A 57,671-nucleotide genomic window follows, 5' to 3' on the forward strand; every position below is an offset into this window, starting at 1 on the left:
GGAGCCAACACTACTGAAGCAAAAGTTTTTGAAGCAGTGGATGCCATTAAAAATGGCGCATCGGAATTGGATATGGTTATAGATATAGGTGAACTTAAGGATAAGAATGATGCTTATGTGGAAAAGGATATTAGAAGTGTTGTGGAAGCGGCAGAAGGAAAGGCGCTGGTAAAGGTGATTATTGAAACCTGCCTTTTAAATGATGAGGAAAAAGTGAGAGCCTGCAGGATAGCTGAGAAATCAGGTGCGGATTTTGTAAAGACCTCTACTGGATTTTCCAATGCGGGAGCTGTAGTAAAAGACGTAAAATTGATGCGCAGTACCGTTGGGGATGATATGGGAGTTAAGGCCGCCGGAGGTATTCATACCAGAGAAGAGGCCGTTGATATGGTTGAGGCAGGGGCAAATCGTATTGGAACGAGTTCCGGAGTTTCCATTGTTAAAGGATAGTTATTCTATAATGTGAGATTATTCACTTGAAGAAAAACCTTCCCCATGGGGAAGGTTTTAGATGAACCTAAGAATTACTTTATGAAAGGGGAATTTGTAATGAGAGCATTTGAGAGAGTACATATCATAGTTATGGACTCGGTGGGCATTGGCGAATCACCAGATTCAAATGAATTTGGTGATTTTGGTGTAAACACACTGGTGCATATTGCGGAGAAAAAAGATGGACTTGATATGCCGTATATGTCGGCGTTGGGATTATCTAATATTTGTGAAATCAAAGGAATAGAAAAAGCTGTCTTCCCCAAAGCTTATTTCGGGAAAATGCGGGAGGCTTCCCGGGGAAAAGATACTATGACGGGACATTGGGAGATGATGGGATTATATATTGACAAACCATTCCGCGTTTTTCCCAATGGCTTTCCACAGGAGTTAATTGAAAAAATAGAGAGATTTTCGGGAAGAAAGGTCATAGCAAATAAGCCTGCCAGTGGAACGGAGATTATAAAAGAATTAGGGGAGAGACAGCTTAAGACCGGTGAGCTCATTGTCTATACCTCGGCAGATTCCGTACTTCAAATTGCAGCACAGGAAGATGTCATACCACTTGATGAACTCTATAGGATATGCAGGTACTGCCGTGATATAACAAAGGATGAGCCCTATGTCTTGGGAAGAATTATTGCAAGACCTTTTGTAGGAAAAACAGCGGATACCTTTAAAAGGACCCCGAATCGCCATGACTATGCTTTGAAACCTTTTGGTAAAACGGTGATGGATTACTTGAAGGAAGCCGGTCTGGATTGTATTGCAATCGGCAAAATTTCCGATATTTTTGATGGAGAAGGTATTACACGGGCAGTCAGAAGTAAAAATAATATGGATGGTATGGATAAATTAATTGCACTGCTGGATGAAAAATTTCACGGTATCAGTTTTATAAATCTGGTTGATTTTGATGCAGCTTATGGACATCGCCGCAATCCTGTTGGCTATGGAAATGCACTGGAGGACTTTGACAAAAGGCTGCCGGAGGTTTTTGAAAAATTGAATGAGGATGATTTGTTGATAATTACCGCAGATCATGGAAATGATCCCACTTATACTGGAACAGATCACACCAGAGAATTTGTGCCGCTTCTTGTTTACTCAAAGAGATTTGATACTGGAAAAAGCTTGGGTGTACGCAGAACATTTTCTGATGTAGGGGCTACAATTGCGGATAATTTCAAAGTACAATTACCGAAATATGGGGAAAGTTTCTTAAACAAATTAAAATGAAAGGGTAATAAAAATGAGAATGGTGGATGTAATTTTAAAAAAAAGGGATGGAGGGGAACTCAGCAGGGAGGAGATCAATTTTTTTGTAAGAGGCTATACCAGTGGGGCAATTCCGGATTATCAGGCAAGTGCCCTGGCCATGGCGATCTATTTTCAGAATATGAGTGCCAGAGAGATGTCTGATCTTACAATGTCAATGGTGAGATCTGGTGAGACTGTGGATTTGTCGGAGATCAGAGGCATAAAAGTTGATAAGCATTCTACTGGTGGTGTGGGAGATACCACAACACTTGTGCTGGCACCTCTCGTTGCATCCCTGGATATACCTGTTGCGAAGATGTCAGGACGTGGTCTGGGACATACTGGTGGAACTATTGACAAGCTGGAGTCTATTGATGGGTTTCATGTGGAAATTACAAAGGATAAATTTATTCAGCTGGTAAATGATGATAGAATTGCAATCATGAGCCAGACGGGTAATTTGACTCCGGCAGACAAGAAATTATATTCTCTCCGGGATGTAACGGGAACAGTGGAATCCATACCCTTGATTGCAAGTTCCATAATGAGTAAAAAAATTGCGGCAGGAGCTGATGCCATAGTACTGGATGTTAAAACAGGTGCGGGGGCTTTTATGAAGACCGATAAAGATGCGGAAAAGCTTGCATTTGCCATGGTTAAGATAGGAAACAGTGTGGGCAGGAACACCATGGCTGTAATTTCAGATATGTCACAGCCGCTGGGATTTGCCGTAGGTAATGCCCTTGAAGTAAAAGAAGCTATTGATACACTAAGGGGAGAAGGGCCAGAAGATCTTATGGAACTGGTTCTGACACTTGGGAGTGAGATGGTGGTTCTGGCTAAAAAAGCAGATACGTTGGAAGAGGCCAGAGGAAAACTTATTGAATCAATAAAAGTTGGCAGAGCCCTTGAAAAGTTCAAGGCCTTTATTGAAAATCAAGGGGGAGATCCGTCAATTGTGGATAACCCTAAAAAATTACCACGGGCAAAATATAAAATTGATCTGACCGCATTGAAAAGTGGCGTTGTCTCCAATATTGTGGCCGATGAAATTGGAATATCGGCAATGCTTCTTGGGGCAGGCAGGGCTACTAAAGAGGACAAGATAGATCCCTCCGTGGGGCTTGTGCTTCATAAGAAGATTGGCGATAGGGTAGAAAAAGGGGAAAAATTTTTAACCATACATTCTAATTGCCGGGATGTTGAGGAAATAAAAACCAGAATCTACAAGAATATAACTATCGGCAGCAGGGCTGAAAAGCCAGTATTAATACATAAGGTTATTATGAAATAAATACAAAAATAACGTACCTGAATTTGATTTATATAAACTAGGTACGTTTTCTGCATGATAAATTTTAATATCATATAAATAAATTTACATTGGAATCTTCAGCTTCACCTAGATAATAGCCAACACCTCCTACTTTGACGCCGTCTATGAGTTCTTCTTTTTTAAGGCCCATAACGTCCATGGACATCTGACAAGCTACTATCTCTATACCATTGTCTAAAGCTGATTTGATCAGGTTTTCAAGAGAGGTTATGTTTTTATCTTTCATAACTTTTCTTATCATTTTAGTACCCATACCCATCATGTTCATTTTGGACAGTTTTAATTTTTTACTGCCCCTTGGCATCATGAATCCGAACATGGAATCCATAAAACCCTTTTTTACAGGAACTTTTTCACTCTTCCTTAAAATATTCAATCCCCAGAATGTAAAGAACATAGTGACTTTTTTACCCATGGATGCAGCCCCGTTTGCTATGATAAAGGAAGCTATAGCTTTGTCTAAATCACCGCTGAACACTACCATGGTCTTGTTGTCCCTCACAGGTGGAATATCTTTTATAGGTTTTTCTGTCTCGACTCTGTTATTTTGTTTTTTTTTAATAAAGGCAGTGATATTGCTTTTATCTCTTCTTAAATCAATGAGTTCGTTATATGTCCTCCTGCACCATGCCTTTATATCTTCGTAAAAACCCGGGTCGGAAGCAGTCACTTTTAGAATCTGTCCCTCTGTTAAATCATCCACAGCTGCTTTGACCTGCATGAGCGGTCCGGGACAGCAAAGTCCACATGCATCAAGGCTTTTGTCATAATCCAATTTATCCAGAGCTATTTCGGATTTTAAAGTTTGTGTATCCTGGTCTAAAATTTGCTTTTGATAGTTATTGATATTTTTATCACGTATTTCAGGAGTATAGTTTAAGATCGATAGACTTTTGTATCCACCGGTTATGTTTTTAGCTCTGTATCCGTGCTGGGAAAGTATTCTTGCCGCAACATATCCCCTGAGGCCAACTTGACAGTATGCAATGATCTCCTTATTTTTATCCAATTCGTTAAGTCTTTCTCTTAAATTATCTACAGGTATATTTACAGCCCCCTCAAGATGGCCATTGTTAAATTCTATTTCTGAACGTACATCCAGAAGGACAGTATTTTCTCTATTATAATTTAAAAATTCCATTGGAGTAATAACATCAACTTTACCGGAAAGAACATTTTCAGCCACAAAACCCGCCATATTTACAGGATCCTTTGCCGAGGAAAATGGAGGTGCATAGCATAGTTCCAGTTCTGTCAAATCTGATACCGAGCCGCCAAGTCTCATTGTAGCTGCGATAACGTCAATTCTTTTATCAACACCGTCATAGCCTATAGCCTGGGCACCCAGGATTTTACCTGTTTCATTGAATATAAGCTTTATGGACATAGGGAGGGCAGCTGGATAATATGATGCATGGGAAGCCGGATGAACATATATAACTTTGTAAGGTATGTTAAGTCTCTTTAAAGTTCGTTCATTATTTCCTGTGCTTGCAGCGGTCAGTCCAAAAATTTTGATTATTGCAGTACCTTGGGTGCCCTTATATGTTGAATTTAACCCTGCTATGTTGTCTGCAGCTATTCTTCCCTGCTTATTTGCCGGCCCGGCCAGAGGTACTGCAGTATTTTGCTTGTTGACGAAATCAGTCACTTCGACAGCATCTCCCACAGCATAGATATTCTCAATATTTGTTCTCATTTTACTGTCAACTAATATATGACCTTTTGTTCCAAGCTTTATTTTGCTATTTTTTATGAAATCAGTATTTGGGGTAACTCCTATAGATAGTATGGCCAGGTCGGCAGTAATATTTGTATTGCTGTTTAAGGTGATTTCAATATTATCCTCACTGTCTTTAAAAGATTTTACTCCGTCATTTAATATTAGATCTATGCCGTTTTCCACAAGTTCTTTTTCAGCCATGACTGCCATGTCTGAATCAAAGGGTGCTAAAATGTGTGGCGCGGCCTCGACTAAAGTAACCCTCAATCCTCTTTCTTTAAGATTTTCAGCCATTTCAACGCCAACATATCCACCGCCTATCACCACGGCACTGTTTACTCCTTTTTTATCAACGAATGATTTTATATTATCCGTGTCCGGTATATTCCTTAAAGTGAAAATTTTACTGCTATTTATACCCTCAATTTTTGGCTTGATAGCTTTTGCACCGGGAGATAATAACAGATAATCATAATTTTCATTATAAGTTTTTCCATTTTTGTTTTTTACTTTTACTGTGTTTTTGTTAACGTCCACATCTGTAATTTCACTGTTCACCCTTACATCTATATTGAACCTGGCGTGCATACTTTCAGGTGTCTGAACCAGGAGTCTTTGTCTTTCCTTGATTGTTTCACCTATGTAATAGGGAAGACCGCAGTTTGCGAAAGATATATAATTGTCTTTTTCAAACATTATTATTTGGGCATTTTCATCCAATCTTCTCAGCCTTGCAGCTGCAGACGCTCCTCCTGCAACTCCGCCTACCACCAATATTTTTTTACTCATAAGAATTCCTCCTTCTATAATATTTTAAATTGAGTTTCACAAAAGATTAAAATAAAATTTGAATTAGTTTGATTACCATGGGGTTGCAAACTTTATAATTGATTTCAAGTCCATTTCGGGTGCCTTCTATGATTCCCGCTGTCCTCAGTTTCTGAATATGCTGTGACAGGGTGGATTGTGGTATTTCGAGACAATCCTGCATATAGCTTACATTACATTGTCCCTTTTCCAGCAGCCCTTTGACTATGCAGAGTCTGACAGGGTGTGCCAGTACTTTGAGGATTTCGGCTTTCTCATTGTAATCTTTAAAATTTTTATTCATAGCTGTACCTCTTTCAAAAGATATTCTTATATCGTTATATTTATATATTACAATATAACGATAAAATGTTCAACAGTTTTATTCAAAATTATTGGTGTTTATTCGCGATGACATTTAATATTTACACTTTATACTTTTGATCCTATCTTGACATTGTATAAATAAAATATTATCATTTGATTATTATGAGCAAATGATGCTTATATGGCAGTTCCTATAATTGTACTAATAAAACGGAGAAGGAGTGACATCAGATTTTATGAAGATATTAAAAAAATTTTTACAGTATTACAGGCCTTATAGATTTCTTTTTTATGCAGATATGCTCTGTGCGCTTGTAGTATCGCTGGTGGATTTGGCATTTCCTTTAATTTTAAGCTATCTTTCAAAGAATATTTTTGTAAAGGATAAAATAGTTATACTTAATTCCATATTATATATTGGGACAGCCCTGATTGCGCTGTATATACTTAAATATTTCTGTCAGTATTTTATTGCTTCCTGGGGTCATATTATGGGAGCTAGAATGGAAAATAATATGAGAAAGGATTTATTTTATCATCTTCAGAAGATGTCTTTTTCTTATTATGATGAAAACAATACAGGTCAGATGATGTCCATACTTGTATCGGATCTGTTTGATATATCAGAACTGGCCCATCATGGACCGGAAAATGTATTTATTTCGGCAATTAAAATAATAGGCTCTTTTGCAGTACTCATGTTAATCAATGCTGAAATGACACTTATACTTTTTGCAGTGACTGTAGTGATGGTAGTATTCTCATTCTATGAAAATAAAAAAATGCAGAAAATATTCTTTGACAACAGAAAAAAAATGGGCAATATAAATTCCTCTGTTCAGGATAGCCTCCTTGGGATAAGGGTTGTAAAGTCTTTTGCCAATGAAGATATTGAAAGAGATAAATTTGACAGAAACAACAATGCATATCGTATTTCAAGGGAAAAAAGTTATAAAGTTATGGGAAGATTTATAGCAGGAAATACTTTTTTTGAAGGGCTTTTGTATGTGGTGATACTTGTTACAGGAGCATTTTTTATAGCCAATGGTTCTTTGACGATACCAGATCTTGCCGTATATGCTCTTTATATAAACATATTTATAAATCCAATAGATATACTGATAAATTTTGCAGAGCAGTTTCAAAAGGGATTTGCCGGATTTAAGAGATTTTTAAATATTGTAACTGTGGAACCTGAAATAGTGGATAAAAAAGATGCCGTACCTTTAGAAAATGTAAAGGGTAATATAGAATATAAAAATGTTTCTTTCAGCTACAATTCTAAAAAGCAGGTACTTAAAAATATAAATGTGGAAATAAAAGCAGGCAGGAAGATTGCATTTGTAGGACCTTCAGGGGGAGGGAAAACTACAATTTGTTCACTTCTTCCAAGATTTTATGATGTTTCATCAGGCTCTGTAATGATAGATGGAAAAGATGTGAGGGATGTTACTCTTGAATCGTTGAGAAATTCCATTGGAATAGTACAGCAGGACGTCTATTTGTTCTCTGGAACCCTGAAGGAGAATATAAAATATGGAAAACCGGAGGCATCTGACGAGGAGATAATAGAGGCAGCCAAGGAAGCTAATATTCATGATTATATAATGAGCCTGGATAATGGCTATGACACCTATGTAGGGGAAAGAGGGGTCAAGCTTTCAGGAGGACAGAAACAGAGAATTTCAATTGCAAGGGTGTTTCTTGAGAACCCTCCCATACTTATATTGGATGAGGCTACCTCTGCATTGGACAATGAAAGTGAAAGCTTTATACAAAAATCCCTTGAAAAGCTGGCTAAAAACAGGACTACTATAGTTATTGCCCACAGACTCAGCACGATAAGAAATGCCGATGAGATAATAGTCATTGATGATGAAGGAATAAAGGAGAGGGGAAGTCACAGTGAACTTCTTCAAAAAGGAGGACTTTACGCGTATTACTACAATATGCAGTTTGAAGGGTTGGATATAAGAGAATAAAGGCCTTAACATTTATTCGTCAAAAATAATTTCATAAATTTTCATCTATGATTGTTTTGGCTTTATCCAAAACAATTTAAAAGAGGCGAGATATATGAAGAATAAAAAAGAAGTTGCTCATGAAGTACCAGTTCAAGAGCAGCTAGCAGAAAATTAAATCAATTTATCAGATTTTGCTCTTATTTCGAGTTGAATTTGCGTAGGCAATTGTTGATATATTTCTTTTATGTAATCTTTATTAGTTATGGCCTCATAAATTGCTTCTGAAAGAATTTTAGTGAATTGTTTTTTAGTTAGATCGGATACTTTTTCAAATTCAACAGATGATACCACGGAACTCACAGCTTTATTTATAGAGCTTTTTAACATAACCACCACCCCACTTATTAAAGAAAATAATTCTATAAAATAATCTAAAAAACCTTTAGAAAATAATGTAAAACAAGAGTGATGAATCTGTACTTAATTTTATAAAAAATGGGGGAATGTAAAAATGTCAAGTACAACTATATTATTTGTTGTTATAGGGCTGGCCATTGGAGTGGGAACTACAGTATTGGTACTCCTGCCAGCTTTAAAGAGGAAGGGTGTTGACACTGGAGAGATATTACAAAAGGTTGATGCCGGCCTGCAGGAGGTCAAAAAATATACTGATGCTGCAAAAGCTATAGTACCGGGTAATAAATTTCTGAATATTTTGAGTATCATAGAACACTATGCGGAGATAGGTGTAGGGCAAGCTCAGCAGCTCAATATATCTTCACAGCTTCCAGCGGACCAGAGGAAAAAGAGTGCTGAAGATTATGTATATAGTGTACTTCAAAAGTTGGGTATAGAAGTGGATGACAATGTAAAAACCATAGTTTCCGGGGCGATAGAGAGTAAAGTATATGAACTCAAAAGTCCAGAAGAGAAAAAGTCAGCTGGGCAGACGGCGGCTCAAACTCAAATATCGCAGCTTCAAACTCAAAATTCACAGCTCCAGAGTGAAAGAGACAAGCTACAGCAGGAAAACGGAGAATTGAAAAAGAAAATTACTGATATGCAAAGTACTGTGGCTCCTGTGAAAAGTACAACTAATATGACACAGCCAGCACAGCCGACACAATAATTTTAAGGCCTAGAGTAGCGTAAAATCTATTCTAGGTCATTGTTTTAGATTTCTATATAGTTATAATTCATTTAAAATTGAACTATTAGAATCGTTATTTTGTTGATACAAATCCGAATTTAAATATAGCTCAGGATTATTTGATAATAGGGGATTTTCAGATATTAATTTGGCTTGTTTTTGTATTTCCCCATTGCGGGAAGATAATAAAGCGCTTTTGATAGAGTCTTCCTGATCTTGAGTAATAATACCGCTTGATACAAGTTTGTCTAATGGAGATTGTGAATTAGTGTTTGAATAAGTTGAAGATGCAGTATTTAATGATGAAATGGCATTTTTAATAGAATTTTCTTGTTCCTGAGTAATAGTATTATTTTCTACTAAACTATCTAGGGTGGAATTGAGTATATTATTAGTATTAGAAGTCTGCAGTGAATTTAAGGTGCTCAATGCTTCAGGGCTAAGTTGAATTGAATCCAGTCCCAAACTTGAAATTGAATCATCCGTGTTATCTGAATCGTCATCTGAACTTAAAAGTGGATCTTGAAAAATTTGATTATTTGAGTTTATGCTGTATAAGTATGGAATTAAAGAGCTAATGTCATTGGACATAATTACACTTCCTTTGTATAATGTAGTGTACAAGGTATTGTAAGCCCCTTGTCATGGCTATTTATAATTGTATCTATTGGTGTTTATGTATTTATATACATTTGTTATAATTTTAAAACTGTTTCCTTAATATTTTCTTAAACTATATAAAAATTTAGATAAAAAATATCGAAAAGTATAGTCTAAAAATATACTAACAAATAAGAAAGGAGGGTTTTATAATAAAATAGTAGATAGAATTATTCAAAAATTTTGAAATGTAAGTTGACATAATTATAGGCCTACTATATAATAAAATTAAGAAGAAGGATAAAAACTTCTTCTCAGCACTTCTAACTCATAAATTAAGATTGAAAAAAGGGTTTAGACAAGGAAGAGATTAGGACAGCAGGTAGTGAACACTCAATAGTATATGGAAGCAAATGTGCTTGGTGGAAGTAAACTTGAAGAGGTATCTACTAGATCGGGGACGGTGAACGTTTTTAATTATGAAAATGTTCAGGGTAAGAGATAATTGATCCTAATTGAGTTTTAGGAAGTATAAAAGATTGATGATTTGATGTATGATTTGAAAATTGTTATTTGAAAATGTTTAAGATACAGATATGGAGAATAGTATGTTTAAGAAAGATTAGTTGTCAATCAAATTTATATGTCTGTAGAGAATTGTAATTGATTTAAGTAAATATAATAGATTTTACGTTATAAAAAACAATTAGAAAAGGGTGACGGATATTCAAGTAGAATCAGAGTGTTTATATGGGTTAGGAGTTGCTTGACCACCAATTAGTTCTATGTAAATGGGCTAATTGGTGGTTTTGATTTTGTAAAGAGTATATAAACAAATTCATTTTTCCCTTCATAATATCTCCATAACAATATTGTATTATCTAAATAAATAATATAAGTGAGGAGTATTTATTATGAATTGTCATGGAAGTAATAATATGAACAATAAAAGCGGCCACAGTGGAATAGGTCACATGATTATGATGGTTGTTTGCTGTGCTATACCGGTAGTGTTACTATCATCTCTGCCATTTTTAGGATTAGCGCCAAGGTTCAAAATTATGCTTGCAGCAGCAGCTCCGTTTATATGTCCTATAATGATGATCTTAATGATACCAATGATGTTTATGCATTCTAAAAAGAATAAGTGCTGTGATGATATGGAAAATGATAAAAATGTAAATGTAAAAAAGATCAGTAATTAAATCTAGATAAGGCAGGGGAGCATAGGTTCATACAAGGGTTAGAATCTATGCTCATTTTCATATCATTCTGGATCTTTCACAGCGCCGAATTTATAGCCTATCTTTACCACAGTGAGTATATATTTTGGCTCTTTACTGTTGTATTCTATTTTTTTTCTCAAGTTCTTGATATGGGCATCTATAGTTCTGTCGGAACCTTCAAAATCTATACCATATACATTTCTTATGAGCTGTTCCCTGGATAGAACTTTGCCGTTATTCAAAGCAAGAGCATATAGAATATCGAATTCATTTGGGGTGAGAACTACATATTTTCCTTTTACCTGAACATTTCTTCTTTCATTGTCAATTTTAAGTTTTCCGCCGTCATAAGAAAGTATTGTTGTTTTGTCAGAATTTATTCTTCTAAATAATGCATTTACTCTTGCAGTGAGCTCTCTTGGACTCAAGGGCTTGGTGAGGTATTCATCCGCTCCCAGGGTAAGCCCTTTGATCTTATCACTTAATTCTGCTTTTGCAGTGAGCATAAATATGTGTACGTCCGATACTTCTCTTATAATTTTACATATTTCTTCTCCGTCTATATCCGGCAGCATCAAGTCCAATATGACAAGTTGAAAATTTATCTTATTGAACAGCTTGATTCCGTCATAGCCTCTAGTAGAACAATAAACTCTATAACCTGCTCTTTCAAGGTAGGCTTTAATTACTTCCGATACCTTTATTTCATCTTCAATTATTAAAATATTATTCATTATTATTCTCCTTGTTCTTGTTAAAATATAAAATAAATGACGTTCCTTTGCCAAAAGTGCTTTTGACATCAATTACAGCGGAATGGAGAGTGAGTATTTTTTTTACAATAGTCAATCCTATGCCACTTCCCTCTGTTTTACGGCGGCTCTTGTCTGCCCTGTACAATCTTTCGAAAATGTAGGGGAGATCCTCCTTCTTTATGCCTATGCCGTTATCTCTGATTTTAACTATAATTTTACTGGCATTTGTATAAAGATCAACCCATACGCTTCCTCCAGACGGGGTGAATTTAATGGCATTGGAGAATAAATTTATAAAAACTTGTTTCAATTCGTCTTCATTTCCCAGTATCTCAAATTTTTTGTTTTTTTCTATATTTAGAGAAAAATTGATATTTTTCTTTTTAAAATCGATGGAAAGCTTGCTGCTTATGGAAGTAACAAGTTTATCCAGAGATATGATCTCCATCATATTAAGGTCTGATTTTTCATCTTCAAATTGTTTTAAAATATTTAAATTATTTAGCAGCTTGCCAAATCTTATGACCTCCTGATTCAAATAATTCAAGCGTTCTTCAGTTACAGGAAATATTCCGTCAATCATTGCCTCCAGATTATTTTGTAGAATATTCAGGGGAGTTCTTATTTCGTGGGAGATATCTGAAACAAGTCTTTTCCTGAGGAGCTCCTGCTCCTTTAATATTTTACCCAGGGCATTTATACTTTTAGTCAGATTGTTTAGTTCTTTTATATTAGTTTTTACATTTGAAGTGGAATCGTACATTCCCCTGGAAAGTTTAACAGAAGTATCGGATACGGATTTAATAGGGGATGAAAATTGTTTTGATATTATTATGCTTATTATGACAGCGATAATTATGGCCGCTATAACGCTTATAATAATATCTCTGTTTATAGACATTTTGAAATCTATATCCTGCTGTGTCAGTAAAATTGGAGAATATTGTCCTATTACTACATAGCCTACAATTTTTCCATTATACTTGATCTTAAAGGAATTTGATGTGTAAATCCCCTTGTTGTTATAGACGTTTTGCATCATCTTGTGGGATTTTTCTTTTATATCGTTGGAATCCATACCCCAGATGGTATTTTTATTGGAGTCTAAAAGGGTCAGGCAGTAATTACTCATATAAGCTTCGTGCATTATCTCTTCTCCAGAATTTATAGTCCATTTTTTGTCTCTTTTGTATACCTGTTGAAAATAGTCCACAATTCTGTTGTTTCTGCTTTTCTGAGTGTCCATCATATATTTATTAAAAGTACTGTTTACTGTGAATTTTACATACAGTGCCAGTAATATAACTGAAATAATTGAGCAGAAAATAATTGTAATACTCAATCTCTTTCGAATGCTTTGCAAAAATATCACTCCCAAGGATATAATAATGACCTAATTATATTTTACAGATAATTTGATGTATTTACAATTTTAGTATTCACCGTTAACTCAAAATTAGTTTACCAAATTATTATGTTGATTATATGAAGACTTTAGTGATGATTCATAACATCTTCATAGGAAGTTTATATACTTAATTAAATTGATTTTTGTCCAAATTATAAAAATTATGGGAGGATTGAAGGTGTGAAGAGTAGAAAAGAGAAAATTAAAGTCTTTGATATGACCTGTGTATCCTGTGAACTGCGGGTAGAAAAGGCGGTTAAAAGGTTAGATGGTGTAAGAAATGCTCTGGCCAGTTTTAATGATGAATCTGTAATTGTAGAATACAATCCTGATCTATGCAGCCTGGAAAATATTAAAGATGCCATAAGGGTATCCGGATACAGTACTGAAAGCTCAAACAAGTATAAAATAGCAGGTATGTTTGTAATTGCAGCTGCGATTATATTGATTGGCAGTTCATCCAGTGGAATTGATATTAACTCCAGGCTCAATGGCGCTACATATTTTGTCTTGTTCCTGGTTGGAATACTCACATCCATACATTGCGTAGGTATGTGTGGCGGAATAGCACTGTCACAGAGTATAAACAAGGGTGGAAAAAGTAAGTTTGATTCTATTAAGCCTGCTGCTCTATACAATGCAGGCAGAGTGACGTCTTATACCGTACTCGGCGGAATAGTAGGAGGGCTTGGTTCGGTATTTTCACTATCTATATCCATAAAGGCCGGCCTTCAAATATTTGCGGGTATATTCATGATTATAATGGGATCCAATATGAGTGGATATAGCTTATTTAGAAGATTTAACATAAGTCTGCCCTGGTCTGCCTGCTCCATAAAGAAAAAACCAAGAACACCATTTTGGGTTGGAATTTTAAACGGACTCATGCCCTGCGGGCCTCTTCAGGCAATGCAGTTATATGCACTGGGAACAGGGAGTATACTTAAGGGTTCATTGTCCATGTTGATGTTTTCTTTCGGTACTGTTCCTCTGATGCTGGGATTTGGTGCAGTATCCGGCATACTCAGCAGGGGATATACAAAAACTTTATTGAAATTCAGCGGGATATTGGTAATAGTTTTAGGCATAGTGATGGGAAGCAGGGGATTGGCTCTAGCTGGTGTAAACATACCTACGGTGTCTACATTGGCTGCAGGTTTATACGGCAATAAGACATCTGCAGAATCTTCTGCTGGAAAATCAACCTTAAAAGATGGAGTCCAGATAATCAAAATGACAGCAGATGATTCAGGATATACTCCCAATGGACTTTATGTTCAAAAAAATGTACCTGTGAAGTGGATAATTGATGGAAAAGCGTTGAATTCCTGTAATGGACAAATTATTGTACCTTCCTTAAATATTCAAAGGAACTTACAGGCTGGTGAAAATATAATTGAATTTACACCGAAGGGCGGAGATATAAATTTCAGCTGTGAAATGGGCATGATAAGAGGAGTGATTAAAGTGGTTGATGATATTTCCACCGTGGATACTTCCAAGCCTGATTCTTCAATACCTGCCCCATCCAGTGGAATGCCTGGCTGCAGTATGCATGGGGCACAGGGTGAAGATTCCACGACTAAAGCTCCAAGTATTTATAGTACGGATTTGAGTAAGGTTGAAACCGCTCGATTGGTTCGAAAAACTGAAAAATATATTTATGCAATCGAGCATGCACCTTTAGTTAATTCTTTTGCATAGTATACTATTATAATAAAATTTTATTGGAGGTTTTTATGTATCCATATATACGTTCAGATATGGGAATTATGCCAATGTGTTGCTATTGCAGAATTAACAATGGGATGAGAGGTGCTTTAAAAGGAAGAAAATACAGGTCTATGTTTAGAAACGGTGAATATGAAGAGAATAGAATTGACAGTGGCGGAGGCGCAACAACGGTACAACCTATTCAGCAGGCTCCGGATACAAATCAGCAGATGCCAGAAATGATGGAGGGTATGTCAGAATCAGATATGGAGGAAAAAATAAATTCAGATACTCAGGAAATTATAAGTATGTTTGAACGTCACCATCCAGATATAATAAATACACTGATATGCTGTAATATGTCAATTGATGATGCTAGGCAGTATTTGAGCAGGGTAGTTAAAATGGCGCTTATGCACCATATGATGCACCAGGTATGAGAATAAATATCAAGTGAGTGATTCTTAGGATCATATGGAGTTTGCCTAAGAGGAATGCCCCTTCGTACCTGAATTTTAGAAAAACAAATAGAAGAAGGCCTTCGGCAATTATCTTGCTGGAAGGTCTTTTAGAGTTTAGGGTTAATAATTGAATAGTTCTAGTTATTTTTCCAGTATCACCAAGAGATTTGATTTATTTTACAGAGTCTTTTGGGATATTTTATTTTATGAAGTATAATTAAATAAAGGAAGGTGAATCAATAATGAATGAAAATTTATGGAATAGATGTGTGGTTTTCCACGGACACGAGTGTCCAGGGTTAGCTATAGGTTTTAGGGTCTGTGAGGCAGTTGTAAAAGAAATGAACATAGAATTTTCTCACGATGAAGAAATAGTATGCGTTTGTGAAAACGATTCTTGTGCAGTTGATGCAGTACAGGTTATAACGGGATGTACTTTTGGCAAGGGAAATCTCATATACAGAGGAACTGGAAAAATGGCCTTTTCGTTTTTTAATAGACAAAATGGAGACAATGTGAGGATTGTGTCAAAACCTTCAAAAGTCAAGATGAATAAAGAGGAGAGACAAAGATATATTTTGAAAGCTCCAATAGAAGATATTTTTTGTATTAAAAAACCACATTTTAAGATACCTGAAGCTGCAAGAATATTTAAGACTGTAACCTGTGAAAAATGCGGCGAAGGGGTATCTGAAAATAAAATAAGATTGGAAAATGGTAAAAAAGTTTGCCTTGACTGTTTTCATGAATATTCAAGGGGATGGTAAAATTAATTTAAATATAGAAGAAACTACCTTTGAAACAAGTAAATTGTCGGGAAGGTAGTTTTTTGTAGATGACTGTTTAAAGTTGGTGAGCAATTTCAGTTAACCTTTCAGACATAGTGGTTATTTCTTCTATGCTTGCTGTAATCTCCTGTGTAGCAGCAGCCTGCTCCTGGCTGGAAGACAGGGAACCCTTGCTTTTCTCGCTGGATATATTAACTTTTTCTTCAATATTGCCTGTTAATTTCTTTATTTTAGGAACTGTACTCTTAGCTTGATCTGACAATTTCCTGATTTCATTTGCTACCACGCCAAAGCCGCTTCCTGCTTGTCCTGCTCTGGCGGCTTCAATTGCAGCATTTAATCCCAACATTTTTGTGGCATCGGCAATATTAGCTATGAAAGAAGTTACCTCATTTATGTCTTCTGACAGTTTCGTTATTTCATTGATACTGTTGTGAAGTTCCTGTTCATTGGTGTGAATTTGAGACGCAGATGCTGCTAACTCCTCAATTGCAGAAGATATTCCCGTAATATTTTCTGTAAGATTGCTTGACATATCTCTTAAATTTACAGCTGCTTCCTTTGGAGTTATTATGGAGAATGTTCCAACAACTTCACTGGTGTCTTTGTCGAGTAATGGAAAACTTACATTTCTTACAGGAATTCCATAAATTGAAGCATCCAATTCTTTCTCCTGCTGTTTTCCTGTTTTTATGACTTCACTGCTTAAAAAATTATTTTCAAATTTTTCTCCAGCTTTTATAGAGGGTATATTAAATTTTTGCGAAGATTGAACTTTTACAAACTGTTCTAAATCCGTCAAGCATAAAAAGGCACCTTCCGGGAACATCTGAGCCAATACCGGTGCAAAACCGTCAAAAGCTACAGCTACTGGATGTAATCTGGGGAAAGCCATGGAAAATGCACCTACAGCTTTATCAGTTTCATCTACAATCGGAATTGAAATTATTTCTAATCTTGTACCATAAACAGAACGTGGAATTTCTTGGGTTAATATCCTCTTTTCTTGAAGGGCTATACTGGTTGTACTGTTTTTGCTTAATTTTTTACCTACGTGGAATACATCCATATTTAAGGACTTGGAATATTTAACCCATTCCATGGTATCTTCTTTTGTAATTCCATATACAACTCCTCCCGGTACTAAGTCAGCTTGGGCTTCTGATAATCTTTTTAAATCTTCTAATGCATTAACTGAAATCATAATATAATTTTCTCCTCTCTAATTGTGATGTTGTTTTGATGTATTTTTAATATTAAATTTAATATATTATAATGGTTATTTAGTACATAATAAATATTTTGTTATATTATTGCTCATTTAAATTCCTATTATACTATTAATTAAAAATATTTGTAATATTTATTTATAAAAATATTATTAAATTAAATCAATAGTCTCTACTATACTATTTTTCTACATATATATCAATAAAAAATACATTTTTGGAGAATTTATGATATAATAAATTCAACAAAATATTTATTATGTAGCATTATCCATATGGAGGTATTTATGAGAAAACAAGTTAATAGAAAAATAAAATACTTTACACAGCAAGAGATGAAAAAGATTTTTATTGCAATTGAAAATTCTAGAAGTAAACATTCTTGCAGGGATCTGGCAATTTTCAGGGTAGCCTATAGATGCGGACTGCGTGCATCTGAAATAGCGATGATAAAATTGGATGATTATAATATGTCAAAAGGAGAACTTTATTGTAAAAGACTGAAAGGAAGCAGAAACAACACAATACGTTTGGATTCCAATGCAAAATTTGCATTGGATAAATATATAAGAAAGTATAATATAAGAAATAGTTCTGAAAGTATATTTAAAAGTCAGAAGGGAAATCCTATTTCCAGGCATACCCTTGATTATTTGACAAAAAAATACTGCAGTATTGCTCATATAGATGATAGTTCTAAATGTCATTTCCACTCCATTAAACATACTACAGCTGTCCACCTGGCTGAATCAGATATGGATATCAAAGAGCTCCAATGGTGGCTTGGGCATAAATCTGTTTCAAATACAGAAATTTATTTTCAATTTACCACGAAGCAGCAGGAGAAGATGTATTTAAAACTTAAAGAAAAAAGCGAAATGGTTTAGCTGGAAGGCGTGTTCTAGAGTCTTTAATGTATTTGTTGAAATAATGTGATATATTGTATTATAATTATTTACGGGAGGAGATATATGGTGAATTCAGTTACAATAAAAGATGTTGATAATCCCTGCAGTATTATAGCCAGTATACCTCACAGCTCAAGCAGCATAACTTCGGAAATGAAAAAAAACATGAAAAAGAGTGTAATACTTGCCAATAACGACTGGTTTTTAAATGAACTGTATGATTTTCTAGGAGAATTGGATATAAACTCTGTTTCAGCTAATTACAGCAGATATGTAGTAGATGTAAACAGGGATATTAAAAATAAATACATACATGATGAATATACAAAATCTCTTATTTATTACAATACCACATTTAATAGAAAAATTTACAACAGAGAGCTTGATAAAAGTACCATAGAGGATAGGATAGAAAAAATATACAAACCCTATCATCTAAGTCTTTATGAGGAAATAAATAAAATTTTAAGAGTGAAAGGCAGGGTATATCTGTTTGACCTGCACAGTTTTTATGAGCAGTCCAGAGCGGATATAATAATTGGTACCCGTGAAGGAAAAACCTGTTCCGCAGATTTTTTAAACATGGTATATGTTTCTTTCTTAGACAGTGGATTCAATGTAAAAGTTGATGAAAAGGGGCTCAGAGGAGGATATATTACAGCTCACTACGGTTCTATCGATCATGTACAGGCTGTACAGATTGAAATAAGGTATACTGCATATATAGAAAACAGGTATTTTGGTGAAGAAGAGATTCAAAATGTAGATTATAAACTGTTTAATGATGCAAAAATGCGATTGCATGGGGCATTTTTGAAGATAAAAAAAGGCTGTGATGAATTGGCTTAAATTACATAAGGTGATTTTTTAGTGCTTTTATTGACAAAAAAAATTCAGATCTGCTGCTGGCAGGAATAATATTTATAGGGATTCTGGGACTTCTGCTGGATAAATTAATTGTTATTTTTGAAAAATGGGTAGGAAAAACATGGGGCATTGTTCCTGGACGGGAAGGTGAGTAAAAGTGTTTATAGAAGTCAACTCTGTGTCCAAAATATATGGAAATAAAAATGAGAAGGGATTTGAAGCACTTCACAGTGTAAATTTAAGTATAAAAAAGGAGAATTCATATGCCTTTTAGGTCCCAGCGGCTGCGGGAAATCAACTCTTTTGAATTTGACAGCTGGATTTGACAAGCCTTCTTCAGGAAATATATCCATAGATGGGAAAAAGGTAACCGAACCTTCTGCAAATTATATAACCATATATCCAAGGAGGCTGCTTTTATTTTATGGCCCTGGTTTTTACGATATTCTCATAAGATGACAACAGTGGTATTCTAAACCCGTAAGCACTGATTTCATATTTTCTGTTAATTCTCAGTCCGCCGTATATATCTTCAGAGTCAAATTTCAGTTCCAGCAGACTATTGGTATTATTAAATACTCTTGTGTCCCCATTTTCCATTTGTGTATAAATTAAGTAATAAGTACTGCTGTTTTGCTTTTTTACTTGTTTACTGGCGATTGTTACTGTATAGGTATTTCTGAAGAAATGGGGGAACAGTATATATACACCAGCTGCAGCAATTATTCCGATTACTATTATTTTAATTTTAAATTTTAAGGATTTATGAGATCTAAAATTATAAAAATGTTTTCTTCTCATGAGAGTTCCTCGATATTAATAAATAGATTATACTTTATTAATATTCTTTTTTGTTCCATATTATGTTAAACTATCTGTGACAATATTTTAGAACAGATAGGTTTTTTGATGTAGAAAGATTTTGAATTAATTGACAGCATTAAATATAGAGTGAAATAGGGGATGGTAATGAATGGAAAGATATGTTATTGTGTGTGCCATAGGAGGTGCAGCGCTAAAATTTCATGAAAAGCTAACCAGCAGCGTCTGTTACAAATTTAATAAAAAACGAACTAAACTGCCTGCACATTTTACAATAAAGGCGCCTTTTGAAACTGATAAAATTGAGGAGGCGGAGAATGTACTTGAAAGGTTTTCCGCAGATAACCGCAAAACACCCATAAAATTGAAAGGTTACGGAAAATTTAGGGAAGATGTAATCTACATGGCCGTGGAAATGTCACCTGAGGCAAAAAAAGTTCATGATGATCTTATATCTCAACTGGAGAAAATACCGTGGATGAAATTTAAAAGCAATGAAGGAAAAAATAAAGTATTTCACTGTACAATAGTTTCTAAAAAAATAAAGGATAATTTTAAAGATATATGGAAGTATGTATGTAAATACCCTTGTGATTTCAATGAATACTTTGACAATATATCTCTTTATCACTGGGAGGTCAATACATGGGTACTGCTCAGAAAATATGAGTTTGTTTAAAAAAATTATTGGAGGTATTTGTATGACTAATTGTGTTGGTGGAAAAGTTAAAACTTTTGACGATGTTGAATTATTTTATAAAAAAAGCCTGGTTGAAAGACCAAAAGCTGTATTGGTAGTTGTTCATGGATTATGCGAACATCTGGGACGTTATAATTATTTTACCGAAAAACTAAATGATTTTGGCTATAATGTGTATAGATTTGATAACAGAGGTCATGGTAAATCCGGCGGTGAGAGGGGTTATGTAGAAAATTTCCAGTATTTTTTTGATGATGCTGATTTATTTGTAAATATGGCCAAAAAGGAAAATGAGGGCATTCCGGTATTTATGTTTGGTCATAGCATGGGAGGATTTATAACTGCCGGTTATGGAATGAAGTATCCGGATAAACTGAATGGGCAAATACTTTCAGGGGCTGCAGTAATAGATCTACCTGCTTTTAAATCTATCAAAAATAGCATTGATTTTGATAAGAATCCCTTCCAGAAAGTACCAAATGTCCTTTCGAATCTAATATGCAGGGATCCGGAAGTTGTAAAGGCTTATGACGAGGATCCTCTTGTGCTGAAGGAGAGCAACGTCAAACTCCTGGGTGAAGCTTTTGTAAAGGGTCCGGTCTGGATTGAAAATAATGTAAAAAAATATAAATATCCTTGTCTTATACTTCATGGAGGCAATGACCAGATAGTGACAAATGAAGCATCAAAATGGTTTTATAAAAATATATCTTCCGAGGATAAAAATCTGAAAATATATCCTGGATGCTATCATGAGATTCTAAATGAAAAAGATGAAAAAGATGTTGTCATAGAGGACATTCACTCCTGGATTGAGAAGAGGATATAGAGAAAAAAGTCCGCCTGTTTTTAAAAAGGCGGGCTTTTTTCATAAAACTGAAAAAGCCAATACATTTTCATAAGATCTCCATAACTTTTTGATACAATCTCTTTGTATCGATATTAAAAATTATTGGAGGTTGTAATCATGAATATGACACACTACATGTCCCTGCTTATGGACAATCAGCCCTGGAATCTGATTATCTTTATGGCTGTGCCGGTAATATGTGCTGAAGCTCTCACTATTACGGAATTTTTTATAATATACAATAGAATTGAATCAGGCTGGATAAGAACTTTAAACAAAATTGTGGGGATTTTTGATGGCTTCTATTTTACAGGAATATTTATCTACTTATTTATAAATGCGGTGATACCGCTTACGGGCGGAGGCGGATGGCATACCTGGGTGGATGTAGTTGCAGTAGGATTTTATTTAAGTGGTGTAATATTTTTACTGCCAATAGCACTTATGGAATTAGGTATAATATTTAAAAATAAAAGAAGTGAAGAGAGACTTAAAATTCACTTTATTTTAGTGGGTGGATTTTTAATAGTTGCCCATGTTGCAATGATTTTTGGCATGGTAAATCCTGAAATTATAGGTACTATGAAGGGAATGCCAAAGATGTAAAAAATATAAGTAGCATTTTATCCGATGACTACCTGCTCTAATACTTCCACTTCTCTAAGTGGGAGTAAAGAGCAGCTACGTCCCTGGATAACGATTTCTAAGCATCAGGTGGAGTCAAAACTCCATCTGATGCTTAGAAATCTGTTTATCCATCTTATGTAAAAAATTTTCTGTGTAAAGATATATGGTATAATGAAAAAAGTAAAATATAATAGAAATATGATGAAAGTTGAACAGCTTACAGTTAAAGATTATTGGTAGGAGTGGTATATGTGAAAATTGTTGTATTAGATGGATATGTATTGAATCCGGGGGATTTGACCTGGGAGCCTTTGAAGAGGTTTGGGGATTTGACTGTTTACGACAGGACCGTATATGATGGCAGCAGGGATGATTTGATAATTGAAAGAATAGGAGATGCAGAAATTGTTTTTACCAATAAAACACCCTTGTCTGAAAATGTATTTAAAAATTGTCCTAAATTAAAATTTTTAGGAATATTGGCTACGGGATATAATGTAGTAGATGTGGATGCTGCTAGAAAACTTGGTATTACGGTTACAAACATTCCTAATTACAGCACTCAATCCGTGGCTCAGATGGCTGTGGCACTGCTGTTGGAACTGACGAATCATGTGTGGATTCACAATGAGGCCATAAAAAACGGAGAGTGGAACAGAATAGGGGAATGGTGTTTCTGGAAAAAACCATTAATTGAACTGGACAATAAAACGGCTGGAATTATAGGATATGGAAGAATAGGTCGTGCAACTTCTAAAATAGTTCAATCCATGGGAATGAAGGTAATAGCTTATAACAGGCATCAAAATAAAAATCTGGAGAATGACAATATGAAATATGGCACATTGGAGGATGTATTTGGGAAGTCGGATGTTATTTTTTTGCACTGTCCTCTCACTGATGACACCAGAGGAATAATCAACAGACAGTCCATAAGCAAAATGAAAGACGGAGTCATAATAATAAATAATGCCCGTGGACCTTTGATTGTGGATGAGGATTTAGCCGATGGGCTGAACAGTGGAAAAATTAGAGGAGCAGCACTGGATGTTATGTCACAGGAACCTGTAAGAAAAGACAGTCCTCTTTTAAAAGAGGAAAATTGCATAATTACTCCTCATATTTCCTGGGCTGCTAGAGAAACAAGGCAGAGACTCATGAATATTGCGGCAGATAATCTAAGACAGTTCTTGGAGGGAACACCTGTGAATGTGGTGAATAATTAGCATTTATTTACGAGTTCAAATTTATATTAAAGAGGAGTGTAGATTGAAAAACCTACACTCCTCTTTGATATTCTTTGAGAATGTATCACTTGGATAATTCAATTGATTTTTGAGTTGTCTTTCTCACTGCTGAAATAACTGCATTTCTGAATCCTTTTTCTTCAAGCGCAGCTACTCCTTCTATGGTAGTTCCGCCAGGGGAACATACCATATCTTTTAGAGCGCCAGGGTGTTCTCCAGTATCAAGTACCATTTTTGCAGAACCGAGTACTGCCTGTGCAGCAAATTTATATGACTGGTTTCTTGGCATTCCATCCAGTACAGCAGCATCTGCCATGGCTTCAATAAACATGTATACAAAAGCAGGTGAAGAACCGCTTACGGAAGTTACTACGTCCATCAACTTCTCATTTACTATTTCTCCTTTTCCAAAGCTCTCAAATATATGAAGTACCTCTTCTGTTTCCTCTTTAGTCACTTTGTCATTGGGGCATATTGCAGCCATCCCTTCTCCCACAAGAGCTGGTGTATTTGGCATAACCCTGACAATCTTTAATTTTCGACCAAACATTTCTTCTGTGCCCTTTATATTTTTACCTGCGGCAATTGTCACTATTGTGACATTTTCTTTAACATGGTCCTTTATTCCCTTGATAACTATGGGATATAGATTTGGCTTTACGGATAATACCAAAATATCCGCATTTTCAGCTACTTCATTGTTATCCGTGGTGGTTCTGATTCCATATTTCTCAGCTGCTTTTTTCAAACTTTTTTCATTTAGATCTCCTACAATTATATTTTTGGGGGCTACAAGTTTTGCTTTAGTTATTCCCCCAATCATTGCCTGACCCATGTTTCCACATCCTATAAAACCTATTATTTTATTCATAATGTTCCTCCCTCGTAAATTAAAATTTTTTGTATATCCTATCTGTAATCTGTTGTGGCAAATCAGCAGCAGGAACACCCATCAAAGGATTGTTCTGTTCTTTGAATTATTTCATTTTGCAGTACCTTATCAAGATTATTGAAATAATCGCTGTAACCTGCAACACGTACAATAAGATCCTTGTACTCGTCAGGATTTTTTTGAGCTGCTAAAAGTGTTTCCCTGCTTATCACATTGAATTGTATGTGATGTCCATCCAGAGTAAAATAAGATCTTACAAGGCTTGCCAGATTGTTTAAGCCTGTGTCGCCTTCAACTGCACTTGGATTGAATTTTTGATTTAACAGAGTTCCGCCGGTTCTCAAGTGATCCATTTTAGAAGCCGATTTTATTACTGCTGTAGGACCGTTTGTGTCCGCACCTTTTTCAGGTGAGATACCTTCTGAAACTGGAGCATATGCCTTTCTTCCATTTGGAGTTGCACCCATAACTGCTCCAAAATAAATATGACATGTAGTTGGAAGCATATCTATTCTATAGAATCCACCCCGTCCATTCTTTCTGCCATTTACTTCATTGTAGAAGGCATCAAATATCTGTTTCATTACGGTATCTGCATAATCATCGTCATTGCCGTATTTAGGAGTCTTATTTTTTACAAGGTTCAATATATCCTCATGACCTTCAAAATTATCCTTTGTTGTATTCATAAGCTCACTCATGGTTATATTATTTTTGTCAAATACCTGATATTTTATGGCTATCAAGCTATCTGAAATTGTTCCTATTCCAACGCCCTGAATATAGCTGGTATTGTATCTGGCTCCTCCTGCATTATAATCCTTACCCTTTGAAATACAGTCGCTGGTTATTATGGAAAGGAACGGTACGGGCATCAGGGAAGCATATAGTTTTTCAATTACCCTGTTTCCCTGGACTTTTACATCTACAAAATATTTAAGCTGTTTTTTAAAAGCATTGAACAACTCATCGTAGGTCTTGAAGGTGGTTACATCTCCAGTTTCTATTCCAAGTTTTTTACCTGTAGTTATATCAGTGCCGTTGTTTAATGTTATCTGAAATATTTTAGGCAGATTCAGATATCCCGTAAGAATATATGCTTCTTTACCGAAGGCACCTGCCTCAACACAACCGCTTGTACCGCCGCATCTGGCATCTTCTATTGATTTTCCTGCCCTTACAAGTTCCTGGGTAACGGCATCTGCATTGAACATAGATGGCTGTCCCCAGCCTTTTCTGGAAATTTCACAAGCTCTTTTTACAAATTTCTGGGGGCTTTTTTTACTTATCTGAACGTTTGAACTTGGTTGAAGAAGTCGCATTTCATCTATTACATCCAGTAAAAGATAACTTACATCATTTACGCCGCTTTTACCATCTACTGTTACTCCTCCTACATTTATATTTGCAAAATCTGTGTAGGTCCCACTTTCCTTTAAGGTTACACCCACTTTTGGAGGTGCCGGCTGATTGTTGAATTTTACCCAGAAGCATTCCAGCAGCTCTTTTGCACTTTCTCTGGTCAAGGTTCCTTCTTCAAGACCTTTTTCGTAAAATGGATTTAAATGCTGATCCAATCTTCCAGGGTTGTATGCATCCCAGGGATTCAGTTCAGATATAACACATAGGTGCACAAACCAGTACATCTGCAAAGCTTCCCAGAATGTCCTGGGGGCATTGGCAGGTACATGCTGACATACCTTTGAAATTTCAAGAAGCTCCTGTTTCCTCAGGGGATCTTTTTCTTCCTCTGCCAGTTTTGCAGCATATTCAGAATAACGCTGACCCAGAATCATTATTGCATCACAAGCTATGCTCATAGCCTCCAGCTGGTTTTTCTTGTCCAATGCTTCGTCATCATTGAAGAAATCGAGATTATTTATGGCTCTATTGATGTCATTTTTAAAATCCAGAAATCCCTTTTTATATATTTTGTCATCTCCCGCAGTATGCCCAGGACCTCTCTGTTCCATAAATTCAGTGAACATTCCTGCAGCATAGCAGTCCTTCCATTCATCGGTCATGCTGTCTAAAATTTTATGTCTCATGGATCTTTTTTCCCAATATGGAATTATGGTATTCTTTTGAATCTTTTTGTCTTCCTCATTTACCTTAAAAGATATTTTTTCACGTATATTCATTATATCAAAATCCTTTAAGGTATGGCAGCACAGTTCAGGATAGGTATAAGTGGCTGCTGGCGCTTCTCCTCTTTCTCCAACTATTAATTCGCCTTTATTGATGCAGAGCTTCTTTTTACTCATTAGTTCTTTTAAGACTAGAGCTCTGAGTACTGGTATGGATACTTTCCCTTCATACTTTTTATAAACGTCACTTTCAATTTGAGCTCTTTCCATAGAGATCCTTGGCACAGCATTCAAACTTTCTTGTCTGAGTTTTTTTACTCTTTCAGTCATCATAATCAATCAACCTCCTATTTTGATTTTTATTCCAGCTTTCTTAAATTTTTGGCTTATTTCCTCCATCCTTTCGTCAGAAGGTTTCTCCATGCCGGATAATTTGTAATTCATTTTTAGTCTTCTGTATTTATCCATTCCTATCTTGTGATAGGGCAGCAGGTTTACCTGTTCTACATTTATGATTGATAGTAGTTTTATTGTTTTTTCTATATGGTCATTATCATCGTTGATTTCCTTTATTATAGGCATTCGAAGATATATATTACATCCCATATTGGAAAGATTTTCAATGTTTTTGAGTATAATATCGTTTTCAGCTCCAATATATTTTTTATGTTTTTCGTTATCCATAATCTTTATGTCATATAGGAATAAGTCGACTTTTGAAGCTATTCTTTCAAAACTTTTCCATGGCGCATAGCCGCTGGTATCTACTGCAGTATGAATTCCCCTGTCTTTGCATCTTTTGAGTATATGATCCAGAAAATCCACCTGCATAAGTGGTTCTCCTCCAGAAAAAGTAACGCCTCCACCGGATTGTTCATAAAAAACTTCATCTTTTACAATTTCCTTTATAAGCTCGTTTGATGTAATATTTCTGCCAACATGTTCTCTGGCGTTATTTGGACAAAAATCTACACATTTTTCACATAGAGTGCATTTGAATTTATCGATTTCGGGAAAATTGTTATTTATTTTAATTGCATTCTGAGGACATTTTTTAATACACTTACCACAAACAGTACATCGTTCTTCAAAAAACATTATTTCATGATTTGTGTTTTGACTTTCAGGGTTGTGGCACCACCAGCATTTTAAAGGACATCCCTTGAAAAAGACCGTAGTACGAATTCCAGGGCCGTCGTGAATGGAATATTTCTGTATATTGAAAATAGTACCTGACGTCAAGTAATTCACCTCCTAATTTGATAATTATTTTTTAAAAAGGTTTGGGGTATGAACTGTCAATATTTTTACGATTCTGTTGGTATTATTTGTCCAGTTATGTTCGCGATTTGAGCTGTAATGAGCGCTGTCTCCGGGAAATAATTCATATCTTTCTTTATCGATCAATAAGGTTAAAATTCCCTCCAGTACGTATACAAATTCTTCGCCAATATGCGGATATGAAGTTATTTCTTCATCGCTGCTGCTTGGAAGTATTTCAAAAATTCTTGGAAGTAAATTTTTCCCCTCTATATCGTTTGTCAATTGAATCTGTATGATTCGATTGTTTTCTACCTCCAGTACCTCTCTTTCATAACTTCTCAGAATAAAATTTTTCTTGTTTTTAGGCTTGCTCAGGAAATAGTATATTGTAACTCCTAAAGCTTTAGCAATATTGTCCAATGTGTCAATAGCCACGCTTGTTAAGCCTCTTTCCAATTGGGATAAATAGCCAATGGATAAGTTGGTTCTTGAACTTAAATCGTTTAAAGTTAAATTATTTTTAGTTCTCAATTCCTTTATTTTTTCGCCAATATCTAAATTCAAATTAAGTCACTCCATTTTTATATTAAAATTGTAGATTGTTTAACAATTTCTAATATCATTATATTATACAAAAAAATTTTTGTACATAGTAATTTTTGAATAGATGAAAAAATTTTTTTATATATATAAAAAAATTTTAAAAAATAAAAATTTACTATATAATTTTTGTATAAATGAAATTTATTTCAGATATATAGAAAAAAGTATTTACAGAAACGTTTTCAGGTGATATACTGTTAACTGCATAAATGGTATGAAATGAATTATTGCTTGCAAGCTACTTTTAAATAAAGTTTTGGTATTTAATATAAATTATTATAAATATTGTGAAATACACATGTATCAAAGGAGGACAAAAATGAAAAACAAAATCGGATTGTGGGACTTAGTTTTTATGAATGTGTCGGCACTTTTTGGAATAAGGTGGATTGCCAAATCTACGGCATCTAGTTTCGGGCTGGGCTTAGGTGCAATCCCGGTATGGGTGATTTTTACTTTTATTTTCTTTGTACCAATTGCCCTTATCTGTGCCGAGCTTGCGGCAACGTATCCGCGGGACGGCGGACTTTATGAATGGGTAAAAGAAGCCTATGGAGACAAGCAGGGTTTTATGGTATCCTGGTTGAATTGGACGGCAAAGATATTCTGGTATACTTCTTTTTTAACATTTTTAATGGTAAACGTATCCTATGCAATAGGACAACCTGCTCTGGCAGAAAATAAAATATTTGTAATGGCAGCGTCCCTGGTTATTTTCTGGATCTTATCGGTAATAAGTACAAAAGGTATGGCTTTTGGAAAGATATTTACGAATATTGGAGCACTGGGGTCAACTGTTCCTACAATACTGTTGATTGCCATGGCATTCATATCTGTTCTTATATTTGGACATAAACCTGCATCTGTTTACACAGTTCAGACAATTATGCCCAAAATGGACGTGAATTCATTTGCTGCTATTTCTTCTGTGATGTTTGCTCTTGCTGGTGCTGAAACTACAGCTAATTTTGTGACGGAAATGGATAATCCAAAGAAAAATTTCCCCAAAGCTATACTGATTGCTGCGGCTTTTGTGGCAGGCCTTTATGTCCTGGGTTCAATTGCAATAACCCTTGTTCTTCCTACAGATAAGATAACTGCTTCACAGGGCGTACTTGTAGCACTTTCACAGGTTGCAGCCAATCTTGGAATTGGAAGCTGGTTCATAAAGCTCGTTGCACTTGGAATATCCCTTTCAATTCTCGGGTCCATAATACTCTATATTGCTTCACCAATAAAGATGCTTTTCGGAAGCGTCAATAAGGGAATATTTTCTAAATCGTTTACTGAAGTCAATGAACACAACATACCCACAAAGGCGGTTTATTTGCAGGCAGCCATAGTGACAGTGATATTGCTTGCTACATCTCTGCTGCCTTCAGTCGATACTATATATAACGTACTTGTCACTATGACTGCACTCACTGCGTTATTTCCCTATGTACTGCTGCTTACTTCATATATTAGACTCAGGAAAACAAGGCCTAATGAAGAAAGACCTTATGAGATCTCAAAGAAAAACAGCAGAGCAGTCAATATAGCGTATGTAGTTCTAGTAGTGGTATCATTGGGTATTGTCCTATCGGCGACACCGGTTATGCCGAGCCTGAAGGAAAATATAATATATGAAGTTGAAATGATAGGCGGAGCGCTGATTGTAATATTTAGCGGGATTGCCATCTGGAATAACTTTGTAAAAAGGACTGGATTTAAACAGGATAAAGACAAATTAATATTATAAAATAAAAAGACGGAGGGATTTTAATGTTATTGTATAAAAAAATTGATAGATTGACGGAGCTTATGAAAAATGGAGGGATTGATGTACTTATAGTAGGACCTTCTGCTGACCTGGAATATCTTACTGGACTTCACCCGTTGATGGATGAAAGATTCAAAGCATTATTCGTATTTAGTGATAAGAGACACTTTTATATAGCACCTGAACTGTACTATGAAGAGACAAGAGAAGCGCTGGGAGAGGATATGGACATATTTAAATGGAGTGATGGAAAAGGCTTTATTCCAGCTATTTTAAAGGCAAATAAAAAATATGGTCTGGAAGGTAAAAAAATAGGAATAAACGACGGAATACGGGCGGTAGATATGATTGATGTCTCCAATGAGATCGATGTGAAGTTTATAAATGGAGTTAGCATAATGGAAAACTTGAAGATAATAAAAGATGAAGAAGAAAAAAATAATTTGAGAAAAGCTGCCAATATTGCAGATAAAGCTTTTGAAAATGTCCTAAAATTCGTAAAGCCTGGAATAACTGAAGGTGATATTAAAGATAAACTTGAGGAATTAATGGCAGAGTATGGAGGTGAAGGACTGGCATTTCAAACTATTATAGCATCAGGGCCAAATAGCGCCAGACCGCATTATAATGATTATGACAGGGTTATCCAGGACAGAGATGTAATCATAATGGATTTTGGATGCAGATATCATGGATATTGCTCTGACGAATCCAGAACCGTATTTGTAGGAGAACCTACGGAAGAGCAGAAAAAAATCTACAGTATTGTCTTAGAAGCTAATGAAAAGGGTGAAAATGTTGTAAAGGAAGGTATCAAAGCAGGAGATGTAGATCGTGCTTCTAGAGACATTATAAAAGATGCTGGATATGGAGAATATTTTATAAACAGAACGGGGCATGGTATTGGAACTGCTGATCATGAAGCACCCTATATAAGTGAAGGGAATAAGCAGGTACTCAAAAATGGGATGGCATTTAGTGTAGAGCCTGGTATATACATTGCCGGGAAGTTTGGTATGAGAGTAGAGGATATTGTATTATTAAACGAAGGAAAAGGTGAGATATTAAATAAAGTTACAAAAGATATGATTATAATCAGATAGAACCGCCAGTTCATTACACTGTGAGCCCGCCTTAGTCCCGCAACTAAATATTGCGGTGGCTTGACGGGCCTGTTATGGATTGTAAATTCTATTCTACAGTGTTTTTAGAAATTCTAGAACAGAGGGTTTTTCTTTTTTTATTTAAGATGAAAGAAATTAAAATGCTGATAATCATAATTGAGAATATAATTGCTAGGGATACTGCAACTGAAACATTTATGTGGAAAAATGTAATGGAGAGTTTGATTCCCGTAAATATCAATATACATGCAACTCCGTATTTTACATAGGCAAAGTTTTGATGGAGTTTTTCAAGTAAAAAGTACATATTTCTAAGTCCCAATATGGCAAAGATATTAGAAGTATACACTATAAAAGGATCGGTAGTTATGGAAAATACGGCGGGAATTGAATCTATGGCAAAAATTATATCTGAAGACTCTATCAATATGAGTATTGCAAACAATGGAGTTGCATAAAGCATTTTGTTTTTTTTGACGAAGAATTTTTCACCTTCTAGTTCTTTAGAAACAGGAACTATTTTATTTACAAGCCTGATTATCTTACTGTCGTTGAAGTTGTTTGATTTTTCCTTTTTTATAATCATTTTTATGCCGCTTATTATGAGAATAAGGCCGAATATATAGAGCATCCAGTGAAACTTATTGACAATGGTCACACCTAAAACTACAAATATCAATCTCAATAGTACCGCACCAAAAATTCCGTAAGTCAGCACTCTTCTCTGATATTGGGGTTTTATAGAAAAACTTTCAAATATAAGCAGAAATAGGAAAAGATTGTCTAGGCTAAGACTTTGTTCGATTACATATCCTCCTAGAAAAGATAGGGCTTTTTCCTGTCCCATGAAGATATAAATTCCGATATTGAAGAGCAAAGCTGATCCTACCCAGAAGCAAAGATGGAGTAGTGATTTTTTTGTAGACATAAATTTACCTCCTTGTAATTTAATAATTGATATCTGCACTTTGAAGCAAAAATAAAGACTCCTAACATAATTCGTATTTAAAATAGAATTATGTTAAAAGTCTTATTACCCTTAGGTTTATAAAGCCAGATTTAAAAACAAATCGAAATGTTGACTTTATAATTTAAATTACTCCCTTTTAACTACAAATATATAATTGTTGAAGCTTATGTTTATATAATAATATAGATTTTGAATATTATCAAGTTAATAATATAATATTAATAAAAGAACTTTTGAAGGTGGGAGTATGCAGAAGGTAATTTTTCTTGTAGATATGAATGCTTTTTTTATAAGCTGTGAAACAATAAGGCATCCTGAAATTATTGATAAACCTGCGGCAGTAGCAGGAGATCCCAAAGATAGGAGAGGGATTATTTTGACTGCAAATTATAGGGCCCGAAAATTTGGAGTTAAAACCACCATGGTTTTAGGTGAAGCATTAAAGCTTTGCCCCAATTTAATTCTCATTCCTCCTGACAGGGATTTCTATGCACAAAAATCTAGACAGATTATGGATATACTTTCCTCATATACACCCATTATTGAACAGAACAGTATTGATGAAGCATGGCTTGATATGACGGGCTGTGATAGAATATTTGGAAGACCTTTGAGATCAGCAGAACTTATCAGCCGCCATATTGACAGCGAACTGGGATTGGGATGCTCCATAGGTATATCAGAAAATAAATTTCTTTCAAAAATGGCTTCTGAAATGAAAAAACCTCTTGGAATTACAGAACTTTGGAGGAAGGATATTAAATCAAAGCTGTGGCCTCTTGACATTCAATCCATGTATGGAGTCGGGAAAAAAACTTCCCGAAAATTACAGTATATGGGAATTAAAACTATTGGAGATCTGGCGCTTTTTAACCGGGAATATCTTATAAAAAAGTTTGGAAGGGTTGGAGGAAAGATTCATGAATTTGCCAATGGCATTGACGATTCGAACTTAAAACGACGGATGAAAAACGATGTAAAATCCATTGGAAAATCCATTACAGTATCTCATGATGTTTTCAATATGGAAGAAGCCAAGGTTATTTTAATGAAGCTTTCTGATGAAATAGCAATGACTGCTAGAAAATATGGCAAAAAGGGCCGTATAGTGCAGATAAGTATTAAATATTCAAATTTTAAATCCATTACCAGGCAAGAACCTGTTGTTCCAACATGCTTGTCCAAAGATATTTATTCGGCGGGGATTGATCTGCTTGAAAAAAGCTGGAATATGCAACTGCCGATACGTCTGCTTGGAATAAGTATAAGCGGATTTCAGGAGGACTGTAAAATGAGGCAGATATCCATGTTTGACATGATGAAAAGTGATTTCGGAAAAGATAATTTGGATAGGGAACAGAAAATAGAAAATGTTATTGATTCTATACGTCAAAAATATGGATCCTCCATAATAAACAGGGCAGCATTGATAAAAAATATGGAAAAATAAAGATTTTATATATTTTTTATACTATGGCATAAAAATGATGAAAATTCTAGATATATAGGTAAAAATTTTTTTATTATTAAATTATATAGTATTATCTCAAAATAGCTTCTTTTTGCTATACAAATCTAAATGTTTTAGACTTTGACTTTCTTTGACCTTAGTTGTATTATAATAACTGTAATAAGGATTACCTCTATGAAAGGTAATCATAACAACATAATAATAATTTATGAGGAGGTATGTGTTATGTTTGATATGGTTCCATTTAGAAGGAATAATTCTTTGGCGAGAGGTGATATATTCGATAATTTTGTGAATTCATTTTTCAATGATGACTTTTTTGCACCGGTTAATGTAAATGGATTTGGAAAGGGATTTAGAGTAGACCTTAAAGAAGATGACGATAAGTATATAGTTGAAGCTGATCTTCCAGGCATTAATAAAGATGCAATAGATGTCGATTATAACAATAATTATTTAACTATATCTGCAAAGAGAGAAGATTCGAAAGAAGATAAAAATGAAAACTTTATAAGACAGGAGAGAAGTTATGGAGAGCTTAAAAGAAGTTTTTATGTTGATAATGTAGATGAAAATGCTATAAGTGCTTCTTTCAAGGATGGAGTTTTGACAGTAAATTTGCCAAAAACTGAAAAAGGCAGAAATAATGTTAAAAAGATAGATATTAAGTAGTTTTTAATCAAAGATGGGTACTACTGTGGGGGTAGTACCTTCTTTTTATTTTATCACATGGGTATATAGGATTTCGCCTTCTGCGTATTTTATCAAAAGGTCTTTAGAATAGCTCATATATTTTTCTAAATTTTTGTCTCCGTTGAAAGAAACTATGTTCATTAGAAGCTTTCTAGTACCTTCTGTTATCATAGCCCTTGTGGAATCAGAAGTAGTGCTTCCAAACTTACCTCTGCTGTCCTCAAACACAGGCATGTTCGACAGATTTACCTGGCCTTTACCTATACCTCTGTAAGATTCTCCTTCCTTCCCCAGGGTAAAATAAATTTCCGTATCTATTTTATCCATATCGTAGGAACATACTGAATGAGAAGAGTATATGGAAATTAAATTGTTTATGTCTACTATGTTATTGACTTTATAAAGTCCGTTTCCCTTAACTATACGGCGTGTCAGGGATTCAGAAGAAACTCTGTATCTGCTGGGATCTTTTCCAAATCCTTTATAGGCTTCTCTTGCAGCATGTATGTTGTCGATTTTTGAAATCTCAGGCAGACTGTATAGAGCAGCTATTTTATTTGATAGGAGAGATATTTCTTCTGTTAGTGCAGGGTCTGATTCCTTTACCTTTACCGCTGCTTCTATAGCACCGATGGCAATTTGAGAGCCAATTATGTCTTTTATACAATCTTGAATTTCTATGTTTATCATATTTATATTAAAGTGGCACCCCTTTTCTCTATAAAATGGTTTTATAGAATTATTATAACATATATTACTGGGAACCTGAATTTTCACATTATAGTTTTATCAGTTTTGCCCTTAAGAGAGATCCTTTTATTTTACATCCTGCTATATAGGCAACTACGACTTTTATTATATCAAGCGGAATAAAGGGAAGTACACAGAGGAATATTGCTTTTTGTATAGATATATTTGTTACAAAATGGAATTGAATTGTCCCAGCAGCATAACACATCACCAGGGTACCCATAAGCTCTGCTATGGAAAGTATATGATTTGAATCTTTTTCTGAAATTTTACCTATCAGATAGGCTATTATTGGATAACTTAACAAATAGCCTCCATTAGGACCAGCCAGAATTTGAAATCCGCCTGAAAAATTTGCAAAAACAGGTATTCCTATTCCACCTAAAAGTAAATAGATAAGTTGGGACAATGCTCCAAGCCTGCCTCCTAAAATTATGGCTGATAAATATACTGCAAATACCTGCATGGTGATGGGAACAGGAGTAAAAGGCAGTGGTATTGAAATTTGGGCCAGTATAGCTGTTATGGCAGTAAAAATAGCTGCGGTGCTCATCTCTTTAATGGAAAATTTTAAATTCATGGTTACATCTCCTCAAAGTTAATTGTTAACATATAAAATAATAATGGTTAACAATAACAGTATAGCTTCAATTCAAATCTTTGTCAATAAGATGTTCTATATATGAATATATACAAAATAAGCACCTTGTATCAGTGCTTATTTTATGATTTCCACTATATATTATCCTGATCTGTCAAGATCCTAGGGCCCTCGTCTGTTATGGCAATGGTGTGCTCGTATTGTGCGGACAGACTGCCGTCTGCAGTGCGTGCAGTCCAGTCATTACTGTCAACTGTAACCTCATAAGTGCCTGTATTTATCATTGGTTCTATGGTGATTACCATGCCATCTTTTAATTTAAGACCTCTTCCCGGTTTTCCGTAATGCGGCACAGCTACATCATCATGCATTACTTTACCTATACCGTGACCTGTATAGTCTCTTACAACTGAATATCCAAGAGATTCTGCATAGGTCTGTATCTCATGGCCTATGTCGCCTATTCGGTTTCCGACTACTGCTTTATCAATGCCCTTGTAAAGGCATTCTTTTGTAACCTTCATGAGATCCCGGGCTTCTTTTGATATATTGCCCACTGCATAGGACCACGCGGAGTCTGCCAGCCAACCATTTAGGTTTACAACCATGTCGATGGTTACAATATCTCCCTCCTTTAAAGGCTTCTTATTTGGGAATCCATGACAAACTTCATCATTTACAGAAGCACAGGTGGCATAGGGAAATCCCATATACCCCTTTTGTTCCGGACTAGCATGATGCTGCTCCAGATATTTTTCTACAAAGGAGTCTATTTCCATGGTGGTTATGCCGGGTTTTATCATTTTTTTTATTTCCCTGTGGCAGGATGCAAGTATTTTACCTGCTGCTGCCATATAGCCTATTTCCTTTTTAGTTTTTATATATATCACAATTATCGCCTCTATTTTAAAAATTAATGCATAAGCACTTATTATTTTAACATATTATTTTATAAAAAAACTCTTATGGAGTTTCTTTTTTATAATTTTGTATTATACCGTGGATGAAGAGTTATAAGCTGTTCATTATAGTAGCTGCAAAAGCTTTTGCCTTTAGCTCTATATCTGGCACTTCGAATATGGCTTTTGGGTTGTTGGCAGTTTCTGTAATTATTGAATTCGGAGGCAGTCTAAAGCCCTTATTTATATTGAGAGCTCCTATAAGCTGTTTTGCCACGGAATCACTTCCTGAATTTCCAGAAATAACTATTCCAAAAAGGGCCTTATTATAAAAGCTTATTTTGTGGTACAGGACAGTTAATCTATTTATGGTGGCAGTTAGATTTGCGCCGATGGAGTCATTATAATTTGGACAAAGCCATACTACCGCATCTGAAGATTCTATGGAAGGTAATACATTTTCTACCATGAAGCCGCCGTAAAAACAGCTGTTTTGTTTGCCGTAGTGCAGGCAGAGTCTGTAATGACAACCTTTGCAGTCAAGTATTTTGCCGTTTTCTATCTGCAGCTCTTCTATGGATATCTTTTTTAGATATTTAGAAATCAGATGCCAGAGATCAAGGGTATTGGATATTTTATGTGGAGATGAATATAAAACCGTTATTTTTTTTATTGCTTCTGAAGTTTTATATTCTGCAAGCCTCTTCCCGAGTTTAGAGCTTAGATTTATACATATTTCTTCCAGTGGAAGCCGGAGGGATTTTTGCCAGGTTAAGAAATTTTTTAAATTGACAGTGGCTTCTACCAGCGGATGCCCTATAAAATTGCAGCCCAGGTTATTTGCCATAAAAATTATATCCTGGGCAGCTCTTTTCGTTCCGAGCTCAGAATTGCTGTGGATGAGAAGTGCTGCAGTGGAGCCCTGGAAAATATTCCTGGATTTTGAATCTAAGTTGCTGAAAAAGTTGAGCATGGGAATGTCAAAATAAGTACTGCTGTCTAGTTCCAGTAAAAATAATATTTTTTTATTCTGAAAATCGGTATAGTATGCACTGCTTATATAATGTGCAATATCAAATCCTTCTATAAAACTATCTAGCATTTTCTTTAGTTGAGTGGATATTTTGTCATTTGGGCATATAACATAAACCTCTTTCATGATTTCACCCCCGTAAAGAAGAATTATAGCAAGGCTATGGTTTGAATTTTAACAGCTGTTTGTAGCTTTCTTCCAGTTTGCAAAATAATGGTTCTTTCATATCTTTGTAATATTCTAACTGAGTTCCGTAAGGCAGCAGCCTGTTTCTGCATCCCATGAAAGCTCCCCCAAGAAAAGTACTGCTGTAATTCCAGTCACCTTTTATGGTATTTATGATGGAAAAAGCACCTGAAGATAGGGCAGGGGCAATATAGGGTTTAAAACCGATGGATCTCATGTAAATATTGGCTTTTTTAGCCTTTTCGGTTAGATAATTCGATATTTCTTCATTGTAATTTTTGATGCTGTTGGCAACTATAAGCCCCTCTCCATGAGGGCCGAAAGATCTTCCCTCCTCAAGAAAATTTTCATGACCATTTAGTTTCTGCGAGTAATAGTTGGCTCTGGCGTTCATTACACCTAAGCCATATCCCCTTATCTGATCCGGCAATAATCCAGTACTTACTGCGGATTTGCAAAGTAAGTCCACTGGATCTGAAACTACTGCGAATGTACCGTGAAAATCACAATCTTTAGCTTTTTGAGCATAACTTTTTACTATCTTTGAATTACCTTCAAATTGTATAAGTCTTACATCAGATACTTTTTTACCAATTTCAGGTACACCCGTGGAAATACAGAATATGAACATGTCGCTTTTAAATAAGTCCTCTTCACTTTTTAAAGGCAGTATTCTGGGAAATAGAGAATTGGTATTGGAATCTGTAACTTGATTACATTCATATTCCCATCTTTTTATCTTGTTTTTATCGTGGTCGTATATGGATATAGTATTTATATATTTTCCACCTAATATCCTAAGTCCAGTAATTAAGCTTCCTCCTACATCTCCTAAACCAACTACAGTTAAATTCCATTTACGAAAACCGATATTATCATGGAAGACTGGAAAGATATGATCCAATTTTTCAGTCCAATCCGGGTAAGCTGTATTTAAACATATTAACCTGTTTTCTTCAATGGATTTTAAAAGCCAGTCTGGCAGGTTATAGTCCACAGAGCCTTTATACCGTATGAGTTTTAAACTCTCCCTGGGTGAAAATATTTGAGAAGGATGGGTTACATAATAGCACATTTTGGAACTATCTGTATTTTCATTCACCAGTCTGTAGATATATCCTCTATAAGTGGAAACGGTTTTTTCTTCAATGGATCTAAAAGGAAGATGTGTATCGGATATAAGCAGCTTGTTTTTATAATAATAATAGTAAAATTGCATTTTAACACCTCATTCTCCAAAAGTAATATATATTGATTATTCAAAAGCATGCTCCATTCGGATTAAAAGCTCCAGATCATTTTTAAGGTAGCCTGATGCAGGCAAGTTGAGGTTGAAACTGATATTTTCTCCAAGGTCGGGGCATCTTGGTGTGGCAAATACCTGACCCAGGCAGGATAGAGTCAAATTCTTCTCATGGATAATGTGATATTCTTCCTCTATTGTTTCCAATATATTCAGGCTGTTTTCCAGGCAGGTCTTTGATAAATTATATATATTGGATTTGGAAGTATTTTTTATAAATGCAGGATAAGTATAAGGTAAAATTAGGTTTATCGATGGAAGAAGGTTCCTCTCGGGATAACTTCCCCTATAAAGTGCATCTCCACCTATAAATGGATACAGAGAATTTTCATTAAACCACAGCTTTAACCTTGGAATAAAATATACGCTTTCGACAGATCTGCCCTGCATATCCATGAGATCCTTGCCTCTTCCAGATAGTACTGCTACGATAATTTTTTTTACTTCTACAGCTTCTTTTTTAAAAATAGGATCCACTGCTTTTATCCGGTATCCCTTGTGGAGCAGATTATCCACTAATATTACAGGCCTTTGGAAAGCTTTTATCATTTTTATCTGTGTATTTAGGTCCAAATAATGTGGGAATTCGCCTATTATGAATTTTCTCATGTCGGGGAAAAATAGTTTTTCTGTATGCAGTGCCTTGGTTACAGTATTTGGAATAACATATCGCTCCAGTATATCACCGTAGGGTACACACATGGCTTTACCCAATTTCCTTGGCACCAAATTGTATGTGGGGACTAGATTTTCTTTACAGATTTTTCTTATTAAACATTGATATACAAAATTCACGTTGAAAGAAAGTATGAGCTCTCCAGGATATAACCTGGCTATACTTTCAATTAACTTTTTACGGCATTTGCAGAGAGTGTTTAACACTTTAGGATTGCTCCTAAAAGGTTCTTTGATGACATTCTGTGCGTCAAAATTTATTATACAGGGAGTATTCATGTTAACTGCATATATAGGATTATTTTCATTACAAAAGGGAACCTTTATAAATCCGTATAATTTCAATAGAGAAGAAATATCGCTGTCGTATATTTCCCTGTTAAAAGCATTTTTGTATACAGCGTATTCATAGTCTTTAGATACGTATAGAGAAATAGCTTCTGTAAAAAGAATTTGTGCAAGTTCTTCTTTTTTGTATACATTCTTAATATAGAGTCCGTCTATTGATATGATTCTTCCTGTACTGTTTTCACGTATATACTGAGATACATCTTTATTTTCAAATTCATTATACAGTGTAGAGGGACGAATCCAGTGTAAAATACAGAAACCCAGTATCTCTCCAGTGTTGGTATTCTTAAGGAATACGATACAAAAATAGGATTTAAAAGATATCTCTCTGAGTTTATTTATAAATTCACCTGTACAATTGGGCATACACTTGCTTATTCTGTCCAGGACTTCGTTGTTAAAATCTTTGAATATTTCTCTGTCGAGCCACAGTGATTTTATGAAATCTTTGTCCTGGGATTCCCGTTGATAAAATCCATTTACATATATGTACTGCTCTGCCATAGGATCTACCAGGCTAGAAATGTCTCTGTTGTTGTCGATAGAAGTCCTGATTTGACTGGAACTTATGTTTGAATAATTTGAAGTTAAACTGAGTACTAATACATTCCTATCTATTTTTTTTGCAGCCAGCTTCAATAGATCTTTGTCTTTTCCCCTCTCAAATATTATATGAGAAAAAGTATGAATTGAATTCGGGGTTTTTGGAGCTTTATAGCTGGATGCATTCAAAAGAACATCGCTGCCTATGCACATGTAGACTTTTGAATTAGGAAAATTTTCTTTTAATGTTTTTAAATTTGATTCATTGGATATGTTTGTAGGGTACATATCAGGGTAAAGGTATATGTTTAATTCACTGGCCATAGACATAGTCACTAAATTTCGCCTCAAGAGATTTGGCAGGGTCTTTTTGGACCAGGAAAATTCATCTATGGATAAATATACTTCAAAATCTAAATCACGAATGTATTTTGCTATTTCCTTATGGCTCAGGGAGAATGGATCAAAGGTTCCAGGGAAAAAAGCTACTTTTTGAGGAACGGGTATATCTATATTGCCATAAAAAAAGTTGTAGTCTGATATAAATCTGTATATGTGATTTAAACTGGCGGATCTAGTTAAGAACAATAACTCTTGATTTTCATTGTCTGTAATCAATGTAAGCATCTTTTTAGCTATGAGTTTAAATATAAGTTCTTTTTTAGTCAGATCCATGGAATCTGTATCAAAGATTTCCTTGCCTATAACGCTGAACGCAGATTGTTTGACTTGAGAGTTGTAATCTCCTAGGCCATTTAGCAATATTCCAAGCATTTTATTCAATCTTTTTAAATAATTTAATTCAGATTCTTCAAAGCGGTCTTTATAGACCCAATAGTGTTCTATAATAGTTCCCACAGTTTTAAATATGAGGGATTTTAAATTTGAGTTTGAAGTTTTAACCTTGTAGATTGAATCATCTATAAATTCATCTAGTTCTTTTGGCTGGAGCCATAGGGCTGCCTGACCTGTGTATCTGGGGATGTATTCTGTAAATCTGTTTCCCTCTATTTCCAGGGCTCTTAAAAGTTCCACTGCAACTTCATTTCTTTCAGCCAGTGAAAGATAGGGCATGATCTCTAGTACAGCTGATCCAGCTGTATTTCTAACTGTTTCTACAGCACTTACCTTTAATAAATTGCAGAAATGTATAGCTGTGTGAAGGCCTGTTAACTGAGGGTCATCAAGTGCGTGATACAAAAGCAGTTCCACCTGGTTCTTTTTTCTTATCCAGTCTGTAGCAGTCTTCAAATTGCTTAAAAATATATCCGTTACCACTTTGTTGTCCAGATCACAGTAATATTCAAATATGTCGATGTCATTTAAATTTAGTTTTTTATTTATCTTGAACATGAGAAAATTTTCAGCTGGAATTTTGCTCTTTGTAGTTATTGAAATAAAATGAGCCTTTATTTTTTCCATGAAGCTTTGATTTTGTATAATGTTATCTGAAAATATTAAGATAGTTTCCAGAGCTTCCATTCTTATGGTGCTGTTTCTCTTTTTTATCCCGGAAAATATATAGTTGAACAGAATTTCCTCATTTACTTTGGAAAGGTAACCCCAGGGGATATATTTACAAGCTTCAAGTAGAAAAATTTCGCAAGTTATATTTTTATATTTTTCCTCTTTGTAAAATTCTATGAGTACATCAATGTATTTTGGCATCAACGATTTTTTGCAGTTTGCAAAAAGAGAATTTATCATAATGCTTATGCTGTACCCTATATTGAATTTATGTTCAGAAATCACTTTATAACTAGGTGACAGCATGATTTCCATGTACTTTTTAAGGAGGCTTATCCCGGATGTAATAGGAGGTGGTATTTTTACATCCTGTGGTAATTCCTTCCTGTAGTCTTCATCAAAGGTGGCTATAAGAGTTCCCATTAATTCCGCACAATGCCTTCTTATATCATCTTCTGGATGAATCAGGTTTTCGTATAGAAATTTTAATGTTTGAAGTTTTTGCTTCTGGGTAAGATAAGTGGAGTATTCCTGAAATATTCGTATATATTCACGAAAGATTTTCCAGTCATTTTCACTTCTGGCCATTTCAAGTATGGCATCTAGAGAGTATTCATCCCTTAACTGGTACATGAGATTTATATTATGATTTATCGATAGATATTTCAGATTTTGGACTATATCATTTCCCTGAAGCAGAGTATAATTTTTGTTTTTTATCTTGACAGGACTGAATATGTGTTTTGGTTCTATGTCAATTCCTATATCCAGGAGAAAATTTTCAAAGTCCTTTAATTTGGCATAAACTCTTCTGTATCGTTTACTTTTTTGTGAATTCATGTTTTCCAGCTTGCTTGAAATTATGTAAAATGATTCATCTAGGGAAAATAATTTCATATAGGTCTGACTATTTTTAAATTCATTTTTTATCCTAAAATCAGAGTATATGAGAATTAGAGATTCCAGAGAAAGATTTTCTAATTCTAAATCCCATACGGAGTGGTTTATAGCTACATTTCTTATATAGTTTATTCCACATCTTTTAAACCACTGATCTGTATAGTAATAATGTAAATGGGGAACTTTTTTGGATTCCGCATATTTACACCCGTATTTTCCTATGTCATGACCGGCAGCAGCTCCGGATACTCTTCCCAGATCGACGGGGATATTTATACTTTTTAATTGTCTTGCTATGTAGAGAGATAAAAAATGTACACCACACACATGCTGCAGCGTGGTAAAACCTGTTAATTCACCGTTTATTTTCATCATCTCATAGGTATATTGTGATACAAAAGATTTTACAAATTTTTTGTATTCTTCAGGATGTTCCAGTTCGGATTCTTCTTTTGAAGTTAAAAATTGCAGTGGATAATGACTTTCCCATGTTCCATCATCAGAACTTTTTTGTATTTTACACAGTATATTGAATATGACCAGGTACAGTTCACAGGGAGCGGTTAACTGGGGAATCATTTTTACAGTTACATTTTCTGGAAAATTTTTTTGCAGGGTATATTGGTATAAATATAGAAGCCAATTGTCAGGTACTTTATGTTCCGAAAGTGACTCCAGCATAGATTGACATAGTATTAATGTACTTTTAGCTGAAAAGTCTTTGTTGAGTAATTGATTTTTAAGGGCGTCTCTGAATTTGTTACTTTTTATGCTCTTGTTTATCATATATTTATTTATATTATATTTTTTAAGCCACTTTACATTTGTAATTTTCCTGAATATTTTATTATAACTTTCTGTATAAGATATGGTATTCATAGATTACCTCCAAATACACTCTTTACAGAAATTATATACTTTTCATAAACTTTTTTCAAAAGAAAGTTAGTTATGTCAGGTAATATTTCAATTATTTTAATTTACGATTTACAATTGATAGTAGACATAGATACAAAAAATAACTATAATATAGAAAAAAACTGATTTGAACTCAAGAATCATTTGATTTGATATTTTAAATTATATAATATAATGGGGGTAATGTATATGAAACCGACAAAAAATAAGCTTGTAATAGTAGGTACAGGACATGTAGGCTCTGCAGTATTGAATTGTGCATTGTCACTTGATCTGATGTCTGAGATTGTAACTATTGACAAAATAAAGGAAAAGGCCGAAGGGGAAGCACTGGATTCTACACATACTACGTCTTTTACTTATAGCCCTAATGTGAGAATTCATTCAGGTGGTTATGAAGAATGTAGTGACGCTAGAGTTATCATAATAGCTGCCGGACCAAGCATAATGCCAGATGACAAATCCGATAGAACAGTTTTAGCGGAGAAAAATGTTGAGACCATGAAAGATGTGATGTCTTCTATAAGCAAGTATACAAAGGATGCAGTGATTATAATAATAACCAATCCATTGGACACCATGGTATATTATGCTCAAAATTATTTTGGATATCCTAAGAATAAAATATTTGGCACGGGAACTAGTCTTGATTCCTCACGTTTCAGAAGAATCATCGCCAATAAATACAATGTGGACCCTAAAGATGTTCATGGATATATGCTTGGAGAACATGGCAATTCAGCTTTTCCTACCTGGAGTCTTTTGAATATTGGGGGAGTTTCCTGCGATAGATTGGATGAATACTTTAGACCAAAGGAACCACTGGATCGGGAAAAAGTAGCTTCCGAAGTGGTGAATGTGGCTTATGACGTCCTTCACCTTAAAGGATTTACCAGTGCAGGAATTGCTATGGCAGCCTGCAGACTTGCAAAGGCAGTTTTGCTAGATGAGCACAGTATCATGCCTGTTTCCACTACCCTGGAGGGTGAATATGGTCTAAAGGATGTGGCATTAAGCCTTCCATGTATTATAACTGAAAATGGAGTTGAGAGGAGAATAGAAGTACCTCTTTCTGAGGATGAAATAGAGAAATTAAAATTCAGTGCTGGAAATATTTTAAAGACAATGAAGGCTGCGGGGTTGACAAAATAGTTTTTAATGATAACAGTGTGTAATGAATATCTAATAGTAAATAATTAAAGTATCTTGAGTTAAGAGACAACCAGATGCCGGTTCACTGATTGCCTATTCTTGGATGGAGGAATATGAATGAAGCCAGTTATAGGAATATGTGCAAATTATTTTAACGGATTGGATGAACTCTATGGCGGATTGGGAGGCAAGTTGGATTGGCAGCTTGTGCCTGATGATTATATAAGTTCAGTTGAAAAAGCAGGGGGAATTCCTCTGATCATTCCAATATATAATGATGAAGATAATATCTATAATATTATTAATGATATAGATGGTTTGATATTGACGGGAGGAAATGATATTTTCCCTGAGTACTATGGACAGTTTACAAGTACTAAAATTGGAGCCATAAATCCCAGGAGAGATAAGCATGAACTTACTTTGGTGAAAAATATTATAGATAAAAGCAATATTCCTGTTTTGGGAATTTGCAGGGGTAATCAGCTTTTGAATGTGGCTTATGGTGGTACTCTTTATCAGGATTTTAGTGAAATACCTCTTAAGTTGAGAAATAACATAGATATAAATCACTCTATGAGAGAAATTGAGAAATATATTCCAGTCCATCAAGTTTTCGTGGATAAAAAAAGTAAAATTTTCAGTATTTTCAAAGAAGAGGAAATACGGGTAAATTCCTATCATCATCAGGTTATTAAAGATCCAGCTCATGTTTTTGAAGTTTCGGGTAGATCTCCTGACGGGATAATTGAATCCATAGAGATGAGAGGAAACAGGTTTGTAGTGGGAGTTCAATGGCATCCTGAAATGATGTGGGAACATTATGAGAAACAATTTTCTATTTTTAAGTTTTTTGTGAATGAATGCAGTAAAAGTATTAGTGAATAAAGTCAAGCAGAGTTTGCTGAAAAGCTCACAGTAATGGTGAATCAAATTAAAATATAAAGGAGTGAGTATTGTATGAGAAAATTTAAATTTAGAATTTGGGACAGTAAAAATAAATGTTTTTATATAAGTGAAAATCCTTATCTTGAAGATGGAGTAAAAGAAGAAGGTAGATTTATAACTACAGAATTTACAGGTTTGAACGATAAAAATGGAAATGATATCTATGAAGAGGATATTATAGGGATAAATCAAGAGGAAAATTCCTTGAGATTACCTGTCAAGTTTGGCAGATATTCCTTTGATAAATTGATAGGCGAGTGTGGAGAGATCAGTGAGGCCACGGAACTGTATGGTTTTTATGTAGAAAATGAATATTTATACATACAAATGCTCAAGGGGAATGTGGAGGTGCTAGGAAATACTTTCCAGAATAAAGAGGTTTTGGAATAGTTAAAATATAAGAAAGGGAGTGCTGTAAAACTATTTTTTGAAATAGTTTTACAGCACTCTATTTTTATATCTAGATATATTTTTTACCCTCCTTGAGGAAAATATCTGTAGTTTTATCATCATGGTTGCACATGACAATAGTTTTCAAATCTATATCATCTTTTCTGAGAAATTCTACTGAAGTTTTAAGAAGTATTTCTGCACATTTTTCTTTTGGAAATCTGAATACACCGGAGCTTATGGCCGGAATTGATATAGAAGTTAAATTATAGGACTCCGCCAGATTAAGTACGCTGGTCATGGCTTTTCTCAGTTTATTTTCTTCATTTCCCTCTCCCATTATTGGCCCTACAGTGTGTATTACAAATTTGGCTTTTAAATTATGACCATATGTTATGACAGCTTTTCCCACAGGCAGAGTGCCTATTTTTTTTATGATTTTATCGCTGTCTTTTTGTATTTCAATTCCACCTGCCCTCACTATGGCTAAAGCTGCCCCTCCACCATGACTTAGAGAGCTGTTTGCAGGATTTACTATTGCATCACTTTGCTCTTTGGTTATGTCTCCTTTTTTGATTAAAATTTTTTTATTACCTATTTTAATCATACTCGTTACCTCCTCTAAAAATATTTTGAGATAGGAAATGGTTAATAGCTGAGATTGAAATCTCCTAACTCTTGACTTTAATGATATAGTCATTGGAATTTATATGGAAGAATTGGCATATATCATCTATTTCATGAAGAGTTGCATCATTTATCGGAATTCCATTTTTAATTTTGTCATTATAAGATTCCACTTCTTTTTCACCATGGGTATATATCCTGACGGCTCCTTTTGCTTTTTTGGAACTTCTAAGTTCATCTAAATATTTTGAAAGTCTGCTTTCAATGGATTTTTTATCTCCAAATATACCATAGTCTACTGCACATAAAAAGTGACAGGTACCTGAACCGCCAGATCCGTCAAGATGGACATAATTTCCAGTAGAGCCCCCTGATAAAATTGCTGTGAATATTTCAACCGCTAGAGCAAAACCGTATCCCTTATGTCCTCCTGTTAATTCTTTAGAACCTCCAAGTGGGAGCAATCCGCCTCCCAGCTTTCTTGGTACATTGTACAGTATATCATAGGGGTCAGTGGTTTCTTCTCCATCTTTATTCAATGCCAGGCCCAAAGGAAGGGGTTCATGTTTTTTATTATAGACTTCAATTTTACCTCTAGTTACTACACTAGTGGCCATGTCCATTAAAAATGGATAGGGTTCAGCTGGTATAGATATAGCGATGGGATTTGTGCCGAGCATGGCTTCTTTGCCAAAAGTGGGTACTATGACAGCTGGTGAATTTGTCATTGAAATTCCCATGAGGCCTGATTCCTCTGCCATCTTAGCATAGTATCCTGCAATACCGTAGTGATTGGAGTTTCTTACAGAAACCATGCCAATCCCTGAAGCCTTAGCTTTTTCTATGGCAAGATTCATGGCTCTTTTACCTGTTAATTGTCCCATGCCGGCCTGACCGTCTATAACTGCGGATATGGGTGTTTCTTTTATGATTTTTGGACTGGAGTCAACTATTATCAAACCCTGTTTTATTTCACTGTAATATTTTACTAATCTCTGAATGCCGTGGGATTCAATGCCATATAGATCTGATAATAACAATACATCTGTAATAGTTTTACTGTCCTCCGGGTTAAATCCAAATTTTTCAAAGACAATGTGGCACAGCTTTTTTAGTCCTTCATATTTGACTTTTGAATATGTCATTTTTATCCTCCTATAAACACAATAATGTAGTTAATGGCTGGGGTTTAAACTTTTAATGAAGTTAAAAATTTCTTCATCAATTTTAGTTCTTAACTCTTAACTGCATAATAATATATTACATATTATAATAGTATATTTTGGTGTTTAATTCCAGTATGTTTTATACAGTAAATAGCATTATATTGAAATAATTGAAGCTATCAACTATAATAATGTTAATCATTTAAGGAAATTGGTGTAATTAATATTATTTGGGTATTGATATTTCAATGAGGGAGATGTTTGATACTATGGGCGGAGGGTACAATTATGTAAAGGTTAATCCAGCAGAAAATATGACTATATTTGTATTGGACAAGGTTAACAGAAACCAACAGCCCAAAATGGCAAATAAATTGATGAATTATAATAGTATTCATGGAGAACAGGTAGGGTTTATTGAAAGCCCAAAGACATTAGAAGGTAAAAGACAAGATGTTATCAGGCTGCAGATGATGGGTGGGGAATTTTGTGGAAATGCCGCTAGATCTTTTGCCGCATGTATGGTATTTTTTCATAATTCGACTATAAAGAAAATAAAAGAAAGATATTTTACCAGTTTTGAAATATCAGGAGTGAATGAATTAATAAACTGTGAGGTAAGGAATACCGAAAAAGAAAATGTTTTCTACTCCAAAGTTCAAATGCCTTTGCCGCAAAAAATTGAAAAATGTAGTTTTTCAATTGATGGCAAAAATATAGAAGTAAAAAAAATTGAGCTCTGCGGAATTACACATTTTATTGTGGATGCAGATGAAATTGAAAATAATGATGATTTGTTTTCAATGATAAAAAGATATATGGATAGAGAAAAATATGATGCATTTGGTATAATGTATTATGATCCACTGAAATATTTTTTGACACCTTTAGTGTATGTTAAAGCTACTGACAGTTTGTTATGGGAAAGAAGTTGTGCATCTGGAACTACAGCTTTGGCAGTTTCACTTACTTCTAATGAAGGTGAACATAATTATACCATAAATCAGCCTGGAGGAATTTTAGAAGTTTCGACATTCTATAAAAATAATAATATTAAAGAATTGACATTGGCTGGACCAGTGGAGATAGTAGCAAAGGGAGTATTTTATTAAAGAACATACACATAGTAGTGATTATCTCCTACTTTGAGAAGTTTGGGAGTATTAACACTTGTAGCGTTCGGATAAAATAGAATTGTTTAAAGGACAACGGTGATTAAGTGTGTTTTTGCATTTGCATCTGCAAAATAAAAAATGATGGAAGGTAAAAATAATGAGTAAGATATTAAGAATAGGTGATAAAAATTTTGAAATTGGTAAAAAAACCCATATCATGGGTATACTAAATGTTACGCCGGATTCTTTTTCCGACGGCGGAAAGTTTAATAGTATAGAGCGTGCTATAGAACATGCTAGAAAGATGGAAGCTGAAGGTGCGGACATAATAGATGTGGGAGGAGAATCCACAAGGCCAGGTCATATGCCAGTGGATCAGGAGGAAGAAATTGAAAGAGTGATTCCTGTAATAGGTGCGCTTAAAAAATATATAGATATACCTATTTCAGTAGATACTTACAAGGGAAAAGTGGCAGAGGAAGCTTTAAAAGCTGGAGCAAACTTCATAAATGATGTATGGGGCTTCAAAAAAGATCAGTATATGGCTGAAGTGGCAGCTCATTATAAAGTTCCATGTTGTCTTATGCACAATAGAAATAATAGAAATTACAAAAATTTAATGGAAGATCTGTTGAGCGATTTAAAGGAAAGTGTGGATATAGCTTTAAAAGCTGGAGTAGATCCGGAAAATATAATATTGGATCCAGGTATAGGCTTTGCTAAAGACTATGAACAAAATTTAGATGTCATGAATAACTTGGAACAGCTTTCAAAGCTGGGATATCCGGTTCTTCTGGGAACATCCAGAAAATCCATGATAGGAAATGCATTAAAACTTCCCACAGATGAAAGAGTTGAAGGTACTATAGCTACAACGGTGATAGGCATAATGAAAAATTGTGATTTTGTGAGAGTTCATGATGTGAAAGAAAATAAAAGAGCGGTAATGATGGCAGATGCAATATTGAGAAGATAAAGTGTCTGAAAGGTATATTGTAATCTATTTTAGATGCATGGGAGGGGAGAATATTGAGTATTCACTGCTCAATATAACTTATTGTGATGGATGATAATAAAATTAAAAAGGCAGTAAAGATGATTATTGAAGCTATAGGGGAAGATCCCGAAAGAGAAGGGCTTATTGAAACTCCAGATAGAATTGCCAGAATGTATAGAGAAATTTTTTCAGGATACAATGAGAGTCCTGAAAAACATCTAAAAAAGGTATTTACGGTGAACAGTACTGATATAGTATTGGAAAAGGATATTGTATTTTATTCCATTTGTGAACACCATCTTATGCCTTTTTATGGTAAAGTACATATTGCCTATGTTCCCAATGACAAAGTGGTTGGCTTGAGCAAATTGGCCAGGACTGTGGAGGTCTTTGCGAAAAGGCTCCAGCTCCAGGAGAGAATGACCGTTCAAATTGCTGATTCAATAATGAGATATTTGAATGCCAAAGGAGTTATGGTAGTTGTAAAGGCTGAACACATGTGCATGACCATGAGGGGAGTAAAAAAACCTGGAAGCAAGACTGTTACTACGGCTACCAGAGGAATATTCAAAGAGGACTCCAGATATAGGGAAGAAGTATATAAAATGCTCAATGTAGAATAAAAGTGTGGTGCTTATTGTGGAAAAGGTCAATGCCATATTGAAAAATCATGATTTTTGCAGATATCTGTCTCGGATAGATGATATGGAAAGAACCAGGAAATTTTGCAGGCACGGCATCTGCCATCTTATGGATGTCGCCAGAATTGCATATATAATGGTGCTTGAAAAAAATATAAAAGTGGAAAAACAAATAATATATGCAGCTGCACTGCTCCATGATATAGGAAGAGGGGAGCAGTATGAAAAAGGTACACCTCATGAAATTGCAGGTGTTAAAATTGCCAAAGATATATTGGAAAAATGCGGGTTTGATGAACATGAGAAAAGGCAAGTGCTGGATCTTATAGGCAGTCATAGAAAATCAAATAATTGGGATTCATTAAAGAAGATATTTTATAAAAGTGACAAGATATCAAGAAAATGTTTTATGTGCAGTGTATTTTCCGACTGCAGCTGGCCGGAGGAAAAGAAAAATTACGGTATTGAGTATTGATGCGCAGTTAGGAGGTCCCAGATGGATGTTATATATATAGAAGATTTAGAGGTTTATGCACATCACGGAGTAAATCAAGCTGAAAAAGATATGGGCCAAAAATTTTTGATATCTTTAAAATTGTATCTTGATTTAAGAGATGCCGGGAAGCATGATGATCTCAGCAGTACCATAAATTATGCAGTGCTCTGCAATGATGTGGAAGGGGAATTCAAAAAGAAAAAATATGATCTTATTGAAACATCGGCAGAAGTTCTGTCAGAATTTATATTAAAAAAATATGCAAGGGTGAAACGGGTAAAAGTGAGAGTTAAAAAACCCTGGGCACCCATAGGCAAGCCGCTTAAATGGGCAGCAATTGAAGTGGACAGGCGTTGGCACAGAACTTATATTTCTGTGGGCTCCAATTTGGGAGACAGAGAACAGAATATAAAAGATGCTGTCCATATTATAAATTCTTCTGATTCGAGCAGAATAGTCAAAATGTCCAAATTATATGAAACAAAGCCTGTAGGATATTTAAAACAAGGTGATTTTTTAAATGGAGCCCTGGAGTTGGAAACCTTACTGACTCCGGAAGAACTTATAGATTTTTTAATGCAGGTGGAAAAGAAGTTAAAGAGAGAAAGAAAAATAAAGTGGGGTCCCAGAACTCTGGATCTGGATGTGGTTTTATATGATAATCTGGTTACTGCAGATGAAAAGATAGTCATACCCCATCCGAGAATGCATAAAAGGTTGTTTGTATTAAAACCTCTGTGTGATATTGCACCCTATGTTGTGCATCCTGTTTTAAATGCCAGAATAATAGATTTGACCACTGAATTGGAAAAAACAGAAAAAATGTAAAGTAATCCAGCCTTTTGAATTTATACTCTTCAAAAGGCTGCTTTTTACTTGTTCGTGATATAGTTGAGCACAGGATCTCTTTTGTCTATATAATCCCCTATGGAGATTTCAACTATCTTATCAGGACTAAAGGTATTGTCATTATCTCTGGAGATTCTGTTGAACTGGGTGGAATATTGTATACTTATTTTTGAATTGGGAAGATCAAAAGTTCTTACAGCTCCAAAATGATTTGGTTTTCCGCTGGTTTCCTCACCTACAAAACTGGCGTTGGTTTCATCTCTCAATTGAACCAGGTTTATTAGTGCAGAGGAAAAAGTTGCCCTTCCGGTTATCACAAAAAATCTGTCTTTATTATTGAGTTTATTGCTTTTTATCCACTGTATAATTGAATTCATGTATTTGTCACTGCCGCCGGGATTGTCCCGCATGTCAATTACAAATTTATCCACAGGGTGAGTATCCATGAATTTAAGCATTTTGTTTGTAAAGTCCTCCAGGGATTCATTTTCTTCCTCCTCGCATTTGTTGTATTTGAAGTACAGCAGCTTTTTACTTTCCACATATTCATACCAGTAATTCAAATTGCTTTTTTGCCGGTAAAGTGGGTAAGAGCTGTCAGGTTTACCTGCTGCAATAAATTTGCCTTTTAAGTCATGGGCAGGTTTGGGATCTATATTCAAATCAAATATGTTTCCATGTATATCTTTAAAAGTGAAAGCAGTGTTTTTTGCAGGATTTACAATTTTGAGCCCATGAAGGATGTCTGCATTCATAAGGTATTTTGGAAGGCTCTTTTTTATCATGGCATAATTGTCTTTCACAATAAGAGGCAAAATATGTTCTTTTACTTTTTCCACATCCATGTCATCTATTTTCAAAAGCTTTCCATAGAGGGATCTTTTGTATTGAGCGGTGGTGTTTATGACGTAAATACCATCCTTGAAATAATAAAATTCAAAAGGATAGATATGATCTGGCTTTTTATAGGCAGAAGTATGACTGTCTCCCAGTGAAGCAGTTATTCTGTAAATTCCTGCAGTTATTTCGTCGTCGTTAAGCTTTGATATGGAATTTTTCAAATTCTCCATTTCGCTGTTGAAATTATTTTCACTGATTTTTGGAAAAGCATCCACGTGTTTTTGGGGAAGGGCATTTTGCAGGTAGTTTAAGTCCTTTTCCCATCGGGTATCCCTGCTGCCGCCCAGATATTGAGTTTCACAGGCTGCAAGTGACAAAGCAGAACATATAATGGATATACATATGATGATTTTTATGAATTTATTCATTTCAAACTCCTTTTCATGTTTAAGTATAAGCTCTAGACTATATCCTGACTGCAGAAGCTGTACAGAGAGGTGGAAACAAATAATATAAAAATGGAGACAGTGCCTATTATGATGCAGCTGAAGCGGATGTCTCTTAAATTGTAGATGTATGCTGCTGAAATATAGGGGTAGGCAGTAGGTATGTATTCAAGATGCTCTGTCTTATCTATCAGCAGGGTGTTCAATACAAAGGATAGAATTCCGTATAAAGAAGGTATTGTCATATTTTTGCTCATATTTACGATCAGTACTGGAATGGGAATCAGCAAGAACTGAAAAAGCAGGGAACATGCCTGGGCTTTAACAGTGGTTATCATCAGGGAATACTCTGGTATAGCTCCGTGTAAAAAATAATAACTGACAGGTATGGACAAGCTTTCGACTATGTATGTAATGAATATGAGAACATAAATTGAAATTAATTTTCCCATAAAAATTTTAAACCTGCTTACAGGGTAGGTATACAATGTGCTGGCAGTCTTGTCTGAGAATTCCCTTGAGAAAACATAGGCTGCAGCAAGTGTAAAAAGTATGGGATATATCATTAGAAAATTTATCTGGTCTATGTTGTAGGCATATTTTTCGTAAATCATCTCACTTTCTGTAATAAATCTTGCCAGAAACATGAGTATTGTCATGGACGTGCCTCCGATTAAGATAAGGGAAGATGTATAGCTTCTTTTTAATTTCAAGAGTTCACAGTATATTATGTTTGGCATTTCAAGGCCTCCTTATTTATTCTGAAATTCAAAGTGCAAAAAGTAAGTTTCACAGAAATCTGACAATCACTCCATATCCATGAATTTGCAGCAATAAATGCAGAAAAGGATGGATATGGAAAGGATGAATATAATATTTGTGAAAAGAAGTATAAAGTCAATGGGATCTCCCTTGTAAAAGAAGTATATGGGAAGTGAGGGAAGCATCAAAGGTGACATCTGGAGATATATGCCTCCTGCAGCCATGAAGAATGAAGATGAAACTGCTGCCAGTATTCCGTAAACCAGGGGAAAGACAATATTCTTTGTAATTATTCCAATGAATACAGGTATAGAAATTATTAAAAACTGAAATAACATGGAATAAAGATTGACTTTTATATCCGTAATTATAAAACTCAGAGATGGAAGTTCCTCCCAGGCTATGTACAAGGCAGCGTAAACAGCGGCAAACTGGCATATGTACACAAACAGGATTATCAAATATATGGCAATTAGTTTGCCTGCAAATATCTTTATCCTTCCAAAGGGGTAGGAGTAGAGAACATTGGCGGTTTTATCCGAGAATTCCCTTGAGAAAATATAACCTGATATAAAGGCAAAAAATATAATATACAAAAATTGAAAACACAATAATTCTGTACTGGTTCTGTAATCTTTAACCAGGGTACTTTTAAGTGCATCAGATATACCTGTGTAGTCATTGGAAAGGGACATAACACATTGAACAAGGGGTATGAAGATGGAAGCAATGATAGATGCAATGATCAGGTAGGATCTTTTGAGTTTTAAAAATTCACCATATATTATATTGAACATCTATTTTCCTCCTGTAAGCCTGAGAAAATGATCCTCAAGGCTGTCTATCTTCAAACATATCTCTTCTACAGACAAGTTATTTGAAACTAAAATCCTGTTTATATTTGAAATTTCCTGAAGCTTTTCATAAACCCGCAGATTATTCTTCTCCCAGATAATGTAGTCATGTATGTTCAGCTTTTCCTCCAGAACAAAAGAAGCTTTTTTATCGTCATTTACTTTTATGTTTATATAGTGCCTGTTTCTCTTCTGGAGTTCATCATAGGATATTTCCTCCAGAAGAGAACCTCTGTGGATTATCCCAATTTTTGTGGCCATAAGCTGAATTTCACTTAGAATATGACTTGAGATCAAAAATGTAATATTCTGCTTGTGGCACAGCTCCAGTATAAGTTCTCTGATTTCCTTTATGCCAGTTGGGTCAAGGCCGTTGGTGGGCTCGTCAAGTATGAGAAATTCAGGGTGATGAAGGAGGGCTCTTGCTATTCCAAGTCTCTGCTTCATGCCAAGAGAAAATTCCTTTACTTTTTTATTTTTAACATCCCTTATATCCACCAATTTCAGGGCTTCATCTATACAGTTCTTTCCCTGAATGCCCATCATTCTCCTGTGTATTTCCAGATTTTCGCCTGCTGTTAGATTTGGGTAAAATCCGGGATATTCTATTATAGAGCCTATTTTCTGGAGAAGATATCTCCTGTTTGCCGATTTTTGTGAAAACAGTTCTATTTCTCCGGAACTTGGTTTTACCAGCTGCATTATCATACGTATGGTGGTGGTTTTGCCGGCACCGTTTTCTCCAAGAAAACCGTATATGTCACCTTTTTCTATGGTCATGTTTAAATTGTCCACGGCAGTGAAATTTTTAAAATATCTGGTTAAATTATAAGTTTTTAGTATGGTGTCCATTTTATTTCCTCCAGTTTTTTTGATTCCTGATATTGCAAAAAGGATTATGTCTATAATATACAACATAATCCTTACATAGTTTTTACAGGGCTCTTACAATTTTCTTACATTATGGGTAATTATGATCACTTGGTTTTGAAGGTGATTTTGAATTCTGTTTTTTTGAGAGGGATACTGGACAGGTCAATACGGCCATTCAAGGATTTTACCAGTTTTTTTACTATACTTAAGCCGATACCGCTGCTTTTGGTGTTTGAATTTCTCGATTTCTCCACAGTATATAACCTGTCAAATATATAATCTATTTCATCTTCAGGTATTCCAATACCGTTGTCCCACACAGATATAAAGATCATATTCTCGTTATAATTGATGTCTATACCTATTTTTGTAGCTTTTTCTGCATATTTCAATGAATTACCTATTAAATTGCTGAAAATCCTGTTTAGAGATTTTTCGTCTGAATTCATGTATATGTTTTCCTCTTGAAAATTCAATTCAGGTTCAATGTTCAAGCTTCTCAATTCATTGAAGAATGAAATTATATTCTTTCGTGCAGTCTCGCATATGTTGATCTTGTTTATATCCAGTTTAAAATCATTTGAATCTATTTTTGAAAGCTGGAAAAATTCCTCCAGGGTGCTGTAAAGATAGTTACCTTTATCACATATTATTTTCATGTATTTTTCTTTTTCAAAAGGCTGTAGTTTTGAATCACTCATCAGGAGCTCCATATACCCTAGAATGGATGTAAGCGGAGTTCTCAAGTCGTGAGATATATTTGAAATCATTTTTTTATGGGATTCTTCATTTAATTTGTTCTTTACGTCAACCTTCTGAAGCTTTTCTGCCAATGCGTTTATTTTCACCACAAGTCTGCTGATAAAACTTATGTGAGTCTGAAGCCGTATTCTCTGATTCAAATTTCCATGGAGTATTTTATCAATATAACAGCAGATATGATTTAATGCTTTATAAATATAAAGAATAATGAGGACCATAAGAATTAATGTAATTATTAAAATACAATCAAATATATCCATAATCAATCTCCAAGTTTATAGCCTATTCCCCATACAGTCAATATATATTTTGGCTGTTTCGGCATATCTTCAATTTTATCTCTGAGTCTTTTTATAGTTACCATGACAGTATTGTCATCCTTAAGGTAATCGTCTCCCCATACTCTGCTGAATATTTGTGCCTTAGTAAATACCTGCTTTGGGTTCTCCAAAAATAGTTTTAAAAGCTCAAATTCCTTTGGAGTGAGGTTTAATTCCCTGTTGGTCTTGAACACTTTGTGGGCAAGAGTGTCTAATTCCAATTTTTCATGTTGGAGGCAGGAGTATGAAGAGGTATTTTGATTGTATTTTATGTACCTTCTGAGTTGGGATTTTACTCTTGCTGTTAATTCTTTCGGGGAAAAAGGTTTTATCATATAGTCATCGGCACCAAGAGTGAGTCCTGTTATTCTGTCACATTCCTCAGTTTTAGCAGAGAGAATTATAATTGGAAGGGTGCTTTTTTTCCGTATTTCTCTTAGAACATCAATGCCATCCACATAGGGCAGCATTATATCAAGTATGATCAGCTGAAAGTCATTGTAATTTTTACAAAGTGCATCTCTTCCATTAAAACATTGTGTGATATCGTAATTTTCTTTTTTTAAAGTCTCACATATAAGGTCGTTTATTTGTTCGTCATCTTCTATTATTAATATTTTAGGTATATTCATATAAGGGCCTCTCTGTTTTTTACTTATATTATATAAGAATAAAAAGGTAT

At 34.9% G+C, this 57,671-nt stretch carries 55 protein-coding genes (1 of these 55 only partly in view); 28 read left to right on the top strand and 27 right to left on the bottom strand.

The window, feature by feature from the left end; all coding sequences use genetic code 11:
* The 3 genes from deoC to LN736_RS08915 all read left to right on the top strand — a co-directional run.
* A protein-coding gene (deoC, locus tag LN736_RS08905; protein WP_150357120.1) for a deoxyribose-phosphate aldolase crosses the window boundary here: on the top strand, positions 1–450 show its 3' portion. 195 nt of this gene lie to the left of the window's left edge; only the last 450 of its 645 coding nucleotides appear in the window; the start codon falls outside the window, past its left edge; its stop codon occupies positions 448–450.
* 99 nt (positions 451–549) lie between these two features.
* The gene (gene deoB / locus LN736_RS08910; RefSeq protein ID WP_229981391.1) at positions 550–1,731 is read left to right on the top strand and encodes a phosphopentomutase; all 1,182 of its coding nucleotides are present in this window, start codon (positions 550–552) and stop codon (positions 1,729–1,731) included.
* A 13-nt stretch (positions 1,732–1,744) separates the two neighbouring features.
* A complete protein-coding gene (locus LN736_RS08915) occupies positions 1,745–3,046 on the top strand; it encodes a pyrimidine-nucleoside phosphorylase (protein ID WP_229981392.1) in 1,302 nt (433 codons plus the stop codon).
* A 70-nt stretch (positions 3,047–3,116) separates the two neighbouring features.
* Here the strand turns inward: LN736_RS08915 and LN736_RS08920 are convergent, their stop codons facing one another.
* Both LN736_RS08920 and LN736_RS08925 read right to left on the bottom strand, forming a co-directional pair.
* A complete protein-coding gene (locus LN736_RS08920; protein WP_229981393.1) occupies positions 3,117–5,600 on the bottom strand; it encodes a CoA-disulfide reductase in 2,484 nt (827 codons plus the stop codon).
* A 46-nt stretch (positions 5,601–5,646) separates the two neighbouring features.
* A complete protein-coding gene (locus LN736_RS08925) occupies positions 5,647–5,922 on the bottom strand; it encodes an ArsR/SmtB family transcription factor (protein ID WP_150357116.1) in 276 nt (91 codons plus the stop codon).
* Positions 5,923–6,181: 259 nt separating this feature from the next.
* Here LN736_RS08925 and LN736_RS08930 point away from each other — a divergent pair, with 259 nt between their 5' ends.
* Positions 6,182–7,927: an ABC transporter ATP-binding protein gene (locus LN736_RS08930; protein WP_229981394.1), complete on the top strand. Its 1,746-nt coding sequence runs from the start codon at positions 6,182–6,184 to the stop codon at positions 7,925–7,927.
* Positions 7,928–8,080: 153 nt separating this feature from the next.
* Here the strand turns inward: LN736_RS08930 and LN736_RS08935 are convergent, their stop codons facing one another.
* Entirely contained in the window at positions 8,081–8,296 is a 216-nt protein-coding gene (locus LN736_RS08935; protein ID WP_150357114.1) for a hypothetical protein, read from the bottom strand.
* Between the two features lie 124 nt (positions 8,297–8,420).
* On the opposite strand from LN736_RS08935, the gene LN736_RS08940 reads away from it, so the two are divergent.
* Positions 8,421–9,038, top strand: a complete 618-nt coding sequence (locus LN736_RS08940) for a hypothetical protein (RefSeq protein ID WP_229981395.1) — start codon at positions 8,421–8,423, stop codon at positions 9,036–9,038.
* A 60-nt stretch (positions 9,039–9,098) separates the two neighbouring features.
* Here LN736_RS08940 and LN736_RS08945 read toward each other — a convergent pair whose 3' ends face one another.
* The gene (locus LN736_RS08945) at positions 9,099–9,650 is read right to left on the bottom strand and encodes a hypothetical protein (RefSeq protein ID WP_150357112.1); all 552 of its coding nucleotides are present in this window, start codon (positions 9,648–9,650) and stop codon (positions 9,099–9,101) included.
* 923 nt (positions 9,651–10,573) lie between these two features.
* On the opposite strand from LN736_RS08945, the gene LN736_RS08950 reads away from it, so the two are divergent.
* Positions 10,574–10,864 carry a hypothetical protein gene (locus LN736_RS08950; protein WP_229981396.1) on the top strand — a complete coding sequence of 97 codons (291 nt, stop codon included), beginning with the start codon at positions 10,574–10,576 and terminating at the stop codon, positions 10,862–10,864.
* 62 nt (positions 10,865–10,926) lie between these two features.
* Here the strand turns inward: LN736_RS08950 and LN736_RS08955 are convergent, their stop codons facing one another.
* Together LN736_RS08955 and LN736_RS08960 are read right to left on the bottom strand one after the other, a co-directional pair.
* A complete protein-coding gene (locus LN736_RS08955) occupies positions 10,927–11,619 on the bottom strand; it encodes a response regulator transcription factor (protein WP_229981397.1) in 693 nt (230 codons plus the stop codon).
* On the bottom strand, positions 11,612–13,003 hold the full coding sequence (locus tag LN736_RS08960) for a sensor histidine kinase (protein WP_229981398.1): 1,392 nt from the start codon (positions 13,001–13,003) through the stop codon (positions 11,612–11,614). The genes LN736_RS08955 and LN736_RS08960 overlap by 8 nt, the downstream gene beginning before the upstream one ends.
* Positions 13,004–13,228: 225 nt before the next feature.
* Here LN736_RS08960 and LN736_RS08965 point away from each other — a divergent pair, with 225 nt between their 5' ends.
* The 3 genes from LN736_RS08965 (at position 13,229) to LN736_RS08975 (ending at position 15,989) form a co-directional block, all read left to right on the top strand.
* Positions 13,229–14,752, top strand: coding sequence for an urease accessory protein UreH domain-containing protein (locus LN736_RS08965; RefSeq protein WP_229981399.1), 1,524 nt, complete (start codon positions 13,229–13,231; stop codon positions 14,750–14,752).
* 35 nt (positions 14,753–14,787) lie between these two features.
* Positions 14,788–15,201, top strand: coding sequence for a hypothetical protein (locus LN736_RS08970; RefSeq protein ID WP_229981400.1), 414 nt, complete (start codon positions 14,788–14,790; stop codon positions 15,199–15,201).
* Positions 15,202–15,464: 263 nt separating this feature from the next.
* A complete protein-coding gene (locus LN736_RS08975) occupies positions 15,465–15,989 on the top strand; it encodes an FmdE family protein (RefSeq protein ID WP_229981401.1) in 525 nt (174 codons plus the stop codon).
* Between the two features lie 76 nt (positions 15,990–16,065).
* On the opposite strand, the gene LN736_RS08980 is transcribed toward LN736_RS08975, so the two are convergent.
* On the bottom strand, positions 16,066–17,214 hold the full coding sequence (locus LN736_RS08980; RefSeq protein WP_179978560.1) for a methyl-accepting chemotaxis protein: 1,149 nt from the start codon (positions 17,212–17,214) through the stop codon (positions 16,066–16,068).
* Positions 17,215–17,526: 312 nt separating this feature from the next.
* On the opposite strand from LN736_RS08980, the gene LN736_RS08985 reads away from it, so the two are divergent.
* The 3 genes from LN736_RS08985 (at position 17,527) to LN736_RS08995 (ending at position 19,473) form a co-directional block, all read left to right on the top strand.
* On the top strand, positions 17,527–18,126 hold the full coding sequence (locus tag LN736_RS08985) for a tyrosine-type recombinase/integrase (RefSeq protein WP_150358568.1): 600 nt from the start codon (positions 17,527–17,529) through the stop codon (positions 18,124–18,126).
* An 84-nt stretch (positions 18,127–18,210) separates the two neighbouring features.
* Positions 18,211–18,996, top strand: coding sequence for an N-formylglutamate amidohydrolase (locus tag LN736_RS08990; RefSeq protein ID WP_150358567.1), 786 nt, complete (start codon positions 18,211–18,213; stop codon positions 18,994–18,996).
* A gap of 279 nt (positions 18,997–19,275) precedes the next feature.
* Positions 19,276–19,473, top strand: coding sequence for an ATP-binding cassette domain-containing protein (locus LN736_RS08995; RefSeq protein WP_229981421.1), 198 nt, complete (start codon positions 19,276–19,278; stop codon positions 19,471–19,473).
* Here the strand turns inward: LN736_RS08995 and LN736_RS09000 are convergent.
* Positions 19,432–19,815 carry a DUF1523 family protein gene (locus tag LN736_RS09000; protein WP_229981402.1) on the bottom strand — a complete coding sequence of 128 codons (384 nt, stop codon included), beginning with the start codon at positions 19,813–19,815 and terminating at the stop codon, positions 19,432–19,434. The two genes, LN736_RS08995 and LN736_RS09000, sit on opposite strands and share 42 nt — an antisense overlap.
* A gap of 172 nt (positions 19,816–19,987) precedes the next feature.
* Between LN736_RS09000 and LN736_RS09005 the strand changes: the two genes are divergently transcribed.
* From LN736_RS09005 to LN736_RS09020, 4 genes are all read left to right on the top strand, one after another.
* Complete coding sequence (locus LN736_RS09005; protein WP_229981403.1) at positions 19,988–20,515, top strand: 2'-5' RNA ligase family protein; 528 nt, start codon at positions 19,988–19,990, stop codon at positions 20,513–20,515.
* Between the two features lie 22 nt (positions 20,516–20,537).
* Positions 20,538–21,365 (top strand): alpha/beta hydrolase, encoded by an 828-nt coding sequence (locus LN736_RS09010; RefSeq protein ID WP_229981404.1) that lies wholly within the window; start codon positions 20,538–20,540, stop codon positions 21,363–21,365.
* A 138-nt stretch (positions 21,366–21,503) separates the two neighbouring features.
* Complete coding sequence (locus LN736_RS09015) at positions 21,504–21,992, top strand: DUF6803 family protein (protein ID WP_179978624.1); 489 nt, start codon at positions 21,504–21,506, stop codon at positions 21,990–21,992.
* Between the two features lie 272 nt (positions 21,993–22,264).
* Positions 22,265–23,239: a D-2-hydroxyacid dehydrogenase gene (locus LN736_RS09020; protein ID WP_150358562.1), complete on the top strand. Its 975-nt coding sequence runs from the start codon at positions 22,265–22,267 to the stop codon at positions 23,237–23,239.
* Between the two features lie 85 nt (positions 23,240–23,324).
* Here the strand turns inward: LN736_RS09020 and proC are convergent, their stop codons facing one another.
* From proC to LN736_RS09040, 4 genes are all read right to left on the bottom strand, one after another.
* The gene (gene proC, locus LN736_RS09025; protein ID WP_150358561.1) at positions 23,325–24,131 is read right to left on the bottom strand and encodes a pyrroline-5-carboxylate reductase; all 807 of its coding nucleotides are present in this window, start codon (positions 24,129–24,131) and stop codon (positions 23,325–23,327) included.
* Positions 24,132–24,193: 62 nt separating this feature from the next.
* Entirely contained in the window at positions 24,194–26,572 is a 2,379-nt protein-coding gene (gene hypD / locus LN736_RS09030; RefSeq protein ID WP_229981405.1) for a trans-4-hydroxy-L-proline dehydratase, read from the bottom strand.
* A gap of 6 nt (positions 26,573–26,578) precedes the next feature.
* Positions 26,579–27,481 (bottom strand): trans-4-hydroxy-L-proline dehydratase activase, encoded by a 903-nt coding sequence (locus LN736_RS09035; protein ID WP_229981406.1) that lies wholly within the window; start codon positions 27,479–27,481, stop codon positions 26,579–26,581.
* A gap of 24 nt (positions 27,482–27,505) precedes the next feature.
* Positions 27,506–28,066, bottom strand: coding sequence for a helix-turn-helix domain-containing protein (locus LN736_RS09040; RefSeq protein WP_150358558.1), 561 nt, complete (start codon positions 28,064–28,066; stop codon positions 27,506–27,508).
* A 358-nt stretch (positions 28,067–28,424) separates the two neighbouring features.
* Between LN736_RS09040 and LN736_RS09045 the strand changes: the two genes are divergently transcribed.
* Together LN736_RS09045 and LN736_RS09050 are read left to right on the top strand one after the other, a co-directional pair.
* Positions 28,425–29,846, top strand: a complete 1,422-nt coding sequence (locus LN736_RS09045) for an APC family permease (RefSeq protein WP_229981407.1) — start codon at positions 28,425–28,427, stop codon at positions 29,844–29,846.
* A gap of 23 nt (positions 29,847–29,869) precedes the next feature.
* Positions 29,870–30,970: a M24 family metallopeptidase gene (locus tag LN736_RS09050; RefSeq protein ID WP_150358957.1), complete on the top strand. Its 1,101-nt coding sequence runs from the start codon at positions 29,870–29,872 to the stop codon at positions 30,968–30,970.
* Positions 30,971–31,058: 88 nt separating this feature from the next.
* Here the strand turns inward: LN736_RS09050 and LN736_RS09055 are convergent, their stop codons facing one another.
* Entirely contained in the window at positions 31,059–31,919 is an 861-nt protein-coding gene (locus LN736_RS09055) for a TerC/Alx family metal homeostasis membrane protein (RefSeq protein WP_150358958.1), read from the bottom strand.
* 289 nt (positions 31,920–32,208) lie between these two features.
* Here LN736_RS09055 and dinB point away from each other — a divergent pair, with 289 nt between their 5' ends.
* On the top strand, positions 32,209–33,411 hold the full coding sequence (gene dinB / locus LN736_RS09060; RefSeq protein WP_229981408.1) for a DNA polymerase IV: 1,203 nt from the start codon (positions 32,209–32,211) through the stop codon (positions 33,409–33,411).
* 246 nt (positions 33,412–33,657) lie between these two features.
* Positions 33,658–34,104: a heat shock protein Hsp18 gene (gene hsp18, locus LN736_RS09065; RefSeq protein ID WP_150357498.1), complete on the top strand. Its 447-nt coding sequence runs from the start codon at positions 33,658–33,660 to the stop codon at positions 34,102–34,104.
* Between the two features lie 45 nt (positions 34,105–34,149).
* Here hsp18 and LN736_RS09070 read toward each other — a convergent pair whose 3' ends face one another.
* From LN736_RS09070 to LN736_RS09095, 6 genes are all read right to left on the bottom strand, one after another.
* Entirely contained in the window at positions 34,150–34,815 is a 666-nt protein-coding gene (locus LN736_RS09070) for a B3/B4 domain-containing protein (RefSeq protein WP_179978247.1), read from the bottom strand.
* A gap of 88 nt (positions 34,816–34,903) precedes the next feature.
* Positions 34,904–35,455, bottom strand: coding sequence for a biotin transporter BioY (locus LN736_RS09075; RefSeq protein ID WP_150357500.1), 552 nt, complete (start codon positions 35,453–35,455; stop codon positions 34,904–34,906).
* 155 nt (positions 35,456–35,610) lie between these two features.
* Positions 35,611–36,366 carry a type I methionyl aminopeptidase gene (map, locus tag LN736_RS09080; protein ID WP_150357502.1) on the bottom strand — a complete coding sequence of 252 codons (756 nt, stop codon included), beginning with the start codon at positions 36,364–36,366 and terminating at the stop codon, positions 35,611–35,613.
* A gap of 121 nt (positions 36,367–36,487) precedes the next feature.
* Positions 36,488–37,534, bottom strand: coding sequence for a flavodoxin family protein (locus LN736_RS09085; protein WP_229981409.1), 1,047 nt, complete (start codon positions 37,532–37,534; stop codon positions 36,488–36,490).
* 34 nt (positions 37,535–37,568) lie between these two features.
* Positions 37,569–38,813, bottom strand: a complete 1,245-nt coding sequence (locus tag LN736_RS09090) for a lactate/malate family dehydrogenase (RefSeq protein WP_229981410.1) — start codon at positions 38,811–38,813, stop codon at positions 37,569–37,571.
* Between the two features lie 36 nt (positions 38,814–38,849).
* Positions 38,850–43,712 carry a nucleotidyl transferase family protein gene (locus LN736_RS09095; RefSeq protein WP_229981411.1) on the bottom strand — a complete coding sequence of 1,621 codons (4,863 nt, stop codon included), beginning with the start codon at positions 43,710–43,712 and terminating at the stop codon, positions 38,850–38,852.
* 228 nt (positions 43,713–43,940) lie between these two features.
* Between LN736_RS09095 and LN736_RS09100 the strand changes: the two genes are divergently transcribed.
* From LN736_RS09100 to LN736_RS09110, 3 genes are all read left to right on the top strand, one after another.
* Complete coding sequence (locus tag LN736_RS09100; RefSeq protein WP_229981412.1) at positions 43,941–44,903, top strand: L-lactate dehydrogenase; 963 nt, start codon at positions 43,941–43,943, stop codon at positions 44,901–44,903.
* 117 nt (positions 44,904–45,020) lie between these two features.
* Entirely contained in the window at positions 45,021–45,791 is a 771-nt protein-coding gene (locus LN736_RS09105) for a gamma-glutamyl-gamma-aminobutyrate hydrolase family protein (protein WP_150357512.1), read from the top strand.
* 72 nt (positions 45,792–45,863) lie between these two features.
* The gene (locus tag LN736_RS09110; RefSeq protein WP_150357514.1) at positions 45,864–46,241 is read left to right on the top strand and encodes a YopX family protein; all 378 of its coding nucleotides are present in this window, start codon (positions 45,864–45,866) and stop codon (positions 46,239–46,241) included.
* Between the two features lie 70 nt (positions 46,242–46,311).
* Here the strand turns inward: LN736_RS09110 and LN736_RS09115 are convergent, their stop codons facing one another.
* Together LN736_RS09115 and LN736_RS09120 are read right to left on the bottom strand one after the other, a co-directional pair.
* Positions 46,312–46,848 carry a macro domain-containing protein gene (locus LN736_RS09115; protein ID WP_150357516.1) on the bottom strand — a complete coding sequence of 179 codons (537 nt, stop codon included), beginning with the start codon at positions 46,846–46,848 and terminating at the stop codon, positions 46,312–46,314.
* 64 nt (positions 46,849–46,912) lie between these two features.
* Positions 46,913–48,013 (bottom strand): Ldh family oxidoreductase, encoded by a 1,101-nt coding sequence (locus LN736_RS09120; RefSeq protein WP_179976912.1) that lies wholly within the window; start codon positions 48,011–48,013, stop codon positions 46,913–46,915.
* A gap of 251 nt (positions 48,014–48,264) precedes the next feature.
* On the opposite strand from LN736_RS09120, the gene LN736_RS09125 reads away from it, so the two are divergent.
* The 5 genes from LN736_RS09125 (at position 48,265) to folK (ending at position 52,111) form a co-directional block, all read left to right on the top strand.
* Positions 48,265–49,146 carry a diaminopimelate epimerase gene (locus LN736_RS09125; protein WP_190972219.1) on the top strand — a complete coding sequence of 294 codons (882 nt, stop codon included), beginning with the start codon at positions 48,265–48,267 and terminating at the stop codon, positions 49,144–49,146.
* A gap of 160 nt (positions 49,147–49,306) precedes the next feature.
* Complete coding sequence (folP, locus tag LN736_RS09130) at positions 49,307–50,125, top strand: dihydropteroate synthase (RefSeq protein WP_179976914.1); 819 nt, start codon at positions 49,307–49,309, stop codon at positions 50,123–50,125.
* 86 nt (positions 50,126–50,211) lie between these two features.
* Positions 50,212–50,769: a GTP cyclohydrolase I FolE gene (gene folE / locus LN736_RS09135; protein WP_229981413.1), complete on the top strand. Its 558-nt coding sequence runs from the start codon at positions 50,212–50,214 to the stop codon at positions 50,767–50,769.
* A gap of 4 nt (positions 50,770–50,773) precedes the next feature.
* Complete coding sequence (locus LN736_RS09140) at positions 50,774–51,262, top strand: HD domain-containing protein (RefSeq protein ID WP_229981414.1); 489 nt, start codon at positions 50,774–50,776, stop codon at positions 51,260–51,262.
* A 21-nt stretch (positions 51,263–51,283) separates the two neighbouring features.
* Entirely contained in the window at positions 51,284–52,111 is an 828-nt protein-coding gene (folK, locus tag LN736_RS09145) for a 2-amino-4-hydroxy-6-hydroxymethyldihydropteridine diphosphokinase (RefSeq protein ID WP_229981415.1), read from the top strand.
* A gap of 44 nt (positions 52,112–52,155) precedes the next feature.
* Here the strand turns inward: folK and LN736_RS09150 are convergent, their stop codons facing one another.
* From LN736_RS09150 to LN736_RS09175, 6 genes are all read right to left on the bottom strand, one after another.
* Positions 52,156–53,400 carry a S41 family peptidase gene (locus LN736_RS09150; protein ID WP_229981416.1) on the bottom strand — a complete coding sequence of 415 codons (1,245 nt, stop codon included), beginning with the start codon at positions 53,398–53,400 and terminating at the stop codon, positions 52,156–52,158.
* 32 nt (positions 53,401–53,432) lie between these two features.
* A complete protein-coding gene (locus LN736_RS09155) occupies positions 53,433–54,158 on the bottom strand; it encodes an ABC transporter permease (RefSeq protein WP_229981417.1) in 726 nt (241 codons plus the stop codon).
* 66 nt (positions 54,159–54,224) lie between these two features.
* Complete coding sequence (locus tag LN736_RS09160; protein WP_229981418.1) at positions 54,225–54,977, bottom strand: ABC transporter permease; 753 nt, start codon at positions 54,975–54,977, stop codon at positions 54,225–54,227.
* Positions 54,978–55,886: an ABC transporter ATP-binding protein gene (locus LN736_RS09165; RefSeq protein WP_150357532.1), complete on the bottom strand. Its 909-nt coding sequence runs from the start codon at positions 55,884–55,886 to the stop codon at positions 54,978–54,980.
* Between the two features lie 125 nt (positions 55,887–56,011).
* A complete protein-coding gene (locus LN736_RS09170) occupies positions 56,012–56,929 on the bottom strand; it encodes a sensor histidine kinase (RefSeq protein ID WP_150357534.1) in 918 nt (305 codons plus the stop codon).
* 2 nt (positions 56,930–56,931) lie between these two features.
* Positions 56,932–57,621, bottom strand: coding sequence for a response regulator transcription factor (locus tag LN736_RS09175; RefSeq protein WP_179976917.1), 690 nt, complete (start codon positions 57,619–57,621; stop codon positions 56,932–56,934).
* Between the last annotated feature and the right edge of the window lie 50 nt (positions 57,622–57,671).

The sequence above is a fragment of the Clostridium aromativorans genome, from assembly GCF_020908015.1.
GTDB lineage: Bacteria > Bacillota > Clostridia > Clostridiales > Clostridiaceae > Clostridium_B > Clostridium_B aromativorans.

What these genes read in the sequence shown, in the direction of transcription:
- deoB (WP_229981391.1), top strand. Translation starts at nt 550, where the DNA reads ATGAGAGCATTTGAGAGAGTACATATCATAGTTATGGACTCGGTGGGC.
- LN736_RS09105 (WP_150357512.1), top strand. Translation starts at nt 45,021, where the DNA reads ATGAAGCCAGTTATAGGAATATGTGCAAATTATTTTAACGGATTGGAT.
- LN736_RS09000 (WP_229981402.1), bottom strand. Translation starts at nt 19,815, where the DNA reads ATGAGAAGAAAACATTTTTATAATTTTAGATCTCATAAATCCTTAAAA.
- LN736_RS09110 (WP_150357514.1), top strand. Translation starts at nt 45,864, where the DNA reads ATGAGAAAATTTAAATTTAGAATTTGGGACAGTAAAAATAAATGTTTT.
- LN736_RS08975 (WP_229981401.1), top strand. Translation starts at nt 15,465, where the DNA reads ATGAATGAAAATTTATGGAATAGATGTGTGGTTTTCCACGGACACGAG.
- LN736_RS09050 (WP_150358957.1), top strand. Translation starts at nt 29,870, where the DNA reads ATGTTATTGTATAAAAAAATTGATAGATTGACGGAGCTTATGAAAAAT.
- LN736_RS08915 (WP_229981392.1), top strand. Translation starts at nt 1,745, where the DNA reads ATGAGAATGGTGGATGTAATTTTAAAAAAAAGGGATGGAGGGGAACTC.
- hypD (WP_229981405.1), bottom strand. Translation starts at nt 26,572, where the DNA reads ATGATGACTGAAAGAGTAAAAAAACTCAGACAAGAAAGTTTGAATGCT.
- LN736_RS08945 (WP_150357112.1), bottom strand. Translation starts at nt 9,650, where the DNA reads ATGTCCAATGACATTAGCTCTTTAATTCCATACTTATACAGCATAAAC.
- LN736_RS09100 (WP_229981412.1), top strand. Translation starts at nt 43,941, where the DNA reads ATGAAACCGACAAAAAATAAGCTTGTAATAGTAGGTACAGGACATGTA.
- folK (WP_229981415.1), top strand. Translation starts at nt 51,284, where the DNA reads ATGGATGTTATATATATAGAAGATTTAGAGGTTTATGCACATCACGGA.
- LN736_RS09175 (WP_179976917.1), bottom strand. Translation starts at nt 57,621, where the DNA reads ATGAATATACCTAAAATATTAATAATAGAAGATGACGAACAAATAAAC.
- LN736_RS08930 (WP_229981394.1), top strand. Translation starts at nt 6,182, where the DNA reads ATGAAGATATTAAAAAAATTTTTACAGTATTACAGGCCTTATAGATTT.
- LN736_RS08980 (WP_179978560.1), bottom strand. Translation starts at nt 17,214, where the DNA reads ATGATTTCAGTTAATGCATTAGAAGATTTAAAAAGATTATCAGAAGCC.
- LN736_RS09005 (WP_229981403.1), top strand. Translation starts at nt 19,988, where the DNA reads ATGGAAAGATATGTTATTGTGTGTGCCATAGGAGGTGCAGCGCTAAAA.
- LN736_RS09155 (WP_229981417.1), bottom strand. Translation starts at nt 54,158, where the DNA reads ATGCCAAACATAATATACTGTGAACTCTTGAAATTAAAAAGAAGCTAT.
- folE (WP_229981413.1), top strand. Translation starts at nt 50,212, where the DNA reads ATGGATGATAATAAAATTAAAAAGGCAGTAAAGATGATTATTGAAGCT.
- LN736_RS08925 (WP_150357116.1), bottom strand. Translation starts at nt 5,922, where the DNA reads ATGAATAAAAATTTTAAAGATTACAATGAGAAAGCCGAAATCCTCAAA.
- LN736_RS09075 (WP_150357500.1), bottom strand. Translation starts at nt 35,455, where the DNA reads ATGAATTTAAAATTTTCCATTAAAGAGATGAGCACCGCAGCTATTTTT.
- LN736_RS08940 (WP_229981395.1), top strand. Translation starts at nt 8,421, where the DNA reads ATGTCAAGTACAACTATATTATTTGTTGTTATAGGGCTGGCCATTGGA.
- LN736_RS08990 (WP_150358567.1), top strand. Translation starts at nt 18,211, where the DNA reads ATGGTGAATTCAGTTACAATAAAAGATGTTGATAATCCCTGCAGTATT.
- LN736_RS09120 (WP_179976912.1), bottom strand. Translation starts at nt 48,013, where the DNA reads ATGACATATTCAAAAGTCAAATATGAAGGACTAAAAAAGCTGTGCCAC.
- proC (WP_150358561.1), bottom strand. Translation starts at nt 24,131, where the DNA reads ATGAATAAAATAATAGGTTTTATAGGATGTGGAAACATGGGTCAGGCA.
- LN736_RS09165 (WP_150357532.1), bottom strand. Translation starts at nt 55,886, where the DNA reads ATGGACACCATACTAAAAACTTATAATTTAACCAGATATTTTAAAAAT.
- LN736_RS09010 (WP_229981404.1), top strand. Translation starts at nt 20,538, where the DNA reads ATGACTAATTGTGTTGGTGGAAAAGTTAAAACTTTTGACGATGTTGAA.
- LN736_RS08985 (WP_150358568.1), top strand. Translation starts at nt 17,527, where the DNA reads ATGAGAAAACAAGTTAATAGAAAAATAAAATACTTTACACAGCAAGAG.
- LN736_RS09015 (WP_179978624.1), top strand. Translation starts at nt 21,504, where the DNA reads ATGAATATGACACACTACATGTCCCTGCTTATGGACAATCAGCCCTGG.
- LN736_RS09055 (WP_150358958.1), bottom strand. Translation starts at nt 31,919, where the DNA reads ATGTCTACAAAAAAATCACTACTCCATCTTTGCTTCTGGGTAGGATCA.
- dinB (WP_229981408.1), top strand. Translation starts at nt 32,209, where the DNA reads ATGCAGAAGGTAATTTTTCTTGTAGATATGAATGCTTTTTTTATAAGC.
- LN736_RS08970 (WP_229981400.1), top strand. Translation starts at nt 14,788, where the DNA reads ATGTATCCATATATACGTTCAGATATGGGAATTATGCCAATGTGTTGC.
- LN736_RS09115 (WP_150357516.1), bottom strand. Translation starts at nt 46,848, where the DNA reads ATGATTAAAATAGGTAATAAAAAAATTTTAATCAAAAAAGGAGACATA.
- LN736_RS09085 (WP_229981409.1), bottom strand. Translation starts at nt 37,534, where the DNA reads ATGAAAGAGGTTTATGTTATATGCCCAAATGACAAAATATCCACTCAA.
- LN736_RS09160 (WP_229981418.1), bottom strand. Translation starts at nt 54,977, where the DNA reads ATGTTCAATATAATATATGGTGAATTTTTAAAACTCAAAAGATCCTAC.
- LN736_RS09095 (WP_229981411.1), bottom strand. Translation starts at nt 43,712, where the DNA reads ATGAATACCATATCTTATACAGAAAGTTATAATAAAATATTCAGGAAA.
- hsp18 (WP_150357498.1), top strand. Translation starts at nt 33,658, where the DNA reads ATGTTTGATATGGTTCCATTTAGAAGGAATAATTCTTTGGCGAGAGGT.
- LN736_RS08935 (WP_150357114.1), bottom strand. Translation starts at nt 8,296, where the DNA reads ATGTTAAAAAGCTCTATAAATAAAGCTGTGAGTTCCGTGGTATCATCT.
- LN736_RS09090 (WP_229981410.1), bottom strand. Translation starts at nt 38,813, where the DNA reads ATGCAATTTTACTATTATTATTATAAAAACAAGCTGCTTATATCCGAT.
- LN736_RS09150 (WP_229981416.1), bottom strand. Translation starts at nt 53,400, where the DNA reads ATGAATAAATTCATAAAAATCATCATATGTATATCCATTATATGTTCT.
- LN736_RS09170 (WP_150357534.1), bottom strand. Translation starts at nt 56,929, where the DNA reads ATGGATATATTTGATTGTATTTTAATAATTACATTAATTCTTATGGTC.
- folP (WP_179976914.1), top strand. Translation starts at nt 49,307, where the DNA reads ATGAGTAAGATATTAAGAATAGGTGATAAAAATTTTGAAATTGGTAAA.
- LN736_RS09070 (WP_179978247.1), bottom strand. Translation starts at nt 34,815, where the DNA reads ATGATAAACATAGAAATTCAAGATTGTATAAAAGACATAATTGGCTCT.
- LN736_RS09045 (WP_229981407.1), top strand. Translation starts at nt 28,425, where the DNA reads ATGAAAAACAAAATCGGATTGTGGGACTTAGTTTTTATGAATGTGTCG.
- LN736_RS08920 (WP_229981393.1), bottom strand. Translation starts at nt 5,600, where the DNA reads ATGAGTAAAAAAATATTGGTGGTAGGCGGAGTTGCAGGAGGAGCGTCT.
- LN736_RS08955 (WP_229981397.1), bottom strand. Translation starts at nt 11,619, where the DNA reads ATGAATAATATTTTAATAATTGAAGATGAAATAAAGGTATCGGAAGTA.
- LN736_RS08950 (WP_229981396.1), top strand. Translation starts at nt 10,574, where the DNA reads ATGAATTGTCATGGAAGTAATAATATGAACAATAAAAGCGGCCACAGT.